At 59.5% G+C, this 53,613-nt stretch carries 46 protein-coding genes; 30 read left to right on the top strand and 16 right to left on the bottom strand.

The features are described 5' to 3' along the window. Positions 1-106: 106 nt before the first annotated feature. Positions 107-1,255: a citrate/2-methylcitrate synthase gene (locus ACNA0J_RS25050; protein ID WP_415821620.1), complete on the bottom strand. Its 1,149-nt coding sequence runs from the start codon at positions 1,253-1,255 to the stop codon at positions 107-109. 132 nt (positions 1,256-1,387) lie between these two features. On the opposite strand from ACNA0J_RS25050, the gene ACNA0J_RS25055 reads away from it, so the two are divergent. The 4 genes from ACNA0J_RS25055 (at position 1,388) to ACNA0J_RS25070 (ending at position 4,919) form a co-directional block, all read left to right on the top strand. Then, complete coding sequence (locus ACNA0J_RS25055) at positions 1,388-2,341, top strand: 2-hydroxyacid dehydrogenase (RefSeq protein WP_415821621.1); 954 nt, start codon at positions 1,388-1,390, stop codon at positions 2,339-2,341. Between the two features lie 19 nt (positions 2,342-2,360). Further along, on the top strand, positions 2,361-3,056 hold the full coding sequence (locus tag ACNA0J_RS25060) for a fumarylacetoacetate hydrolase family protein (RefSeq protein WP_415821622.1): 696 nt from the start codon (positions 2,361-2,363) through the stop codon (positions 3,054-3,056). Positions 3,057-3,102: 46 nt separating this feature from the next. Then, complete coding sequence (locus ACNA0J_RS25065) at positions 3,103-3,867, top strand: SDR family oxidoreductase (protein WP_415821623.1); 765 nt, start codon at positions 3,103-3,105, stop codon at positions 3,865-3,867. 74 nt (positions 3,868-3,941) lie between these two features. Continuing rightward, positions 3,942-4,919 (top strand): Bug family tripartite tricarboxylate transporter substrate binding protein, encoded by a 978-nt coding sequence (locus ACNA0J_RS25070; RefSeq protein ID WP_415821624.1) that lies wholly within the window; start codon positions 3,942-3,944, stop codon positions 4,917-4,919. A gap of 96 nt (positions 4,920-5,015) precedes the next feature. Here ACNA0J_RS25070 and ACNA0J_RS25075 read toward each other — a convergent pair whose 3' ends face one another. Then, complete coding sequence (locus tag ACNA0J_RS25075) at positions 5,016-6,023, bottom strand: zinc-binding alcohol dehydrogenase family protein (RefSeq protein ID WP_415821625.1); 1,008 nt, start codon at positions 6,021-6,023, stop codon at positions 5,016-5,018. 136 nt (positions 6,024-6,159) lie between these two features. Here ACNA0J_RS25075 and ACNA0J_RS25080 point away from each other — a divergent pair, with 136 nt between their 5' ends. From ACNA0J_RS25080 to ACNA0J_RS25095, 4 genes are all read left to right on the top strand, one after another. Continuing rightward, positions 6,160-7,080 carry a LysR family transcriptional regulator gene (locus tag ACNA0J_RS25080; RefSeq protein WP_415821626.1) on the top strand — a complete coding sequence of 307 codons (921 nt, stop codon included), beginning with the start codon at positions 6,160-6,162 and terminating at the stop codon, positions 7,078-7,080. Between the two features lie 110 nt (positions 7,081-7,190). Beyond that, complete coding sequence (locus ACNA0J_RS25085; RefSeq protein ID WP_415821627.1) at positions 7,191-8,210, top strand: ABC transporter substrate-binding protein; 1,020 nt, start codon at positions 7,191-7,193, stop codon at positions 8,208-8,210. Positions 8,211-8,347: 137 nt separating this feature from the next. Beyond that, positions 8,348-9,742 (top strand): HdeD family acid-resistance protein, encoded by a 1,395-nt coding sequence (locus ACNA0J_RS25090; protein ID WP_415821628.1) that lies wholly within the window; start codon positions 8,348-8,350, stop codon positions 9,740-9,742. 80 nt (positions 9,743-9,822) lie between these two features. Continuing rightward, the gene (locus ACNA0J_RS25095) at positions 9,823-10,809 is read left to right on the top strand and encodes an Lnb N-terminal periplasmic domain-containing protein (RefSeq protein ID WP_415821629.1); all 987 of its coding nucleotides are present in this window, start codon (positions 9,823-9,825) and stop codon (positions 10,807-10,809) included. A 17-nt stretch (positions 10,810-10,826) separates the two neighbouring features. Here ACNA0J_RS25095 and ACNA0J_RS25100 read toward each other — a convergent pair whose 3' ends face one another. Next, positions 10,827-11,954, bottom strand: a complete 1,128-nt coding sequence (locus ACNA0J_RS25100) for a metallophosphoesterase (RefSeq protein ID WP_415821630.1) — start codon at positions 11,952-11,954, stop codon at positions 10,827-10,829. A 106-nt stretch (positions 11,955-12,060) separates the two neighbouring features. On the opposite strand from ACNA0J_RS25100, the gene ACNA0J_RS25105 reads away from it, so the two are divergent. Both ACNA0J_RS25105 and ACNA0J_RS25110 read left to right on the top strand, forming a co-directional pair. Continuing rightward, positions 12,061-12,264: a hypothetical protein gene (locus tag ACNA0J_RS25105; RefSeq protein WP_415821631.1), complete on the top strand. Its 204-nt coding sequence runs from the start codon at positions 12,061-12,063 to the stop codon at positions 12,262-12,264. 74 nt (positions 12,265-12,338) lie between these two features. Beyond that, entirely contained in the window at positions 12,339-13,352 is a 1,014-nt protein-coding gene (locus ACNA0J_RS25110; protein WP_415821632.1) for a LysR family transcriptional regulator, read from the top strand. On the opposite strand, the gene ACNA0J_RS25115 is transcribed toward ACNA0J_RS25110, so the two are convergent. From ACNA0J_RS25115 to ACNA0J_RS25130, 4 genes are read right to left on the bottom strand one after another with little or no spacing between them, the layout of a single operon-like run. Next, positions 13,314-13,622 carry a DUF2149 domain-containing protein gene (locus ACNA0J_RS25115; protein ID WP_415821633.1) on the bottom strand — a complete coding sequence of 103 codons (309 nt, stop codon included), beginning with the start codon at positions 13,620-13,622 and terminating at the stop codon, positions 13,314-13,316. The two genes, ACNA0J_RS25110 and ACNA0J_RS25115, sit on opposite strands and share 39 nt — an antisense overlap. Then, positions 13,622-14,134, bottom strand: a complete 513-nt coding sequence (locus ACNA0J_RS25120; protein WP_415821634.1) for a MotA/TolQ/ExbB proton channel family protein — start codon at positions 14,132-14,134, stop codon at positions 13,622-13,624. Before ACNA0J_RS25120 ends, ACNA0J_RS25115 begins: the two co-directional genes overlap by 1 nt. 20 nt (positions 14,135-14,154) lie before the next feature. Continuing rightward, on the bottom strand, positions 14,155-18,090 hold the full coding sequence (gene cobN, locus ACNA0J_RS25125) for a cobaltochelatase subunit CobN (RefSeq protein WP_415821635.1): 3,936 nt from the start codon (positions 18,088-18,090) through the stop codon (positions 14,155-14,157). Next, positions 18,090-20,075, bottom strand: coding sequence for a TonB-dependent receptor domain-containing protein (locus ACNA0J_RS25130; RefSeq protein WP_415821636.1), 1,986 nt, complete (start codon positions 20,073-20,075; stop codon positions 18,090-18,092). The genes cobN and ACNA0J_RS25130 overlap by 1 nt, the downstream gene beginning before the upstream one ends. 206 nt (positions 20,076-20,281) lie before the next feature. On the opposite strand from ACNA0J_RS25130, the gene ACNA0J_RS25135 reads away from it, so the two are divergent. Both ACNA0J_RS25135 and ACNA0J_RS25140 read left to right on the top strand, forming a co-directional pair. After that, positions 20,282-21,079, top strand: a complete 798-nt coding sequence (locus tag ACNA0J_RS25135) for an alpha/beta fold hydrolase (protein WP_415821637.1) — start codon at positions 20,282-20,284, stop codon at positions 21,077-21,079. Positions 21,080-21,232: 153 nt separating this feature from the next. Further along, on the top strand, positions 21,233-22,231 hold the full coding sequence (locus tag ACNA0J_RS25140; RefSeq protein ID WP_415821638.1) for a Bug family tripartite tricarboxylate transporter substrate binding protein: 999 nt from the start codon (positions 21,233-21,235) through the stop codon (positions 22,229-22,231). Positions 22,232-22,276: 45 nt separating this feature from the next. On the opposite strand, the gene ACNA0J_RS25145 is transcribed toward ACNA0J_RS25140, so the two are convergent. Further along, a complete protein-coding gene (locus ACNA0J_RS25145; RefSeq protein ID WP_415821639.1) occupies positions 22,277-23,227 on the bottom strand; it encodes a LysR substrate-binding domain-containing protein in 951 nt (316 codons plus the stop codon). 240 nt (positions 23,228-23,467) lie between these two features. Between ACNA0J_RS25145 and ACNA0J_RS25150 the strand changes: the two genes are divergently transcribed. The 7 genes from ACNA0J_RS25150 to ACNA0J_RS25180 all read left to right on the top strand — a co-directional run bounded on the left by ACNA0J_RS25150 (position 23,468) and on the right by ACNA0J_RS25180 (position 32,519). Beyond that, positions 23,468-25,324 carry a CocE/NonD family hydrolase gene (locus ACNA0J_RS25150; RefSeq protein ID WP_415821640.1) on the top strand — a complete coding sequence of 619 codons (1,857 nt, stop codon included), beginning with the start codon at positions 23,468-23,470 and terminating at the stop codon, positions 25,322-25,324. Between the two features lie 142 nt (positions 25,325-25,466). Further along, positions 25,467-25,958, top strand: coding sequence for a cell division protein (locus ACNA0J_RS25155; protein ID WP_415821641.1), 492 nt, complete (start codon positions 25,467-25,469; stop codon positions 25,956-25,958). A 66-nt stretch (positions 25,959-26,024) separates the two neighbouring features. Then, positions 26,025-27,467 (top strand): TIGR01777 family oxidoreductase, encoded by a 1,443-nt coding sequence (locus tag ACNA0J_RS25160; RefSeq protein WP_415821642.1) that lies wholly within the window; start codon positions 26,025-26,027, stop codon positions 27,465-27,467. A 12-nt stretch (positions 27,468-27,479) separates the two neighbouring features. Next, positions 27,480-29,918, top strand: coding sequence for an alpha/beta hydrolase (locus ACNA0J_RS25165; RefSeq protein ID WP_415821643.1), 2,439 nt, complete (start codon positions 27,480-27,482; stop codon positions 29,916-29,918). A 133-nt stretch (positions 29,919-30,051) separates the two neighbouring features. Continuing rightward, on the top strand, positions 30,052-30,309 hold the full coding sequence (locus tag ACNA0J_RS25170) for a FeoA family protein (protein ID WP_415821644.1): 258 nt from the start codon (positions 30,052-30,054) through the stop codon (positions 30,307-30,309). After that, positions 30,302-32,125 (top strand): ferrous iron transporter B, encoded by a 1,824-nt coding sequence (gene feoB, locus ACNA0J_RS25175; RefSeq protein WP_415821645.1) that lies wholly within the window; start codon positions 30,302-30,304, stop codon positions 32,123-32,125. The genes ACNA0J_RS25170 and feoB overlap by 8 nt, the downstream gene beginning before the upstream one ends. Positions 32,126-32,198: 73 nt before the next feature. Then, complete coding sequence (locus tag ACNA0J_RS25180) at positions 32,199-32,519, top strand: DUF6587 family protein (RefSeq protein WP_415821646.1); 321 nt, start codon at positions 32,199-32,201, stop codon at positions 32,517-32,519. Between the two features lie 82 nt (positions 32,520-32,601). Here ACNA0J_RS25180 and ACNA0J_RS25185 read toward each other — a convergent pair whose 3' ends face one another. Both ACNA0J_RS25185 and ACNA0J_RS25190 read right to left on the bottom strand, forming a co-directional pair. After that, complete coding sequence (locus ACNA0J_RS25185) at positions 32,602-33,582, bottom strand: Bug family tripartite tricarboxylate transporter substrate binding protein (protein WP_415821647.1); 981 nt, start codon at positions 33,580-33,582, stop codon at positions 32,602-32,604. Positions 33,583-33,634: 52 nt separating this feature from the next. Continuing rightward, positions 33,635-35,110 carry a sulfatase-like hydrolase/transferase gene (locus ACNA0J_RS25190; RefSeq protein WP_415821648.1) on the bottom strand — a complete coding sequence of 492 codons (1,476 nt, stop codon included), beginning with the start codon at positions 35,108-35,110 and terminating at the stop codon, positions 33,635-33,637. A gap of 166 nt (positions 35,111-35,276) precedes the next feature. Between ACNA0J_RS25190 and ACNA0J_RS25195 the strand changes: the two genes are divergently transcribed. Beyond that, on the top strand, positions 35,277-36,182 hold the full coding sequence (locus ACNA0J_RS25195) for a LysR family transcriptional regulator (RefSeq protein ID WP_415821649.1): 906 nt from the start codon (positions 35,277-35,279) through the stop codon (positions 36,180-36,182). Here the strand turns inward: ACNA0J_RS25195 and ptrR are convergent. Continuing rightward, complete coding sequence (ptrR, locus tag ACNA0J_RS25200) at positions 36,179-37,057, bottom strand: putrescine utilization regulator PtrR (protein WP_415821650.1); 879 nt, start codon at positions 37,055-37,057, stop codon at positions 36,179-36,181. The two genes, ACNA0J_RS25195 and ptrR, sit on opposite strands and share 4 nt — an antisense overlap. 120 nt (positions 37,058-37,177) lie before the next feature. Between ptrR and ACNA0J_RS25205 the strand changes: the two genes are divergently transcribed. Next, positions 37,178-38,560: an aldehyde dehydrogenase family protein gene (locus ACNA0J_RS25205; protein WP_415821651.1), complete on the top strand. Its 1,383-nt coding sequence runs from the start codon at positions 37,178-37,180 to the stop codon at positions 38,558-38,560. A 48-nt stretch (positions 38,561-38,608) separates the two neighbouring features. Here the strand turns inward: ACNA0J_RS25205 and ACNA0J_RS25210 are convergent, their stop codons facing one another. Next, a complete protein-coding gene (locus ACNA0J_RS25210) occupies positions 38,609-39,565 on the bottom strand; it encodes a tripartite tricarboxylate transporter substrate binding protein (RefSeq protein WP_415821652.1) in 957 nt (318 codons plus the stop codon). Between the two features lie 88 nt (positions 39,566-39,653). Beyond that, positions 39,654-40,547, bottom strand: coding sequence for a LysR family transcriptional regulator (locus ACNA0J_RS25215; protein ID WP_415821653.1), 894 nt, complete (start codon positions 40,545-40,547; stop codon positions 39,654-39,656). Positions 40,548-40,657: 110 nt separating this feature from the next. Between ACNA0J_RS25215 and ACNA0J_RS25220 the strand changes: the two genes are divergently transcribed. Together ACNA0J_RS25220 and ACNA0J_RS25225 are read left to right on the top strand one after the other, a co-directional pair. Beyond that, positions 40,658-41,842 carry a TauD/TfdA family dioxygenase gene (locus ACNA0J_RS25220; RefSeq protein ID WP_415821654.1) on the top strand — a complete coding sequence of 395 codons (1,185 nt, stop codon included), beginning with the start codon at positions 40,658-40,660 and terminating at the stop codon, positions 41,840-41,842. Further along, positions 41,839-42,705 carry an isocitrate lyase/PEP mutase family protein gene (locus ACNA0J_RS25225; RefSeq protein WP_415821655.1) on the top strand — a complete coding sequence of 289 codons (867 nt, stop codon included), beginning with the start codon at positions 41,839-41,841 and terminating at the stop codon, positions 42,703-42,705. The genes ACNA0J_RS25220 and ACNA0J_RS25225 overlap by 4 nt, the downstream gene beginning before the upstream one ends. A 99-nt stretch (positions 42,706-42,804) precedes the next feature. Here ACNA0J_RS25225 and ACNA0J_RS25230 read toward each other — a convergent pair whose 3' ends face one another. After that, positions 42,805-43,653 carry a DUF4189 domain-containing protein gene (locus ACNA0J_RS25230; protein ID WP_415821656.1) on the bottom strand — a complete coding sequence of 283 codons (849 nt, stop codon included), beginning with the start codon at positions 43,651-43,653 and terminating at the stop codon, positions 42,805-42,807. 389 nt (positions 43,654-44,042) lie between these two features. Between ACNA0J_RS25230 and ACNA0J_RS25235 the strand changes: the two genes are divergently transcribed. Next, the gene (locus ACNA0J_RS25235) at positions 44,043-44,585 is read left to right on the top strand and encodes a hypothetical protein (protein WP_094822708.1); all 543 of its coding nucleotides are present in this window, start codon (positions 44,043-44,045) and stop codon (positions 44,583-44,585) included. Positions 44,586-44,694: 109 nt separating this feature from the next. Next, on the top strand, positions 44,695-45,207 hold the full coding sequence (locus tag ACNA0J_RS25240; protein ID WP_415821657.1) for a hypothetical protein: 513 nt from the start codon (positions 44,695-44,697) through the stop codon (positions 45,205-45,207). Here the strand turns inward: ACNA0J_RS25240 and pdxR are convergent. Beyond that, positions 45,201-46,691 carry a MocR-like pyridoxine biosynthesis transcription factor PdxR gene (pdxR, locus tag ACNA0J_RS25245; protein ID WP_415821658.1) on the bottom strand — a complete coding sequence of 497 codons (1,491 nt, stop codon included), beginning with the start codon at positions 46,689-46,691 and terminating at the stop codon, positions 45,201-45,203. The two genes, ACNA0J_RS25240 and pdxR, sit on opposite strands and share 7 nt — an antisense overlap. Positions 46,692-46,785: 94 nt before the next feature. Between pdxR and ACNA0J_RS25250 the strand changes: the two genes are divergently transcribed. Both ACNA0J_RS25250 and ACNA0J_RS25255 read left to right on the top strand, forming a co-directional pair. Further along, the gene (locus ACNA0J_RS25250; RefSeq protein ID WP_415821659.1) at positions 46,786-47,409 is read left to right on the top strand and encodes an FMN-binding negative transcriptional regulator; all 624 of its coding nucleotides are present in this window, start codon (positions 46,786-46,788) and stop codon (positions 47,407-47,409) included. A gap of 268 nt (positions 47,410-47,677) precedes the next feature. Further along, on the top strand, positions 47,678-50,110 hold the full coding sequence (locus ACNA0J_RS25255; protein ID WP_415821660.1) for a carbohydrate-binding family V/XII: 2,433 nt from the start codon (positions 47,678-47,680) through the stop codon (positions 50,108-50,110). Positions 50,111-50,199: 89 nt separating this feature from the next. Here ACNA0J_RS25255 and ACNA0J_RS25260 read toward each other — a convergent pair whose 3' ends face one another. Then, positions 50,200-51,789 carry an IclR family transcriptional regulator domain-containing protein gene (locus ACNA0J_RS25260; RefSeq protein ID WP_415821661.1) on the bottom strand — a complete coding sequence of 530 codons (1,590 nt, stop codon included), beginning with the start codon at positions 51,787-51,789 and terminating at the stop codon, positions 50,200-50,202. Between the two features lie 151 nt (positions 51,790-51,940). On the opposite strand from ACNA0J_RS25260, the gene ACNA0J_RS25265 reads away from it, so the two are divergent. Genes ACNA0J_RS25265 through ACNA0J_RS25275 form a run of 3 tightly spaced genes read left to right on the top strand, consistent with a single transcriptional unit; the run spans position 51,941 to position 53,520 of the window. Continuing rightward, the gene (locus ACNA0J_RS25265; RefSeq protein ID WP_415821662.1) at positions 51,941-52,744 is read left to right on the top strand and encodes an RraA family protein; all 804 of its coding nucleotides are present in this window, start codon (positions 51,941-51,943) and stop codon (positions 52,742-52,744) included. Between the two features lie 18 nt (positions 52,745-52,762). After that, positions 52,763-53,230, top strand: coding sequence for a nuclear transport factor 2 family protein (locus ACNA0J_RS25270; protein WP_415821663.1), 468 nt, complete (start codon positions 52,763-52,765; stop codon positions 53,228-53,230). Further along, positions 53,227-53,520, top strand: coding sequence for a Dabb family protein (locus tag ACNA0J_RS25275; RefSeq protein ID WP_415821664.1), 294 nt, complete (start codon positions 53,227-53,229; stop codon positions 53,518-53,520). The genes ACNA0J_RS25270 and ACNA0J_RS25275 overlap by 4 nt, the downstream gene beginning before the upstream one ends. Positions 53,521-53,613 lie beyond the last annotated feature (93 nt).

The raw sequence follows: 53,613 nt of genomic DNA on the forward strand, positions 1-53,613 counted from the left end.
GCGCCAATACGGTCACTGCCCCGNTTCNACGTCCAATAGCACTCATACCCCGTCACAAAACAACATCATTCCCCCCCGAACTACTTAGCCGCCCAAACGACGCAACCTACACCACATCAGGCACCGGCCCCACATATCGCCCACGCGGGCGTATCACTTGTGCCACGCTCAATTGTTCCATGCAGTGCGCCAACAGCCCCACACTGCGCGACGTGGCATACAAGCCAAAAGCCGCATCCGCAGGCAGACGATGGTGCGACACCAGCACCGCCAAGGCTGCATCGATATTGGGATGCAGGCCCGTGAGCGCAGTCACCTTTTCAATGAATCGCGAGATCTGCTCCGGCGGTTCAAATGCAGCCAGCAGCGCCGTTGCGCGTGGATCGCCATCAGGATAGAGATGATGACCGAATCCCGCCAAAGGCAACCCCGTGGATAGATAATGAGCGATGACACTGTCCTCGCCGACCCGTTCTACTTCGTTGAACAAGGCCTGCACACGCCCCGACGCATCGCCATGCAACGGGCCTGACAGCGTCATTAACCCGGCCAGCAGACACGCAGGTAGCGAGGCACCCGCCGAGGCGGCAATGCGCGTGGCAAATGCTGAACTCGTCAATTCGTGATCGGCGATCAACACCATCGCCTTCCGCAGCAGATCAGCGACATGAGCAGGCTGATCCCACGCCTGCGCAAAACGCAGATGGATCGGATCTCGGCCGGACTGCGCACCAAACGCATTGGCCAAGAGCCCAACCAACTGTTGCCCTTCGTTTTGCAGGATATGAATCAGGCGCCCGTGAGTCGAATGCCCTGTCGCGGCCAAGTTGGCCAGCAGACCAAAGGCCGCCGCCCGTCCGGGCTTGCCAGTGGGAGGGCGGAGCGCAGACGAAAAATCGACAGGCTGCGCCGCATCCCATAGCAACTTGGCGGTTTCTTCCAGAGTCGCCGAGCGCGCCAACTCGATCGCATCCTTGCCCCGGTAATACAAGCGCTGACGCAAAAACGTCGATATCGCCGTCGGAATACTGGGCTCTGCCCCAAACAAGGTATTCGTCGCCAATGTCTCGTGTTTGCGCCCCGCCTGCTTGCGTTTGACCAAGGCAGCAACGTCCTCAGCACGATACAGGCTGCGGCGCGTATCAACCGGGTCGGTCATGACCTCAATCTTGCCTCGGCTGACGTAGGCATAGATGGTCTGTGGGCGCACGCCGAGCAGATTGCACGCCTCGTCCATCGAAATCCAGGAACCCATGATCCACTTTGAAACGAATATATATGTTGATTTTATATATCAATATTGCCTTATTAATCAATCATTAAATACGATGCATACATCCTTCGCTTAATCCCGCGTGAACCAGGCCCCTTTTTGAAGAGACTCCACATGAAGCCGCAGGTCCTGCAACTGAATCCGATCCTGATCCCTGAAATCAACGAGCAACTCGATTCGCTATACGAGATGCACAGATATTTCGAAATCGCGGACCAGAAGGTATGGTTGCAACAACACGGATCGGCGATCCAGGCAGTGATCACTGGGGGACACACCGGGATTTCCCGCGAGATGCTCGAGCAGTTGCCTGACGTCAAGGTCGTGGCGATCAACGGCGTGGGCACAGATGCAGTTGATCTGGCTTACTGTCGCGGCCGAGGCCTGGCAGTTACCGCCACGCTGGGCGCACTGACCGAAGATGTCGCCGACCTCGCAATCGGCTTGCTGATTGCGGCATGCCGCAATCTGTGCGCGGTAGATCGATTCGTTCGCGATGGACAATGGGAACAACATCCCCAACCTAGTGCTATCCCGCTCGCCCGCCGATTCAGCGGCATGCACGTCGGCATCGTGGGCATGGGCCGAGTGGGACGCGCGGTCGCTACGCGCGTGGCGGCCTTTGGCTGCCCTATTTTTTATACCGACCTGCGCCCCATGGACGACGTCGCCCATCAATTTGTGCCAGACCTCGTCGACCTCGCACGCGAGGTAGATGCGCTCGTGCTCTGCGCGGCAGCCGATAAAGCAGAAGGCATTGTCAACGCGCCGGTTCTCGAAGCCCTCGGCCCGCAAGGCTTTCTCGTTAACGTGGCCCGTGGACGCCTCGTCAACGAAACCGACCTGACCGCAGCGCTGGCCGCCGGCCGCATAGCAGGCGTCGGCCTGGATGTGTTTGTGGATGAGCCGCGCGTTCCCCTGACATTGCGTCAATCTGATCGTGCGACATTGCAGGCGCATCGCGCCAGCGCGACCTGGGAAACACGGCGCGCCATGGCCGACATGGTGCTCGCCAGTGTGGCTCAGGCACTCGCTGGCGAACGCCCCGCGATGAGTTTGACGACTTGAGCGTGAACCGGAGCCGGTGATGATGGAACTCGTTTTTCCAGCGATGATGCCGACGACCGTATCGGTATCAGGCAATGATGCTCGCTTTCCCGTGTCCCGCGTGTTCTGTATCGGCCGCAACTATCGCTGGACGGCAGATGAACCGGCCCCCACCGAGATGCCAGCCTGGTTCATGAAACCTGCAACCGCCGTCATGCCCGCGCATGGGGTCCTGCCTTACCCGCCCGAGACGACAGCGTTCTGCCACGAAATCGAATTGGTCGCCGCCATCGGCAAAGGCGGCCGGAACATCGACCCGGCAGACGCGGAATCACAGCATGTCTGGGGCTATGCCGTCGGCCTGGACATGACACGGCGGGACCTGCAGCAGCAGGCCAAACGCGTCGGCGGCCCGTGGGAGCCCTCCAAGGCCTTTGATCATTCGGCCCCCTGCACGCCCATCGTTCCGGCATCCGTCTGTGGTCACCCTCGACAGGGCGCGCTGTGGCTGGCCGTCAACGGCGTAGAGCGTCAGCGCGCAGATATATCCGGCCTGTCATGGTCCGTCCCGGCACTTATCGCCATGTTGTCCCGATCTGTCGAACTCATGCCGGGCGACCTGATTTATACCGGCACCCCCGTGGGCGTGAGCACGCTGCAACCCGGCGACCGGATTACCGCGGGCATTACGGGCATCGGCGAGCTCGCCATGACCGTTGGCCCCGCCGAATCGTGATTTCTTTTATTTCGCTCAATAACCCTTGAACTCAGGAGCAGTCCCCTTGAACACCAGCACTACCCCAAAAATCGCTCTGGTCACTGGCGCAGGCAGCGGTATTGGCCGCGTCACGGCGTTGGGCTTGCTTGAGGACGGTTGGACAGTCGTCGTAACAGGCCGTCGGCCTGAACCGCTGCACAAACTCGTCGACGAAGCCGCCTCCAAGGGACAAACGGCGCTGGCCGTTCCCGCCGACGTCACGGACCCCGACAGTGTCCAGGCACTGTTCGACACCATCGAAAAAACCTACGGCCGTCTGGACATGGTGTTCAACAACGCCGGCGTCAATGCCCCCGCGGTGCCGATGGACGAGCTGCCTTTAGAAAAATGGTTCAGTTGCATCAACACCAACGTCACGGGCGTGTTTCTCTGCGCCCGCGCCGCTTTTGGGCTGATGCGCCGCCAATCCCCGCAAGGCGGACGCATCATCAACAACGGCTCGATCTCGGCACACACACCGCGTCCGTTCACCGCCCCCTACACCGCCAGCAAACACGCCGTGACCGGCCTGACCAAAGCCCTGGCGCTGGATGGCCGTGCCTACAACATCGTCGCGAGCCAGATCGATATCGGCAACGCGCTGACCGAATTATCCGAACGCATGACGCGCGGCGTGCTGCAAGCCAATGGCACCACCGCACCGGAACCAATGATGGACGCCACCCATGTAGCCAATGCGGTCCGTCACGTAGCCGCCCTGCCGTTGGACGCCAATATCCTGACCCTGACCGTCATGGCCAGCAATATGCCTTACGTCGGCCGCGGCTGAGGCACATCCCGCGCGTAGGCCGTTGCATGCCTCACGTGCTTTATGAGAGTTGAGTAACAACCCGAGGAGACACCATGCAGTTCACCAATATGTTCAAAGCGCTGGCAATCTCAGCCAGCTTGGCCATCGCACCCAGCCTCGTTTCCGCGCAGGCTGCATATCCCAACCATCCCATCAAGATCATCGTTCCCGCGCCTCCCGGCGGCGGCATCGATCTGATCGCTCGCGTCGTCGGTGAAAAGCTCACTGCATCGCTGGGACAAGCCGTCGTCGTCGACAACCGTCCCGGTGCCTCGAACAACCTGGGCACGGAATTGCTGGCAAACTCCAAGCCTGATGGCTACACCATCGGCATCGTGGGCGGCAGCCACAATATCAACAAGTTCCTGTTCAAAGACCTGGGCTGGGATCCGCAAAAGAGCTTCGAGCCCATTGTTTACTCTCACGTCATTCCACTGGTCTTCGCGATCTACCCCAAGCTGCCCGCCAAGACCTTGCCTGAGCTCGTGGCATGGATGAAAGCCAATCCCGACGAAGCCAAAGTCGCGACCTCCGGCCGTGGCAGCGCACAGGAAATGGCGGCGGAAATGTTCAAAATGGCCAGCGGTGCGCCCATGCTGCTCGTACCCTACAAGGGTTCGTCGGCCGCGCATCCCGATTTGCTGGCCGGCCGCACCGCGCTGTACATCGACACGCTCAGCGCCATTCAGGAACAAGTGAAATCCGGCAAAGTCCGCGCCGTAGGCATCTCGACGCTACAACGCAGCAAAGCCTTGCCGGACGTACCGACGGCGGATGAGCAAGGTTTCAAGGGCTATAACGCCAACACCAACGGAGGCTTTCTTGCTCCAGCCGGCACGCCCAAAGAGATCATCAACAAGCTCAACACCGCCATCAATGACGCGCTCAAAATGCCTGACGTACGCGCCAAACTCGCAGCCGCAGGTATCGAGGTCCAAGGCGGCACGCCGCAAGACTACGCCAACCTGATCCAGTCGGACCTGGATAAATGGGGCAAAGTCATCAAGGCAGCCGGGATTCAAGCCGATTGAACCGGGCACAATGAGCGCCAGCCGCGAGACATTGCTGCAGGCGCTCATCGCGCAGCCTCTGGACGAAGCCTCATCGACGCCCGTTGCGTCGGGCGTTCAGAAGCCCTCCAGCACGATCTTTCCGCGAGAGCGGCCGCTCTCGATCAACGTATGTGCCCGGCGCAGATTCTCTGCGTTGATCTGACCCAGATGCCCCCCGAGCGTAGTACGCAATGTGCCTTCATCGATCAGTCTCGCCACGTTGGTCAGGATCTCGTGTTGACGCACCATGTCCGGCGTTTCGAACAGGGCGCGCGTGAACATCAGCTCCCAGTGAAACGAGATGGCCTTGCGTTTGAGCGGCATGACATCCAGCGTCTCTGGGTCGTCGATCACGCCCAGCTTGCCCTGCGGCGCCAAGGCTTCGATCAATTGCGGATAATGGCTGCCCGTGTGCGTCAGACTCGCCACGTAACGCACTTGAGGCACACCGATGGCTCGCAACCCCTCTAACAGCGGCTGCGTATGATCAATCACATCATGCGCACCCAGATCACGGATCCATTGGGTTGTCTCTGGCCTCGAAGCGGTGCCGATGACCCGCAATCGGGTCAACTTCGCGGCGAGCTGCGTCAATATCGAGCCAACGCCGCCTGCTGCGCCCACGATCAATAACGCATCGCCGTCACCGCCGCCTTCCTCGACACCCAGCCGGTCGAACAATAGCTCCCAGGCCGTCAACGAGGTCAGTGGCAGTGCTGCCGCAGCGTCGTCCGCGAGAGTGCGAGGTTTTTCGGCAGCGATACGCTCGTCAACCAAGCCATATTCGGCGTACGAGCCAGGCCGTGCGATAGAGCCCGCGTAATAGACTTCGTCACCCGGCTGAAACAAAGACACCTCGCTCCCGATGGCTTCGACCACGCCCACGGCATCCCAGCCCAGAATACGCGGCTGATCGGTCGGCGCGCCGGCACGCACTTTGGTATCGACCGGGTTGACCGCAATCGCCCGGATCTTGACCAGCAAATCACGAGGGCCCGGTGTGGGCTGAGGCAGATCCGTTTCGAACAGGGATTTCGGATCGCTGGCCGGCAAACCGTGCTGGGTATACACAATAGCTTTCATGATGATTGTTCCGGATCAGAAGTCAAATCAAGCCGGCGGCGGGGAAACCACCGTCAGCGCATGAAGGGATATTCCACCATTTTCATTTCCCGAAAAAGTAGGAAAATCCAACAGGACTTTTAATATTTTCAAGAAAATGATCAAAATCGATGATCTCGAGCTATTTGTGAGATCGGCCGCACTGGGCAGCTTTTCCAGTGCCGCGCGCGAATCGTCTCTGACGCCTAACCAAGTCAGCACCGCGATCCAGCGCCTGGAAGACGAACTGGAAATACGCCTGTTCGCCCGCTCGACGCGCAGCCTGAAACTCACAGACGAAGGCGCCAAGTACCTGCCCTACGCGGAAGAGGCCCTGTCGATGTTACGCGAAGGGCATGAACGGCTGCACGGGGAACGCCAGACATTACAAGGCACGCTACGCCTGGCGCTGCCCTCGGACCTGGGACGAAATGTGCTGCTGCCCTGGATCACCGAGTTTCGGCAAGCCCATCCCAAACTGGTTCTCAAGCTATTCCTGTCCGATCATGTAGCAGACATTTTTCGCGACCCCATCGACATTGCCATCCGCTATGGACAACCCGACAACGCCAGTTATGTCGCCTTGCCCCTGGCCAGCAACAATCGACGCGTGCTGGTCGCCTCCCCCTCGTATATCGCTCGTCATGGCCGTCCAACGACACTGGACGATGTGATGCAACACAAATGCCTGACCTACTTTTTGAACAGCAAGGCCTATGACAGATGGATATTCCCCGCGGCTGGCGTGCGGCGGCAGATCACCGTCAAGGGAGACTTGCTTTGCGACGATGGGGATATCGCACGGCGCTGGGCCGTTGAAGGACATGGTATTGCCTACAAATCATGGCTTGATGTCTGCAACGACGTCACAGCTGGCCGGCTCAAGATCCTGGTTCCCGATCAACCTGGCGAGGCCGCGCCGCTCAGCCTGATTTGCCCGCATCGCAGGCAATTTTCCCCTGCAGTACGGGACCTGCATGCGATGCTCGCAGCGCGACTCGAAACGATGACGAAGCTGCTGCAAAAATATGTGAAATAGCACATGTATTTGCTGTCTCCTGTTGTCCGCATTGCGCGTGAAATGCGAGCGAAAAATCGGCATCTGCTACCATCGCCCCCTTTGCCACGGAAGACAGGGAACATCGATTAATGACTCAATATCTACGCATCAAACCCATTTTGGCCGCTGTCGGCGTCGCGATCGGGACAGTAATGAGCGTCAGTGCTCATGCACAGTCTCCCACCTGCGAACTCGACAGACCGATGAAATTCGGCGGAATGAATTGGGAATCGAATCAGATATTGGTCAACGTCGAACGCTACATTGTCGAACACGGCTATGGCTGCCAGACCCAAGTCGAACAGGGCGACACCTTGCCCATGTTTGCCGCGCTACAACGCGGTGATGTCGATATCAATAGCGAAATCTGGATCACCCAGATGCAAGAGCCCTGGGACGAAGCCATCGCCGCAGGCAAAATCAAAGCCGTCGGCACTGTCTTTACCGGGACCGATGGCTGGTACGTGCCTCGCTACACGGCCGAAAAATTCCCGCAGCTGCGCAACGCCACCGACCTCAAGGGCCTGCATGAGGCCTTCATCGACAATGAGGATCCCGGTAAAGGGCGCATCTACGGCTGCGCGGCGGGCTGGACCTGCGGCACCATCAATGCCAATCTGCTGAAGGCCTTCAACCTGCAAGACGAATACCTGGTGTACTCACCCGGCAACGCTGCCGCGCAGCGCGCCGCGATCACCTCGGCCTATAAACGCAAGAAAGACATTGTGTTCTATTACTGGACACCCACCTCGCTCGTCGGCTCGCTGGATCTCGTCAAGCTGAAAATGCCGCCTGTGGATGAGAAAGCCTTGGCATGCATCACCGACCCGAAATGCGAAAGCCCTCAACCCACGGGCCTGGCCGAGTATCCCGTCGTGACAGCGGTCAACAGCCAATTTGCGCAGCGCGCACCGCAATTGACCGCCTTTCTCGCCAAGGTCAACGTACCCGAAGAAAAGCTGACGGCCACATTGGGACACATGGAGAACGAGGGCCTGGAACTCGAAGAAGCCTCTCTCTATTTCTTGCAGACCTACCCGGATATCTGGACAAAATGGGTGCCGGCTGACGTCGCGCAACGCGTACAAGGCAAGCTATCGAGCTCATAAGGCGTAGAGAGCGCTGGCATACGGGCGAGGGATGAATGTTTCCGCACTGCGACACGCTCGCCCGTCTTCGCCTATGACACCTGCCCATTAGCATGTAAGATTTCCCCAAATATTTTCACACTGGGGCGCTGAAGACCATGGGTAAGCTGGTTCTATTGCTGTTGGGTTTGGACTATTTGCACAAACGCGCAAGAGCCCTTGTCATCACCGGTTATCTATTGGTATTGGTGGGGGTGGTCGTCCTGATCGATGCCACGGATGGTGTCGCCTACTTCCCGCTAGAGCTCTTTGCCCTATTGTTCATCATCGACGGCGTCTCCACTCTGCTCATTGCGCAATCCGGCGTGGGCGGCCAACGTGTGTTGCGCTACGCCAAGGGCATTTTCGTATTATTAGCCGGCATCTTGGTATTGGCTGGCCATCATCACGGCCATTTTGTCCTGTCGATGATTTTCGGCCTGCTGTTCCTGGCGGACGGGCTGATGCAGAGCATCTCTGCCTATGTCGTGCGATATCGCCGATGGCGTTATGTGCTCGCCTCGGGCATTGCCGAAATCCTGCTTGCGATTTTCTTTTTCCAGCCCTATCCCACGCATTATGTAGGCACTGTTCCGTACTGCATCGCGCTGTTCCTGATCTTTGCCGGTTTGAAACTCGTGGCCTTGGCTCGCCGTGTCCGCAGCCTGAAATCCAATCCGGCTCTGGCGACAAACGCCCACCCCGATTTCATGCCGACCAAGGTCGCCAATCCCAGGCCCACTACCTATGACGGCCCGCCGGCAGACTCGGACCATGCCCTGACGGTGCACATTTGGACTCCCTCCGGATCCGCGAAGTCGGAAACCCGGAACTATCTTTTGGTAAATCGCTATATCGCCGCCGTTGACGTCAACGGCGTGGTATCCACCGGCCATGCGGCGCTGGAATCTCCCGAAGGCGTATACGTCAGTCTCTATCCCGCTCAGGAAATCGATCACTCTCCCGAGCAATTCGGCAATCTGCTGCGCGCAACAGACGCCAACAACGTTCCTGGCACGTTCCAGCCGGACTATGCCACCGAATCCAAGGCCTGGTGCCCATCCACCGTTCAAGTCCGCATACGTAACTACGATCCCGCCAAGCTGCAGGCGTTCTGGGACGAGTACCGGCAAAACACCACCTATAACCTGACATACCGTAATTGCTCGACTTCCGTTGCGAGAGCGCTGGAGGCTGCAGTAGACGGGGCCGTGGGGTACTTGCATGGTCCCAACGCCGGATGGCCCGTCCTGCTGCGCCTGCTGATCACCCCGGAACTCTGGGTAGCAGCCCAGATCCGCAAGCGCGCGGTGACGATGGCCTGGACGCCAGGCCTGATACTGGACTACGCGCGAGCCGTGAGCATGCTGGCCGACCCGCGCCCGTTTGGATGGTGGAAAGTCTCGCAGTCAGCAATTCGAAAGATCGCTGCCATGCGAGCCGGCTGGCGCGCCCAGGATCGCGAAGCCACCTCGCACCATACAGAAACACCAGCCTCTCGCGAGACGCCGTGAGCATCCATGGCCACCTCGGCGCCCGCTGACCGCTCGGCGCCTCACACAAAAATCCTGCCGTGAAACGGAAAACAAAAACCATGCTCTTACACACAGTGATTGTGCTCGCGGTGTTGGCCGTAGCATTCTGGGGAGCGCTTGCGCTGTGGTTTCAGGCACCCGTGCGCATTATTTTCGTTGCTGTATGGACCGTGCTGGCGATCGCTGCGATCGTGGGCGTAATACGGGGAACCTATCTCCCCCTCGCCCTGTTCGCAGCCGCATGGATTGTGATGCAGGCATGGTGGTGGCTGGGCGTGCGCCCATCGAATACGCGGGAATGGATGCCAGAGGTCGCCGAGCAAACTCACGGATCCGTCAACGGCAATCTGGCCACGCTGCACAACGTACGCAATTTCGAATGGCGCTCCAGGACCGACTACGACCCGCGTTGGGAAACACGCACCTATGACCTGAGCAAGCTGCAATCCGTCGATATGGCGTTGTCATACTGGGGCCGCCCGGCCATTGCCCACACCATGGTGTCGTTTGGCTTCTCTGATGGGCAATATGTGATCTTCTCTGTCGAGATCCGCCGCAAGCAGGGCGATAAATTCTCAGAAATCGGAGGATTTTTCCGTCAATATGAATTGGCGGTACTCGCCTCTACCGAAGAAGACAGCCTGCGCGTGCGCACCAACGTACGCGGCGAGGAAGGCTACCTATATCGAATACAAATGCCCCCGGATGCCGCCCGGGCGCTGTTCCTGTCGTACCTGGACACGGCCAACCAACTGCAAGACCACCCTCGTTTCTACAATACCGTCACGGCCAACTGCACCACCATCATCTATCAGCTGGCCAAACAGATCGTACCTGGCCTGCCCCTGGATCGCCGGCTATTGCTATCCGGTTATCTCCCCGAATACATGTACGAACTGGACGCGCTGTCCGGGGCCGATAGTGTCGAGGCCTATCGACGCGCCGGTCACTACACTCAGCGCGCGCTGGCCAACCAGGACATCGCGAATTTCTCGCAGGAAATTCGAAAAGGCGTCCCGGGAATTGCCGAGCCAGCACCGCACTGACACCACGCCAGTATCCGCTACGACCGCCGCCGCAACGTAATTTCCGTGATTTCCGAGGGGCGCCCGATACGCTGCGGAAAGCCGGGCCACAGGCCAGCGCCATTGCTCACATACAACGACATGCCATCGACATCGTAAAGACCTGACACGAATCCGGCATTAAAACGCGCCACGAGCAAATCGAAACCACGAATATGGCCGCCGTGGGTGTGGCCTGACAGTTGCAGGTCCACACCTTGTGCGCGATTATTTCTGGCATTGCCGGGGCGATGATCCATCAGAATGACAGGCGCGCCTTGCGGTCTGCCCACCAAAGCCTTGACCACATCGGGGCCGATCTGGCCATGACGCGGACCGACCAGATCAGGCACGCCCGCGATGACCAGCTCGCCGGCCCCCGCACGGATCAATGTGTGCTCATTTTCCAGGACCGTAATTCCCAACTCACGAAAGGTCCCGATCCACTGCGAAAAGGCGGCGTAGTATTCGTGATTCCCCGCGACGGCGTACACACCGTCTCTGGCGGACAAGCGCCCCAAGGGCGGAACATCATTGCGACGCGTCTGCGGCGTGCCATCCACCAGATCCCCGGAAATCAAGATAAGATCGGGATTCAATGCATTCGCCTCATCCACCACAGCATCCACCCAGGGACGATGCAGAAGACGGCTGATGTGCAAATCGGTCAGATGGACAATACGATAGCCATCAAACTCCGACGCCAATCCTGCGACGGATAGTTCAAATTTGCGCACATCCGGCACGCGGACGGCCTGCGATGTCCCCCACGCACCTAGCGCCAGAGCCGATACCGCCATGAAATGGGGCAGTCTGCGTCCAGCCAGCAAACGCTTTCCGACAGGCCTGGAAACCAGATACAGCACCCCGCCAAGCACATCCTTGATCAGCAGGAAACATGCCAGCAGGATCAACGCACCATAACCGACACCCAACCCGATGATGAGCCAACGCGGACTTTCCGGCGACGCCATGGTTCCGGCGAACTGGCTGACCAACCATTGATGTTCAGCCACGATCAAGACCGCCATTGTCAACACGGCCTTTGCCATGAGGCCTAGCCTCAGTTGCCATACATAACGCCACGCCACGTAAAAACCGATCAGACCCGCTGCCAATAGGAACACTTGCGTCTATCCCGTAGAAAAGTGAGCAATCCAAGAGCCGAACTGCCCGAGGCAGGCGAGTCTACAAGACAATCTCAGTCGCTCGACTGACCGGCGACTGACAGTTTTGTCAGAAAAGCCCAAAGTCCCCATCGCGGGAGCACAGCGTGGTGCCGACCTGGTATGGCCCCCCGCCGGGAATCAACTCGATATCGATTTTCTTGACATCTCTGTCAGCTTTCTGACCATGAATCGTCAGTTTGATGTCACCGCTCTGACAGCGGCGCCGCTCTACAGTGACACCCATCGGCAACTGGGCTGTGGCCCTTGATCGTTGCTTACATCAATGCTGCCGCGCAATTTCATTGCGTATATCCGTCATCGACCTCAAAAAGGGCTAATGTCATGGAACGAACCGGATCAGGTCTCGACTTTAACTTCAACGACATTGCGGTCTTCGTACAAGTTGCGAAACAACGCAGCATCTCCCGCACCGCGGAGCAGACAGGCATGCCCGCATCGACCGTATCACGCCGTCTGAGCATGCTGGAGGAACGCCTGGGCGTACAGCTCCTGTCGCGCACCACAAGGCGTATCCTGCTGACGGAGGCGGGAAAACTCTATTACGAACACTGCCATCAGCTCATTGAGCAGGCGCAGGACGCACAAGACCTATTGCTGGACCATGGCGCGCAGCCACGCGGCACTCTCAAGGTATTGTTGCCGGACATGCTGGACGCCATTGAACTGCCCGCGTTCATTCCACAGTTTGCGCGCGCCTGGCCTGAATTGCAGTTTCGCTATGACTATCACCACGGCCTCCAATGGGAACAGCATCGCGATTTCGACGTCGCCTTGCGCTGGGGGACACAGATCAATAGCGATCTCGTCGCACGCAGCGTCGCTCAGATCGACTTTGGCCTTTATGCGTCTGAACACTATCTCAAAAAACGAGGGATGCCCAAACATCCCAGTGAATTGACGCTGCATGACTGCGTTTATGCGGACCTATGTAAAGAGCTCGTCAGTTGGGCCTTTCGCAGCGCTGGACAGCCGCTCGTCATCGAGCCCCAAAGCCGTCTCGGTCTCAGCGACATGAACCTGGCACATCGCCTCGCATGCGAAGGCGCAGGTATTGTGGCCTTGCCACTCTCGACAAAGATCGACGAATCATTGATACCAGTTCTGCCCACGTGGCGGCTTGCTCCGATCACGCTATATGCCATGTATTCGAGCCGCACGCCGCCCGCCCGTGTCCGGGTTTTCATCGATGCGCTGATCGAGCACGCCAATGCGCGGCATACAGGCGTCCCGAAATCGAGATTTTCCATGAAACATGTGCCAAGCCCGTCTCAACCGGATCACCATCTCGTCAGCAAGTCAGCGCTCCGGCACATAGATCATGCGCCCATCATCTAGACGGTACGTAACGCCCGCCCGCGCTCCCTGCCCTTGTCCGACTTCGCCGCTTGACTCATATCGAGTCAACTCCTGACCTTCTTTGATTGTGATACGCATATCCGACTGACCAGGATTTTCGACCACGACGACCTTGTCTTGTGAAAACGGGCTCAATGGGTTCTCGGCAATCACCACCATCAGCACGCCAATGATCACCAGGAACAAGTCAATCAGATTGACGACTGACAACATGGGATCATTGGCTTCGTCATCATCCAGGAAGCGCATCACAACCCTCCCTTGTCTTGGCGCTGGCGCTCGAGGTCGCGTAGATCCTGCAATAACCAACGCCGGCGTATCGTCAGGATAAAGAAGCAGATACTCGCTGCCAACAACGCCAGGATGACAGCGGAGAACGCAGCGACCATATTGCGGCCCACGGTTGCGCCGTCGTTATTGCCCAGCGCCAGCAATGCCGGCCCCATGGGAATCATGGTGGCAATCAGTCCCAGCATCGGCGCAGAGCGTGACACAATCCGCAGCCATTCCAGTTGCCTCATGATCCACAGCTCAATGTCGTCGCTGGTCATCCCACCGCCCTTCCCGTGTGTTGCCCTAGCGGCAAACACAAACAACGCACGAGGATAAGAGGACCGCCGCCGCTGCCAGGCCTCGACGGCAAACGCTCCCAACATGAACAAGGCATAACCCAAAGCCACAGCGATCAACAGCATCACCGGGGCCAAAAAAACACGCGACACGGCATATAGCAGCGTTTCGATTTCTGCAAAAAAAGACATAAACCCTCTGAGACGATGTGTTATCGCATAGCGCGGCTGAGATGCCGGCTACGCAATCCCTGACGCAATGCACCGCTACCGAGCAAAATCAGCATCAGCATCAATACCCACCGGGACGAAACGTCCTCGGAAACCGCAGCGGGCTCGACGGGCTCCAGGACTTGCCCCTGAACAGGCTGCGGCGACTCTGCAGCTGGCGAGTCGGGCTGGCTCGGTGTTGTCTCGGGAACAGCATTCGATGCAGCGCGTGCGTCCAGACCGAACCCCTGGGCCATATCCGCAATGTACTGTCGTGTCACCGCGGCGCCGGTATCGACCTCAAACTGCTGCGCCAACTCCTGCCAACGTTCTGCCAACGCCCGGCGCGTCTGCTCCGAAGCGTCCCAGTACCCTTTTCGAATCGCTTCTGCCATACGCTCCAGCACCTGGGCCTGTGCCGTCGGATTGTGTTGTTCGAACCATTCCCGGGTTCCCAGCGCTCGCGTATCGCTGACGTAGGTATCGAACAGCGCCTGCCACTGATCGTCACGCACCGTACTGGCATCCGCTGCCTGCCAGCCAAAGAGGTTGTTCGTCACGTTCAGTACCTGCAACGTGCCGGAATATCCCTCTTTCTGCATGGCCTCTATCCATAGCGGGTTCAAGTAACGCTCGCGCAACTCGGCAGACAAAAAGCGGGCGAGCCCCGTCGTCCGGATCTGACCATCGCGCAGGTCGGAGATCATCAATTGAGGCGCCTGCCCGTCGAGATGACGGATCGCAGCCGATAGTCCCCCCAGAAACTCGAACGGGTGATCCGTGGACAGCACGCCATGCACGGTCGACGAACGTGACATGATGACTGCCTGTGTGCCTCGCAACTGTGCGGCAAACACATTGGCTTGTGCCGGACTCTCGCCCCAACCCTTGGCGCCATAGGCATATTGGCTGCTGAGCAAGAACTGTTTCCCCAGCGCCGCGTCATCGTCCCATTGAGTCGAGTCCAGCGCCAGATGCGGCACACCCGTTCCGTACTCGCCGGGCGCATTGCTGAAAATGCGATAACGGGCTGCCACGGCTGCTGCATCAGCAGACAGGCCCGCCTCGTTCAGCGCGGCGGCAGTACGCTGATTGTTGAGTGCAATCGGATTACCGGGCTCGTTCAACGCGGCCAGCCTTGTCATTGCGTCATCCAGCAGGCGCATGAAACTGTCGAACTGATCGCGATACACCCCTGTGACCTGCACCACCACGTCAACCCTGGGACGGCCCAACTCGGCTGCGGGGATGATGTCCAATGAAACAACCCTTCCACCACTATCCCAAACCGGCCGCAAGCCCAGTGCATGCAAAACCTGCGCCTCGGTCACACCCAGATGCCGAGTCGCCTCGGACGCCCATAGACTGAACGCGAGCTTTTGCGGCCAGGCCCCCGCATGTTCATGTTGAAAAGCCTGGACCAGTTGTTCAAAGGCAGTGGCCGCTGCTTCATAGGCGGCCTGTGTTGGTATCTTGTCGGCCTCGAAAGCGTACAAATTTCGACCACTGCGTACGTCGGGATTACGTATGGGATCACCCCCCGCACCCGGAACAACAAAGCGGCCTGCCAGACCGGCCAATAACATGTCGTTCTCTTGCGTGTCTTGCAGATGCGCATCCAGCTCGCGAGCGCGCTGCTCGAATGCCACCAACGAGGATGGCACCCCATCTCCAGCGGGGCTCAGCATCTGTGCCACAGCGCGATAAGCGGGACTATTCTGCAAGCCTTGTGGTGCACCTGCAAATTGTTCGTTCTGGTCGATATCCAGGGCGTCGTACAACGGCCGGCCCAATTGCTGCATCACCGTGCTGACACGATGCTCGGCCTGTGGTGCCTGGCCGAACGTGTGCAACCCCAAGGGCACGGCACGGCGGGCCAGTTCATGCAGATGATCATGCAACTGCTGCAGAAAGCCACCGAAGTCCTGTTCGGCCTGTTGCGCAGTCCATCCCAGATCGTCGTTCAGATGGTCCGCAACCGCTGCACTGCGAATCTGGTGGCTGACTTGCTCACGCACCGCCCCGTCGTCGAGTTGCTGGTACTCGTGAATCCATTGATGCAAATCACGCAATTGATCGTACAAGCCCGCAGGTGCAAAAGGCGGCGTCTGATGACTGACAATGACAGCACGTCCGCGGCGTTTAGCCTGAATAGCCTCGCTCACGTTGTCCTGGATGTATGGATAAAACACAGGCAGACTGCCCACACTGAGCCACGGATAATCAGTCGCTGCCAATCCTCGATCCTTGCCGGGCAACCATTCCTGTGTGCCATGCGTGCCCAGATGAATCAGTGCATGTGCGGCATACTGCTGCTGCAAATACAGATAGGCTGCCATATAGAGATGGTCAGGGGCACTGCTCAGGTCATGATAGTGATCCCCTGCGCCAAAGGCCCGCGGCATTTGCGGCATCACCACCAAATGCCCGAGCTCCCACCGCGGAATCACAAAATAGCGCTTGCCCTTTATTTCCCTCACCGCCTGATGCTGTGCGGGAACGCCTGCTCGCCGCAACTCGTCTTGGCGCGCAACCGGCAACGCCGACAGCCACTGTTCATAATCCTCCAATGGGTAGAGCGCTGCCAGATTGTCATCCAGCAGCGACTCTAGCGGCACCGTGCCATATAACGCGCCCAGCATGCGCTGCGCCGTTTCAATGACTTCGGTTTCAACAACCGGTTTTCCCAGGGCATACCCTCGTGCAGCCAACGCCGCCTGGATAGACACAATGCTTCTGGGAATATTCAAATGCGAAGCGCCCAGATTCTTTTCACCAACGGGATAGTTCCAGAACATCAACGCCAGTTTTTTCTGTGGTTCTGGTGTGCGGCGCAACGCGACAAGGCTATGCAACTTGCCCATCAAGGCATCGACTTGTGCAGGCAGCAGATCACTGACCCCTGCGGTGCTCGCGGACAATACGAGCGGGTCGCTGATTCCCCAGCCCTCGGGACCAGCCAAAAACACCGCCGTCGTGCGCGAACCGATACCGCTAGCCGCATCTGGCCACGCGCTCGCCTCCCCTTCGCGAAATCGCAGCGTCTGTAGAACAGGCACATCGAGAGCCAGAAAATCCCGGCTGCGCGCCGCGCCATTTTGCAGATGAGTCAGATTGACCAGGGCATCGATGTTGCCCTTTTTCAATGCCCCGGCCAACCCGGCCGGGTTCTGACTATCGAACCAAAAGACCATCGGCAGCATGCCCTCGGCCTCGCTGCGCCGTATCAACTGGTCCACCTCGCGGGTAAGCAGATCGGCGACTACCCCTTGATGAATGAGGAAGGCAATGCGCCCCCTGGAAGACAAGTCGCCAACAGGCTTGGACATCGCGGCCTGCCTGACGGAGGTGTACCAGTGCAGGTATGCATCGATATTGTCGAACACGTGCGGCGCATCCGGGTGATAAAACCCAGTAGCAGGTAGGCGCACGGGGGGATCCAACAGCGGCAACGACGGCTCGGCGCTCTCGCTCAGCGCCTTGGCCAACGCAAAGAAATGACCGAAATTCTCTGCTCCGCCAGCCGCATAAAGCGCTGCCATCGCCTTGCCGTACTGCGGCGGAAGTTGCTCCCAGACAGGCTTGCCTGCGCCGATGATCAGACGAGGGCGAACGGCGCTTGGCGGCAGTGCTTGCAAGTGCCGCTGTACGGCATCTCGGTCATTGGGCCTGGGAACATCCCATATCAGCAATGTTGCCTGTTCAATGGCACGCTTAAGCACGTCGAGGGGAGTCTGCTCGACATTCAGATGCTGCAACGTCAAGGATTGCTGTGTAGCGAGCGGCTGCAAACGCTGAAACTTCTCTGCGGAAACAAACCCCGTATGCAGCACCTGTATTACGGTCTTGTCTTGCGCGACGGACAGCGTCGGCAACATTGCCGCACACACCACCAAAGTCAGCCAACGCCACCAGGCGCGATGATATAAGCAGGCCATCAGAATCTCGCCGTCAGACCGGCAAAGTAGCGCCGTCCCTCATCGGCACGGCCGTAGATGTCGGCATCGTCATTGGCGAGCCGCTCATCGGTCAGGTTTTCAATACCTGCATGCAGGCTCAGATGGCTATTGACGTCATAATCCACGTACCAATGCAACAAGGTATAGCCCGGGCGATCGCTTTCCGTCGCAGAGCGATATTGCGAACCGATATATTCCGTCCGCACCCGTGTATCCAGCCTGTCCGTCACCGCCCAGGTCAACGTCGCGTTGGCGCGATGCCTGGAACGATCTGCCAAACGTTCGCCGGTCGTGCGATCCTGGGCATCGAGGTACGTATAGTTGGCATCCAGGCGTACGTTGCGCAGCACGTCGACCCCGGCAGTCAACTCCAGCCCCTGCAGTCTCGCTTTAGAAACGTTCTCGTACTCGAGACACACTCGTCCTGGTACGTAGCAAGTCGGCTGCCGTACCGTCTCGATCAAGTTTCGCACGTCGTTATGAAACAGCGTCACGCCGGCAGACCAGCGCGGCTGCTCATATGACAGCCCAAGCTCATACGAACGGTTGGTTTCCGGTTGCAGCTGCGGGTTGCCGCGAACGACTCCTCGTCCGCCCATGGCCGCCCGGGACTCGTAGTCCGGTGACAATTGCTTGAGCGTAGGCGCCTTGAACCCTTGGCCAAAACCTGCTTTTACCGTCCATGCCGAGGTCGGGCGAAACATCAAGTAGGCCCGAGGGCTGGACTCCCAACCAAAGTCCTCGTGGTGGTCAAAACGGCTGCTCAGCACCAATTCCCATTGTTCACTGAAGAGGATTTCGTCTTGGGCAAAAAACGCGTAATGATCCAAGGACGCCACGCCGCGCTGATTGACAGATGGGTCCTCCAATCGTTCGCGCCGCGTTTCGGCGCCGATGGTCAGCTTGTGCATCTGGCCTAGCGCAAAACCCACGCGCCCATCCAACACCGTATCGGTGAAACGATTGGGACCTGTCGCATCGCCACCGTCGCTGCGCCATGCGTGGCGATCGAGCGTCGAACGATACAACCGGATCTGGCTATCGCCCCAGCTCCAGTCGCCCGTATGAGAGATCGCATATCGACGACGATTGACTTTATTCTCCGACTCGTAGATCGAGTTGTCGGTATTGCTGCGATAGGCCTCCAGGTCTTCGTGCCCCGCATCAACCGACACATCAATGCGTTGCCGGGAATCGGGCGTCCAGCTCAGGCCCACATGCCCGGACGTCGCGCGCCGTTCGTCCAATGCCGTCAACGCCGTATTGCCGGCATCGTGCAGCGGTGCTCGGCGATTGAATTCACCCCACAGATTCAACCCCAGCGTTCCCGGCACGATGGGACCGCCCAGATAGAAGCCGCTCTTGTACTGATTGCCATCCAGACCATGGTCATTCAAGACCGCGTAACTGCTGAACGAGCCCTGCCATTCGTCGGTAGCTTTGCGGGTAATGACATTGACCACGCCCCCCAACGCCTCGGAACCGTACAACGAGGACATGGGGCCTCGCACCACCTCCACCCGTTCGATCGCCTCGGTCGGCACCCAGCCGAGCTCGAAATCGGAATGAGAGATGGCTGAAGCCGAGGCGTTGATACGCTGTCCATCGACCAGCATCAGTGTGTGTTCTGCGCTCATGCCACGAATCGAGATGCCCCGGCGCCCCAGGCCGGCGTCTTCCAATCCCACTCCGACAGTATCTTGCACGGCGTCAGCCAGATCCAGGACGGGCTGTCTGCGCAACGCCTGGCCGTCGATCACGGTCACGCTCGCTGGCGCCTCTGCCTCACTGCGTTCCCACGCGGTTGCCGTCACCACGACTGGTGACAGCGTAGACGGATGCGCCGCCTGACCTGGTTGACGCCGCTCGGCATCCTCGTCTTCCGCCCATGCCGCCCCGCTCACGGTGGCCAGGACGATCAAACAACTGGCTGCGACGTCGCGGCCTGCATTCAATTTGCACATCGGTATTGGATTTCATTGCGCCGCGTCTGCCAGCCCAGCGTTTGGGCTTTGATGAATACCGATCACGGCCGATTCGAAAAAACGATATGTTATATCATAACAAAATTGGATGCGAAATCGGCCTCTGGAACCGAGCCCGCGCTGTATGAAAAGCGGCAGCACCCAGAACTGATATGCTGCACAGATCTGTTCTGTGAAAAGCGCCCATGCAGACCGTCAGCACCCACGATACGTTTATCCCTACCCCTGGCGGCCGTCTGTTCGCCCGCAACTGGATACCCGGCATATCTGGCGACGGTCACACGCCGATTGTCTTGCAGCATGACTCACTGGGATGTGTGGAGCTGTGGCGGGACTTCCCCGAACAACTGGCCATCGCCACCGGCCGTCCGGTCATTGCCTATGACCGCCTGGGCTTTGGTCGCTCGGATCCGCATCCGGGTACGGTAGGTGTTGACTTGGTCGACGAGGAAGCACACGGAGATTTTCGTACGGTGCTCGACGCCTTGGGCGTTGACCGATTCATTACCTTTGGCCACAGCATAGGCGGCGGGATGAGCATTGCCTGTGCTGCCTTGTATCCCGACGCTTGTGCTGCCTTGATTACGGAATCCGCGCAGGTCTATGCCGAAGCCCATACCTTGGAAGGCATCCGGCAAGCCAAGATCGCGTTTGCAGAGCCAGGGCAATTGGAACGGTTAAAGAAATACCATGGCGACAAAGCAGCCTGGGTGCTGGGCGCCTGGACAGAAACATGGCTATCGCCTGCCTTTGCCGACTGGAGTCTGGACAACCATCTGAGCAAAGTGCGCTGCCCCGTATTGAGCCTGCACGGCGACAATGACGAATACGGCTCACTGGAACATATGCACCGTATTCACGCGCTGACGGGATCCACGACCGCGATTATGCAAGGGTGCGGGCACCTGCCCCACCGGGACAAACCGCAAGCCGTGATAGCGATCATTCGCGACTGGCTGCAAACGGCGAACATTCCCGGATAGCTCGCCGGTCATTTCCCCGCGCTCGCCAAGCCAAAGGAAAAACCTATACGCGCATAGGAAAGCGGTATTTGAATTGACATCATCCCGTCTCTAGCATCTGCGTAAACCTGCTTTATACAAAAACGCATAAATGCATTGACTCAAGGGAAACCGATGTTCAAGTTCCGCTCAGCCCGCCGGGCCCGTCTCCTCTGCTCCTTCTTGGCCGCGGCTGCGCCCTTTCTCGGGTCGGCTGCACAGGCCGCCCAACAGGCGTATCCCGATCATCCCGTCAGATTGGTCGTGCCCCAATCAGCGGGCTCAGGTGGCGATGTCGTGGCACGTCTGCTTGGAGAAAAACTGGGAGCCCAGCTCGGCGCGTCCATCGTGGTCGAAAACAAGCCCGGCGCCAACGGCATCGTCGCCATGTCTTACGTCGCGAAATCCCCTGCTGACGGCTACACGCTGCTGCTGACGGGCGTATCGCAGATGAGCTTCAATCCCGCGCTGTATAAGTCGCTGCCCTACGACCCGTACAAGGACTTCACCTATATCTCGCCGGTCGTCGATACCCCATTTGTCCTGGTAGCAGGGAAAAACAGCCCGTACAAGACGCTTTCACAACTGCTGTCCGCAGCCAAGGCTGCCCCCGACACCGTGACATTTGCCAGTGCCGGTGCGGGCAACTCGACGCACTTGTCCACGGAGATGATTGCTGCAGGTGCGGGTATCAAACTCAAACATATTCCCTATAAGGGATCGGGTCCGGCATTGAACGCCGTAATTGGCGGTCAAGTGGACCTCATGACCAGCGTAGTCGGCTCGGCCTTGCCGCAAATTCAGGGCGGCAATGTCATTCCTCTAGCCGTGCTGGCCGGGCAACGCGCCAGCGACTTGCCTGACGTTCCCACCCTCAAAGAAGCCGGGATTGAAGTCCCCCCCATGCCCGGCTGGTTCGCGATCGTCGGCCCGGTAGGACTGGATCAAGCCGTGGTCGACAAATTGAATGCCGCCATTCAAGCCGCTATTGCCGATCCCGTGATCAACAAGAAGCTGAAGGATCTGTACTTTATTCCGCTGTCCGGCACGGCCGACGACATCCGAAAACAGGCTCAGGCCGATGCCAAGGTGTGGGGGGACTTCATCTCTCGTACCGGCATTCAAGTTGAGTGAACCACTTCTGCATTGCAGAGTTGGCGCTCGGTGGCACTCTGCGGATTACGTCCGGGCTGCGCGATGACCGGCATCCGCCAGCCAGGCCACACCCGCCCAACGTTTGGTCTGCACCAGATTGCGTGCGACCTCGATGAGCATCCGATGAATATGCGTGCAAACACCGCTTTTCTCAGCTGACAAGGACATGCATACCGAAACCCTGCGATTAAAGCCCTGATCAGCGATCGGAGTGAACGCCACCTGACCGGCGTCGGCCTCGGGTCCGACCGCGGCCGATGCCGGTAACACTGTCCATCCCCGGCCTGCACGAGCCAGCGCGAGCAGCACGGATACTGCACTGGTTTCAGCTACCAGATTCGCAGAGAGCGCCTGTTCGGCAAAGGCACGAGCTGCCAGCACACGTATCGAGTTGGGAAAACTCGGCAACACCAGCGGCAATTCCGCCATTTGCTGCAGCGTAATCGCCTCGACACCCAAATCCGGGCCGACGAGATAGAGGCTCTCCATCAACAACGGCGTTGTCGTCATCCGGGTGGGCTGCGGTTGCACGTCCATTGCCACGGCAATATCCATCCGGTGCAGAGACACTGCCACAGCCAAATCGGCGCTGCTGCCCTCGATGATTTCAAGCAACACTTCCGGATAATGCTCTGCTACCGCCTCGATCAGCGGCAACGCCAGTACACGCGATGTGCTGGTGGGCAACCCGATAGTGACATGCCCGGCGGGCGTATCCCTGCCGTGTTTGAGCGCGGACTTGGCCTCTTCGACCTGCCGCAGCACCATTTTGGCGTGCCGGTACAGCAGTTTGCCCGCATCCGTAGCGCGCACGCCTGCCGGCCCTCGCAACAACAACTGTGTTTCGAGCTCATTCTCCAAATTGGCCACATGCTGGCTCAACGACGGCTGCGCGATATGCAAGGTTTCAGCCGCTGCGGTGATGCTCTCCAGTTCAACAATGCGCGTGAAATATCTGAGTTGTCGCAGATCCATCGGAATTTCCTATTTCAGGATCCCATCATACTCAACGATGACGCCCCCAATCACCGTTTTCGAAGATTCGCCCTCTATATCATGCAGTTACCCGATCAGCAGCAAACATCATTTTTTCCTATGCCAGCATCGAGATTGCATATTGGCGTCACAAAAGAGCCCTGCCTAATATGAGGGCAAAGCCGCGATGGCCGGCTCGTCATTGCGGCCTCGTTTCACGAGCAGCCAACAGGATATTCGATGCAGCCCTACACCAAGAACGAAGACCTCGCCTGGGTCGTCCCTCCCCAAGCCTATGCCGATGCACGGCCCGCCGATTACCGGCTGTCCACGCCTCAGTCTCGTTATCTGACCATGCGCGATGGCTGCCGCTTGGCTGTCGATATCTATATTCCGGAAAACAACTCAGCAGCTCCTGACGATCGAGCGCCGGCGCGTTTTCCGACCATCGTGCTTTTCACGCCCTACTATCGACGCTTCAAGCTAAAAGCCGGCGGCAGCGGCGAATGCGCACCGAATACCGCTAAATTTCGGGATTACTTCGTGCCGCGCGGCTATGCCGTCGTCGTCATTGACGTACGAGGCACGGGTGCCAGTTTTGGGACACGCGATAGCTTTCGATCGCCGCGCGAACGCGATGACAGCTACGAAGTCGTCGACTGGATTGCTGTCCAGCCGTGGTCCAATGGCGTGGTCGGCGCCACGGGGATTTCGTACCTAGGCGCGGCGTCGGACTTTCTCGCCAGCACTCGCCATCCGTCGGTAAAAGCCATAGCGCCGTTGTTTTCTGTCTGGGATACCTACACCGACAATTATTTCCCCGGTGGGATTCAACTCAAAGCCCTGACGCAGAGCTATGACGACTTGATGGTGGCGCTCGACCACGATCGCCGCGATATGCTGCATCGGTTCGTCTACTATGCGAACCCCGATTTTGAAGGACCGCAACCAGTTGATGAAGACCCAGACGGCGTGTTGTTGCAGGAAGCGATCCATCAGCATTTGGGCAATTTCCGCCAGACTGAATTCATGCCCGAATTCCGTTTTCGCGAAGACCCCCTGCCCTACGACCCTACGTTCAGTTCTGCCACCTTCAGCCCCTACAGCCTGGCGGCACAGATTCCCGAGGACGTGGCGGTGCTCTCCGTCTCGGGTTGGATGGATGGAGGCGGCTATATGAATGGCGCGATTTCCCGCTACCTGACCCTGTCAAAGAATCCCCGGCATCTGTTGCTGGGTCCTTGGGACCACGGAGCCCGTATCGACATTTCTCCGTGGCGCACCACCCAGATGGCGGATTTCCCGTGGCTCGCGGAAATCTTGCGGTTCTTTGACCATTACCTGCTCGGTATGCAGACTGGCCAGGAAAGCGAGGATCCTATTCACTACTACGCACTGCATGCAGAACAGTGGCGTGGCGCAGCAGAATGGCCTCCGTACCAGGAGTCGGAAACGCGCACGAGCTACCTGCGCCCGAACAACACCCTGGACGCTACTGCGCTGGCCACACCCTCGCACCGTGACTACCAAGTCGATTTTTCGATCGGCACAGGCGCGGGCACACGCTACGAGCGCATCGCAGCGATCAATAGCACCGAGTACTACCCCGACTGGCAAGGCCGCACAGACGCGATGTGCAGCTTTACGTCTGAACCGTTGGCGGTGCAGACTGAGTTGGCAGGCCATGTCGTAGCGGACCTCTGGATCAGTAGCAGCGAACCTGACGCAGCACTTTTTGTTTACCTGACCGAGATCGAAGCCGATGGAACAGAACGCTATGTCACGGAAGGCATTTTGCGCCTGCTGCATCGCAAAGTATCGCCCTGCCCGGCCGGCTACCGGACGACATGGCCGTTCCGATCTTTCCGCAAGGACGATGCCTCGCCCGTAATCCCAGGTCAGTTCGAACAAATCGCCCTGCCTCTGTTGCCAACGGCATGGCGTTTTTCCGCAGGCAGCCGTATCCGCCTGTCGATCGCAGGCGCAGACAAAGATCATTGCGGACAAGTCCCTCATGGCAGGCCGCCTTTGCTGAAAATCGGAACTGGCGGGAACCATGGATCGCGGGTGAGCTTGCCTTTGCGCGAAGTGAAGTAAGTCCACTCCGCGCAGCCAGCATGAATGGGGTGCCGCTCGGTGTTGCACGCCCTGGGTCGGTCCGCTCCGTCTGATCAAGCACTGAGCAGCATGTAATCGGTACACTTGCGTTATTAAAAGAACGCTCGCGGATCCGAATACGATGTTTCCTCCCCATGACCTTCGGCGTATGCTGGTTGCCTGGCTTTATGCAGCGGCCCTGGTGCACTTGCTCGCCGGTCTCACCCTGACATGGGCAGGCCACACTGGGCTGCTTGATGAATATGTCCACCATATCGGACATGCGTTCTGGGATGCCGCACCACCCGCACCCGCGTATACGCAGCAAATCTGGTGGCTGGCCTTGTTCGGCGCGACACTGCAAAGCTATTCGCTTTATATGCTGGGACTGGTTCATATCGGCAACCGCTACAAGATCCCAGCGATCTGGGGCTGGATGATGATAGGCATCGCGGTCTGGGCTCCTCAGGATATCTGGATATCGCTGCAGGCGGGCATCTGGTCGCACCTGTGGGTCGACAGTTTTGCGCTATTGGTGTTGCTGCCCCCATTGTTTTGGCTGTACAGGCTGGATAAACGTGCAGAACTGACTACCGGCGCCCTTGATGTGACACCGGCTGGCGGTCCCTCCTGATGTCCGGCACCAACCTGACGTCCCGCCTCAAACAGCAATCGCACATCAACTGCATTTCATCTGATCATGCTTGAATTCTCGCCACTAGACTGGGCCCTCACGCTGCTGATCGCACAAGCGATTCTCGGCGCCCTGGACACCGTTTACCATCACGAATTGACGGTGGCGCTGCCCTATCGGTACGGCGCGCGGCTGGAGCTATCGATTCATGCCATGCGCTCTTGTTTTTACGGCGTCCTGTTTCTAGGCATGGCGCATTTCGCGTTTCAGGGCACGTGGGCCGTCGCGATTGCATTGCTGTTCTTCCTCGAAATCTGCCTGACGCTGTGGGATTTCGTGGTCGAGGATCGCACTCGAAAACTGCCCGCGATCGAACGCATCATGCATACCGTGCTGGCGATTAACGCGGGGGCATTTTTTGCCCTGTACGGGGCACAGCTGATGCAGTGGTATCAACTGCCCACTGCACTGGCGGCGGCCGATTACGGCTGGCGAGGCTGGATACTGACGCTTTTCGCGATAGGCGTCACGGCCTCCGGCATCCGCGACGGCATCGCGGCATTTCGCCTGCAACGCAAAGGCGCACCGCCCAATCCATTCATCGGTATCTCACATCGAAACGTCTTGATCACCGGCGGCACGGGGTTCATCGGAGAATACCTGGTCAATCAATTACTCGACGCCGGCCATGCCGTCACCGTGTTCACGCGTGATCCATTAAAGGCTGCATACTTATTCGATGGCCGCGCACGCTGCGTGCGCACCATTAACGCCTTGAGCCACAAGGAAGTCTTTGACGTCATCATCAACCTGGCGGGCGCCCCCATTGCCGGCGGCCCCTGGAGCGCCAGGCGCAAAGCGAAATTGCTGGCTAGCCGGGTCAACACTACCGAGGCCTTGATCGCCTGGTTGAACAAGGCACTGCACAAACCCGGACTCTGGATACAAGCATCGGCCATCGGGTTTTACGGCGTCCGCGATGCCAATGAAAGCCTTGATGAAAACGCCACGGCGGGCCAAGGTTTCATGGCCGAACTATGCGTGCGCTGGGAAGAGTCCGCGCAGCCTGTTCAGGCGCTCGGCATTCGGCAGGTCGTCATGCGCCTGGGCGTCGTATTCGGCCCGGGCGGGGCCTTGCTGCCGCTGCTGTTGCCGTTCCGGCTGGGATTCGGCGGCCGCATGGGCGACGGAAAACAGATCATGAGCTGGGTCCACCGCGAGGATGTTATCCAGATCATGGCCCGCGCCTTTAACGATACAACTCTGAGTGGCACCTACAACGTCGTAGCCCCCGATGCCCTGCCCCAGGCAGAGTTCGCGGCCAAGGCCGGCAAGATCCTCAAGCGCCCCGTTTGGCTGCATGTGCCTGCCGCCCCCGTACGGGCAGCAGCAGGCGAAATGGCTCAGCTGTTCTTTGATGGCCAGCGCGTCGTTCCCGTCCGGCTCACGCAGGCGGGATATACCTTCCGTTATCCGACAGTGGATAGCGCACTGCGCGACGTCGCCTAGCATCGCCCGCTCATGAGCAGCAAACCGATCCTGTATTTGTTAGCGGGCAATGGCGGCGCGGCGGACTGGTGGGATGATGCGCTGCCTCACTTCACGCAGTACCAAGCCGTGCCGTTGGAGCTGCCGGGTTTTGGCGACAACCCAGCGCCTCCCTGCGATGACCTGGCGGCATACGCCCGAGCCTTGCTCGACGCAACAGAGCGAGGCAGCGCCATCATGGCCGTCGGCGTCAACGCGCTGCTGGTGCTGCATGCCTTGCAACGGCAACCGGGCCATTTCAGCCGCAGCGTATTGCTCGCACCCGTCGGCGCGTTTTTGTGGCAACGGCGGCTGCCTGCGCTCATGTCCCCACGGCCACTACGCAAAGCCATCCATTGGTTGTTGTCGAACAAACCCACGCTGTTCGCAAAGAAATTTTCCAATCAGAGGTGGACTCCCCAGCAATACGCACGCATGGGCCGCGGATACGCACGCTGCCGCGCCTTTATCCCGTATTGGGATTTGGTGCGCGCCGACACGGCGCTGCCTTTGCTGGAATGGATTACCGATCCGATCGAACTGATCTGGGGCGATCAAGACAATGTATTGGGCATTGCACAGGCTGCCGCATGGTCTGCGATCCTGGCTCGTGCAGATCTGACCATCAGCCTGAAGCCTGGCTGGGGTCATTATCCCTGGATCGATGCGCCTGCAGAATTCGTATCGTGGTTGGAATCCGGCGAACGCGGTTTTGTCGCGCATACCAAGGGCGGACGCCTGCGTTTGGCAGCGCTGGCAGGACAAGCTGTGCCGCCAGCGCTATCACTCAATGATCCATACGACGAACGACTGCAGCCATTCCTGTTGAGTCAGCCCGACGCGGCCTGGGCAGTGCGTTCCTCCAGTTATGGAGAGGATCAAGCCGATGCGGCCAATGCGGGGATGCATCACACCTTTCTACGCGAACGCGCCGGCGATGTGCCTGCGCGTATCGCAGAGCTCACCGCCTCAGGCATTGAAGAGGTCGTCGTCCAACGCTTCATCACGCCTGTCATATCCGGCATCGCGTTTGTACGCCACCTATCCGTGGAACTGGAATGGGTAGAAGGACATCTGGAATCTCTGGCCGATGGCCGCGTCACGCCGCATCGCGCGATTCTTTCTCGCATGACGGCATCGTGGCGCGAAGGTGAATTTGCGCCATCGCATGGTCTGACGGCCGACATGCTGTGGGCATTCCTGCAAAAGGTACTGCGAACTTTTCATTACGTCGCGGGCGACGTCGAGTGGGCATGGGATGGCACTGAACTCTGGTTATTGCAATACCGCCCGATCAGCGACTATGGCTGGCGACGGCACTTGACTTCGGCCAACATTGCCGAAATTCTGCCACCGCAGCCCAGTCGATTCGTCGAGTACGCCCAACGCCGTGCGGCAGCGAGTATCCCCGCCATCATGGCGCGCTGGGACCCACGCGTCCTGCAAGACAACGAACCGTTCACCTCGGTGTATGGCGGTGCGTCTTACATCAACAACGACCTTTTTTTGGCCCGCTTGGCAGATTGGGGCGTTTCCTCCCAGAACTATGCTGACGAAGTCGGCGGCGCCACACCCATCCTGCCCTGGCGGCCACTGCGGTTACTGCGTTCCTTGCCCCTGTTCCTGCGCATGCAACGCATCGCCCGCCGGCATTTATTGACGCTGGAAAATGGATTGCGGCGCTTTGACCAAGAGCTCTCGATGCTGATGGCTCAAGACGCGAATGGCCAACAATTGGCTGACTGGTTCACGCGGTTTTACGTGTTTGTCGTCCAAGGCAATCTGTGTATCGCAACAGCTTTGGCCAGCAGCGGCGGCAGCATGCTGGGACGTCCACCGACCGCCTACGACAACCTCGACAACAGCCCGCACCGGCTGCCGTGGGAAACCGACCCCGCAACGCCGCGCCCCCCTGCTATTGATTTACCGTTGCAGGCCTTTCCCCATTGGTCCGCCAGCATTTCACTCGCTCATTCGATGGGTCTACCCGGCCTGCGAGGTTATTACCTGCAGGTCCGCGAGTGGTACCGCGACAACCTGATGCGCCTGTTTTTCAAGCTGCATCATACGATGCCCGCAGCCGACGGCGCATACTGGTTCGCGGCACATCCCGACATCCGTACCCGCAACGGGAGTTTCTGGCAGAACGGCAGCGACGGCACGGAACAAGCCGTGGGTTTCATGATCTACCCAGGACGCGCCCAGGGCATACTCGGTCAAGACATCCTGCTCGAAGAAACGCTGGACCCCGGCCGACACGCCGACTACCAGGCAGCCCAAGCCGTCATTGCCCGCATGGGCGGGCGCCTGTCTCACGGCTCGACGCTCTTGCGCGAACTGCGCAAACCCTCGGCAGTCCTGCCGCAGGTAGACATGACGTGGTTGGGCCGAAAAGTCCTGTATCAAGACGGCGAACTCTCATTGATTGAATAAATAAAGGCATCGGCCCGACGAGTTTGCGTTCAGCCACCTGTCAGACCCGACAGGTGCGTCAACTTGGCATGGAGAGAATTCCTAATCGAGAGTATATTTTGCGACTTATTCTCATTCCAAATTTTCTCTTCGCATGAATTCCCTGCGTTTGTCCGATCTTGCCTTGCACGACCGTGCCGTCGTCGAGCAAGTTCTCGACACCTGTCCCTCTGACCCCATTTCGGCACGATTACGCGATCTGGGGTTTGTAAGCGGCGAGCCTTTACGATTGACCGCAAAGGGCCCGTTTGGCGGCAACCCGCTGCTCATTGCCATCGGCACGACGCGATTTGCCTTGCGCCGTAACGAAGCCGAGCGTGTCATTGTTCGTCGCGAGGCGGCACATGACTGACTCCGCAATGCGCATCGCGCTGGTCGGCAACCCGAATGCCGGCAAAACCGCACTATTCAACCGCCTGACCGGCGCACGTCAGAAAGTTGCCAACTATGCAGGCGTCACGGTGGATCGCAAAGAAGGCCGTCTGTCCACGCCTGGCGGCCGCGCCGTACGCGTACTCGATCTGCCCGGCACGTATAGCTTTGAATCTGCCAGCGCCGACGAGGCCATCACGCTGGCCGTGCTCAGCGGACGCTATCGCGGTGAGGCTGTGCCCGAAGCAATCGTATTCGTGATGGACGCCACCAACCTGCGGCTGCACTTGCGCCTGTTGCTCGAAGTCCGCCGCTTGGGATTACCCACCATTGTCGCGCTCAACATGGTCGACCAGGCCAAACGCCTGGGCATCAGTATCGATGTCCCGCAGTTGTCGCAGCGCCTGGGAATGCCAGTTGTTGAAACCGTAGCGGTACGCCGAGACGGCACCCAGGCCTTGATCGCGCAATTGGAGCTCGGCATTCCACCCGTCTCGCCTCATCGCGACTCCGGTGATCTGCACGCGGATGTACGCGCCATCATGGCCGACGTCGTGCGCCTGCCGACGGACACCAAGACACTGGACGACCATATCGACCGCTGGACGCTGCACCCGGTATGCGGCTTGCTGATTCTCGCGTTAGTCATGTTCCTGACTTTCCAGGCCGTGTATGCGATAGGCAAGCCGATGACCGACGCCATTGCCGACAGTATGGAATGGCTGGGCCAGACGTTGACAGCCTCAATGGGCGACGGCCCGCTCAAAGGGCTGCTCCAGGAAGGCATCTTTGGCGGGTTGGGCAGCCTGCTCGGGTTCCTGCCGCAGATCTTGACGCTGTTCTTTTTCATTTTGGTCCTGGAGGAATCCGGCTACCTGCCGCGTGCCGCCTTTCTGCTGGATCGCGCCATGCTGGCCGTCGGCCTGAGCGGCCGCTCTTTTATTCCGTTGTTATCCAGCTTTGCCTGCGCCATTCCCAGCATCATCGGTACACGCAGCATCCCTGATCGCAGGGACCGCCTCGTCACCATCCTGGTCGCGCCTCTCATGACGTGCTCCGCACGGCTGCCGGTCTATGCCCTGCTGATCAGCGCATTCATCCCGCATCGCCTGTTGTTCGGTGTCTTTAACCTGCAGGGCGCCGTCCTATTCGCACTCTATGCGGGCGGGATTCTCGCCGCGCTAGCTGTCGCCTACGTTGGCAAACTGCTGCGGCGGCGTAATCAAGAAACGGCCCTGCTCATGGAACTGCCACCCTATCGCCTGCCCAAATGGCGCGATATCGGCATCGGTCTCTGGGAACGCATCTGGATATTCCTCAAACGGCTCACGGGCGTCATGCTGGCACTGACCATTGTGATGTGGTTCATTGCCAGTTTTCCCAGCGCCCCTGCCGATGCCACGAATCCGGCCATTGAATACAGCCTCGCCGGGATATTGGGCCAATGGATACAGCCGCTATTCGCGCCGCTGGGATTTAATTGGCAAATCACACTGGCCCTCATTCCTGCATTTGCCGCGCGTGAATCCGCCGTCGCGACCTTGGCGACGGTGTACAGCGTCGCCGAGGGCCAGGACGCGATGTTGGGCAGCATGCTCGCCGGTAATTTCTCTGTCGCATCGGCGCTCTCTCTCATGGTGTGGTTCGCTTTCGCGCCGCAATGCATGTCTACGTTAGCCATCATCAAACGCGAAACCGGGAACTGGCGCATCGTCGTACTGTCTTTTGCGTATATGTTCGTGCTGGCCTATATCGCGGCCTTTGTGACTTATCGTTTGGCGATGGCCTGGTTGTGATAATGACTGCAAAACACGCATTGGATCGCCGTATTCGCATGAACCGCGCGCTTTATCTTTATCCGAGTTGGCCATGAATCCCAATAGTCCGCTCTGGCAAACCCTCGTAATGCTGATCGTGCTCGCCGCCAGCATCATCGGGCTCATCCTGCACTTCGTGCCCAGCCTGAAAGGGCGTATACGCAATGGGCTGGGAAATTTGCTGAGCCAGACGTACATGCCCAAAGCCGCACAGCAGTACGCCGCACGACATCTGGTTGTAAAACAAAGCTCGGCATGCGGTTGCTGCTCTGGTTGCAGCAGCTCTCCTCCGCCTGCTGCGACTATTTCTTTGCATCCACGTCGCAGGGGCGAGGTGCCTTCAGCCCGCCCGGACGCCAAACCGGCGCCCTGACGGGGTTGAACTCTTCACTTGCCCCATAAGCCAGGCGCGTCTGCTCGCCCAAGGCCCGGCGAGGCCCTGGCCGGCTTGCGCGCTACTGTGCCAGCTTGAGCCCGCGCTCCTTCACCATAGCCTCGATGGATTGCCGCTGGTCCGCGATGAACGATGCGAACGCGGGGCCGTTTTGCGTGTTCAGCCCGATACCCAGCCCCTGTAGTTGTTTCTGCACTTCCGGATCTTGCGCAGCGCGCTGCAGTTCCTGCGCCAGCCTGTCCACGATAGGCTGCGGCGTGCCCTTTGGTGCGAACACGCCATGCCATGACACGAAGCGATAGCCCGGCACGCCGGCTTCGGACAGCGTGGGCGTATCGGGGAAAGCCGGCGAGCGGTCCGCCGTCACCGCGAGCAGGTCCAGCTTCCCGGACTTCACCAGCGGCGTGGCTGCTCCGTCGATCATTGCGTCCACCTGCCCCGACACCACATCCGTCAGCGCGGGCGCGCTGCCTTTGTACGGAATCGGCAGCATGTCCAGCCCCGTGGCACCGCGCAGCATTTCCATGGCCAGTTGGCTGGGCGTACCGTTGCCGCCCGTGGCGTATGCCATCTGGCCGGGATGCGCCTTGGCATGCGCGATGAAATCCTGGACCGACTTGAACTTGTATTTCGGGTTGATGACCAGCAGCAACGAAATGCTGGTCAGGCGCGATACGGGCGCGAAATCTGCCTGCGCGTCGTAGGAAAGGTTGGGCATCGACAGATGGTTGATGGCATGCGTGGCGATGTCGCCCAGCAGCAGCGTGTAGCCGTCGGGGTCGGCCTTGGCCGCCAGTGCCGCGCCGATGGATCCGCCCGCGCCCGGCCGGTTGTCCACGATGACGGACTGGTGCAGGGCATCGCCCAGCTTGCGTGCAAAGATCCGCCCGATCACGTCCGAGTTGCCGCCGGCGGGGTACGGCACGACCAGTCGTATCGGCTTGTCCGTCGGCCACTGCGCGGCGCGCGCGAAACTCGATGCCATCGCCAAGGCCGAGCAGATCGCCAGCATGCCGGCAGCCACCGCTTTTAATCGATTCATGATGTCTGTCTCCATTGTCATTATTTTGGCCGTACCGCCGCAGCGGGCACCGCTATCCCGGCGAACCTACCGTTCGCGTCGGGTCGCTTAGCGGCGGCTGCGGATAATGCAGGCCGCGCTGGCCGCCAAACGCGCGGTCGGCGCTGCCGCGTGCCGGGTCCGCCGCAACGCCCACCAGGCGTCCGTCCCTGATCCATGTGTCGTCCACGCCCCATGCCTCGCGCACCAGCACCTGCTCCAGGCGCCGCCGCACCTCGGCGTAGCCGGATACGCCCGCCAGGTCGCGGCATTCGTACGGGTCTTCCTGGAGGTCGAACAACTGCAGCACGTTGCCCGCGGGATACCAGATCAGCTTGTGACGCCCGTCATGCGCCATGCGGGTCGCGAGTACGTTTTCCTTGCACTCGCCGTACAGAAAGTCGCGCCGCTGCGCGCCCACCATCGGGATGCCTTCGACCGTTTCGGGTACGGGCAAGCCGGCCAGCGACAACAGCGTGGGCATCACATCCTGCAGGCCCACCAAGCGGTGATCGACGTGTCCCGCCGCCACGCGCGCGTCGCGGGCGGTATCGACCAGGATCATCGGCACTTGCGCCGAACCTTCGTAGAACAGGCGTTTGGCCCATAGCCCGAACGCACCCAGCATGTCGCCATGGTCGCCGGTGACCATGATGATGGTGTCGTCCAGCAGGTTCTCTTCGCGCAGCGTGCCGATCAGCACCCGCAACTGGTGATCGATGTGCGTACAGAGCGCATAGAACGCGCGCCTTATGGCCTGCAGGTCCGGGTCGGAGCTGCGGATGGGCCAGTGGTCGCGGATGCTTTGCAGCGCGGGGGGCAACGCGCCCTGGTCCCAGTCGGCTTGCGGAGGCAGATCGATACGTTCGCGCTCGTACAGGTCCAGATAGCCGGCCAGCGGAACCAGCGGCGGATGGGGATGCGTGTAAGACACGTGCCAGAAGCCCGGGCGGCGCGGGTCACGCCGCTTGATCATTTTGGCGGCTTCGCGCGTGGTCCAGTTGGTGACATGCAGTTTCTCGGCAAGATGCCAGGGCCGGTATATGTAATCGTTGTTGTTCATGCCGTGCAGGTATTGCTCGCCAGCGGCGCCCTGCTCGGCCAGGAACATGTCATAGTCATCCACCGCACCCAGTTGCGGCCGCCCTTCCTCGGCTAGCAGGATGTCGTCAAAGCCGATCCGGTCGCGCTGCGGGTACAGGTGCATCTTGCCCACGGCATAAGCCTGATAGCCTCCATCGCGAAACGACTGTGCAAGCGTGGGCAGTGCGGGCATTTCCTGCGCGGGAGCGAAGTTGCGGTCGCCGTGCTTGCGGGGCGACGTGCCGGTCATGATCGTGCGGCGCGCGGGGATGCAGATGGGACACTCCGAATACGCACGCGGGTATCGCGTGCCCAGGCGCGCCAGTTGGTCGAGCGTAGGAGTCTGAATGACAGGATGGCCGGCGCTGCCCAGCAAAGCGCCGGGCCACTGGTCCACCATGACGAGTAATACGTTTGGACGAGGCATATGTTTCCTGGATGCGGCATGCCACCGCGAGGCCGGGCCTCTGGATGGCCGGCGAATCCCGCGGGAGCATGTGAATGGCCTAGTCTAGGTGGCCGTTCTTCCGTCCACAAGGGGTATGCCAGGAAGATCAGATATACTTTTTTAGTTATATCAGCCAGGAGTGGCGATGGCGCTTTCGATCGATCAATGGCGTCTGTTCGTCCAGATCGCGGACCATGGCAGCCTGACCAAAGTGGCCACCATGCGCGGCGTCGCGCAATCTGCGATCAGCCGGCAGCTATCGGCCATGGAAAGGCAATGCGGTGGCCGCTTGTTCCACCGCACCGGACGCGGCGTCGCGCTGACGGAGTCCGGCCAGCAACTGTATCCGCGCGTGCTGGCCTGGCTCGAAGAGGCCGACGCTCTGGGCAGCGACGCCGCTCGCGCAGTGGACCAGCCTGCCGGCCTGGTGCGGGTAGGCGTGCTGTCATCCATCAGCCACGAATGCCTCTCGCACGCCTACGACCAGGTCCGTCGCCTGCATCCGCACATACGGCTGCGCATCCGCGACGGGGTGGGCAGCGCAGTAGGCGAATGGCTGGACAATGGCGACATCGACATCGGCATCCTGATGCGCAGCGGCCGCGACAACCGCCGTCGTGAAAGCATCCTGTTCACCGCGCGGCATCTGCTGGTGGGCGCGCCGGGCGATCCGGCGACTCGCAGCACAACGGTGCCTTTCGCCAGCCTGCAGGGGCTGCCGCTGATACTGGCCGGGGCGCCCAGCGCCTTCCGGCGGCAGATGGATCAAATGGCCCGCCGCATGGGCGTGACGCTGAACATAGCGCTGGAATGCGATTCACTGCAGATCCAGAAACACATGGTGCTGCGCAACGGACTGTACGCCGTGCTGGCCGAACATGCGGTCACGCGCGAATGCGCGAACGGCGAACTGCAGGGCTCGCTGATCGTAAAGCCCTCGTTGACGCGCAGCATTACGCTGGCCATGTCGGAGGTGCGCCCGATGACGCTGGCTTGCCGCGAGGTAGCGCATATCCTGCGAAACAGCCTGGAAAAGCTCGGCCAGCCCTAGGCGGCAGCGGCTACCGGCGCATGTTCCTGCAATAACGCCGCAAACGCATCCAGCGCCCGCGAAACCGTATCGCTGCGCCAAACCAACCACGTCGGCAACACCGAAAACGCGCCATGCATAGGCCAGGCAGTCACCGACGTATACCCCGGCATGCTTTCCAGCATCGCTCGGGGCATGATCGCAAGGCCGCCACCCGCACTGACACACGCCAACATACTGTGATACGACTCCAGCTCCCGCACTTTACCGGGAATGGCTTTGTCAGCTGCGAACCATTTTTCGAAATGATGGCGATATGAGCAGTTTTGACGAAACACATAGATCGCCTCGCCAGCCGCATCGCGGCCACGGCGAATCGGTGCGTGCTGAATGGGCGCAATGACGACCATTTCCTCCTCAAAGACGGGGACACCTCTGAGCGCAGGATGATTGATCGGACCATCGACAAGCGCCGCCACCAGACGGCCGTCCAACACCCCATCGATCATCGGCCCAGACGGCCCGGTAGCCAGATCCAGCTCCACCTTGGGATAACGGCCATTGAACTCAGCCAGCACAGCAGGGATACGAACCGCCGCCGTGCTTTCCAATGCACCGATAGGAAACCAGCCCGCAGGCTCCGTGCCGGAAACCGCCGTACGCGCCTCCTCGACCAAGCCGAGAATTCGCTGTGCATAGTCCAGAAAATTATGCCCCGTGGCCGACAAACGCAGCCGATTGTTCTCGCGGATGAACAGGTCCACCCCCAAGTCCGACTCCAGTTGTTTGAGCCGGGTGGTCAGGTTAGAGGGCACACGGTGCACCGCCTCAGACGCCGCGGCAATGCTCTTGTGCGCCGCAACGGCACAGAAAATCTCCAGCTGAACCAAATCCATCGGTTTCCCCTCTCCGCAGACATTCTCGATTCGAGAAAGAAACGATTATAAATATTCAGTTTTATAAACTCCATCCGCCGCGTATTCTGCCGGAAGTCGAATTCCTTGGAGACCGCTCTCATGGCCAGCAACACGCACGCAATATCCCTGAACCCGGCTACCGGCGAACAAATCGGCGCCTACGCCTTTGGATCCGCTGCCGACCTGGAAACGGTGCTTTCCCAAAGCGCCAAGGCCTATACCAGCTGGCGCCGCACGCCTCTGGATGTGCGCAGCGCCGCGCTGGCCCGGCTAGGACAGGCCTTGCGTGCGGACACTGATCGTTTGGCAGGCATGATCACTGCCGAAATGGGCAAGCCTATTACCCAGGCACGCGGCGAAATCACCAAATGCGCCGGGTTATGCGACTGGTATGCAGAGCACGGCCCCGCCATGCTGGCCAGCGAGCCCACCCAGATTGAAAACGACAAGGCCAGGATTGAATATCGCCCGCTGGGCCCGATTCTGGCCGTAATGCCGTGGAACTTCCCGATTTGGCAGGTGATTCGCAGCGTCGTACCTGCACTGCTGGCGGGTAACACCTACATCCTGAAGCATGCCCCCAACGTCATGGGCAGCGCGTATTTGCTGCGCGAAGCGTTCGGCCGTGCGGATTTCCCGCAAGGCGTGTTCGAAGTCGTCAACGTGCAGAACGACCTCGTCTCACAGGCGATTGCCGACGACCGCATCGCCGCCATCACGTTGACCGGCAGCGTCCGGGCTGGCTCGGCGATCGGCTCGCAAGCCGGCTCTGCCCTGAAAAAATGCGTGCTTGAACTAGGTGGTTCGGATGCATTCATCGTCTTGGCCGATGCCGATCTGGACGAAGCCATCCGCGCCGCCGTCGTCGGCCGCTTTCAAAACACGGGACAAGTTTGTGCAGCCGCCAAACGTTTCATCGTCGAAGACAGTGTTGCGGACGCCTTTACAGAAGGCGTTGTCGCCGGCACCAAAGCACTGGTCATCGGCGACCCCACTGACCCGTCGACCTATATCGGCCCCATGGCCCGTTACGATCTGCGGAACGAACTCGATGCGCAAGTACAACGCACACTGTCAGAGGGCGCGAAACTGCTTGTGGGCGGACAGAAGATCGATGGCCCGGGCAACTACTATCAACCAACTGTGTTGGCAGATATCGTCCCTGGCATGACCTCGTTCCGTGAAGAAATCTTCGGTCCCGTGGCATCCATCATTCGCGCCGCCGATGCCCGCAATGCCCTGGAACTGGCCAACAACAGCCAATTCGGCCTGACCGCCAGCGTCTTTACCAAGGATCTCGCAGCGGCACAGCAGATCGCGGCCGATCTGGAAGTCGGCGGCGTATTCATCAATGGCTACAGCGCCAGCGATGTCCGCGTCGGATTCGGCGGCGTCAAGAAAAGCGGCTTTGGCCGGGAACTGTCCCACTTTGGCGTGAGAGAGTTCTGCAACGCACAGACTGTGTGGTTCGATCGCAAGTAATCCATGGCGAGCTGCAGCCGCTGCGCAATGCGCAGCGGCGTGCTGCCATCAACCTGCGCTGGCGCCCGACGCTTTCACGACCTTGCCCCAGCGATCGATTTCAGTCTGCAAAAAGCCCTGAAACTCGGCTGGCGTGCCGCCCTGGGCCACCAGGCCCTCATCCAGCAAACGACGTTTGATCGCTGCGTCATTCATGATCTGCGCGACGGCTTTCGACAACTGTTCAGTACGAGCCGCATCCACCCCCGCCGGCCCCAGCAAACCATACCAGGCACTGAAGTCATAACCCGGCAAAGTATCGGCAATAGGCGGAATATCGGGGTATTCGCTCATACGCTGAGCACTGCTGATACCCAAAGGCTTTAGTGCCTTTGATGTCAACTGGCCTTTAGCCAAGGCCGCTCCGGCAAACATCATGCTGACTTGACCGCCCAACACATCGGTCATCGCCGGCGCCGTGCCTTTATAGGGCACCAGCAGCAGATCTATCTCCGCTTGCATCTTGATTACCTCGGCCCCAAGATGACCTGCAGAGCCGATTCCCGGCAATGCCATACTCAATTTTCCCGGCTCGGCTTTTGCCAGCGCGATCAGTTCAGCAACATTATTCGCCGCAATAGAAGGATGCGCCAGCAAGATCGATGGCGCATCGGCAACATGAGATACCGGCGTGAAATCTTTGATCGGATCGAACGGCAAATTGGGATACAACGTCGCGTTGATCGCATGGCTGGTGTAGCACATCAGCAGCGAACGGCCATCAGGGGCGGATCGTGCGATCTCTTGCGCCGCGATATTACCGCCTGCGCCCGGGCGGTTTTCCACCACAAACGTTTCGCCTAATACGCGTCCCAGCTCTGCCGCCAATACACGTGCGACCGTATCGGTGCCACCGCCTGGGGTGGCGCCGACAATGACGCGAGTAGTGGGTGTTTGCGCCTTGGCCATTCCTGATGCTGCCAACGCACAGGCGCCGAACATTCCCATGAATGTTCTTCTTTGCATAGATGTCTCCGTCCATCCTATTTGGTGTCTGCCCGTAGTCTAGCTATAGACGGTAGATTCAGAATAGCGAAGTTATTTGACTTGTTTGCTAAGAGTTTTTGATCAACTTCTGATATTCCGTACAGGCCATGGCCATCGCCTCGCGTACCACCGCCAACGGCCGGCTATCGTCATCCGCCTTGCGGCTCACCATGGAAAGCTGCAATACCGGGGCGGCCTTACCCAAACGGAATACGCGCGCGGGATAACTATGCAAGACGGCGGAATCGGGCCTCTGCACCACCGATATGCCCAAGCCAGAACTCACCATCGCCACAATCGCCGCCGCGTTATCGAATTCCAGCGTACTGCGCACGTCACCGATCTGAGTATTGACGTACTGTGCCGCCATGGTGCCAGACACGGTCTTGCGGTCGTAACGTATCCACTCCAATTGGCGAAACAGTGTGGGAATCGGCGTGTCAGGGGTATCGGGCGGCGTAATCAGCACCAATTCCCGGCGCAACATCGGCGTCCACGACATACGGCCCGCTTTGGCGCCGGAGGGCTCGGCCACCAAGGCGGCATCAATCTCGCCCGCCTTGACTGCCGCTGTCAAACCGCTGCTGCGGCCCCGGATAGGCACAACGTCCAGCTTGGGATGCCGGGCACGTATAAAGCGCAACATGCCTGGCAACACGATGGGCTGCATGGACTCGATAACGCCCACTCGCACAACGCCCTCGATGGCGAGCACCGTACCAGAGCGCAATGCATCCAGCCCCTTTAGTGCGTCACGCACGGTATCGGCGACCTCATGCGCCAACTGGGTAGGCCGTACCTGCAACCCCGAACGATCAAAAAGCGGCTTGCCCAGGTAACCCTCGAGCTGCTTCATCTGCATGCTCACCGCACTGGGCGTGATATTCATCAGTCTCGCGCCCCCCACAAAGGTGCCTGTCTGCAGCACGGCTTCCAGCGTGGCAAAGGTCTCGATCTTCATCAAATTCTCTTATGAAATTCTTCAAATAACATCGCTATTCTAAACGAAGCGGCGTCCTTACACTGGCGGTTAGTGGTCCTCTGACATTCTTATCCATTACGGAGACGTACATGCACGCCATCGATTCCGCCATGCGCCCACAGCCTTGGACAGCTGAACAAGTACGCCAGGACGACTCCTGGATTTTGCGCCTGACCGACGAGCAAGTCGACGGCGTCCAGGCAGCATTGGCACATGCCAAACGCCTGGACAAACCCCTGCTCGCGATGGAACAGGCCGATTTCCCGCTATCGGCCGCCGCTCAGGCTGCCCTGCACCAAGCCATCGATATGACGCAGCGCCGTTGGGGCATGTGCTTGCTGAAAGGTTTTCCCGTCAATGACTGGAGCGAGGACGACACGCGCCTGGCCTATTGGGGCCTGGCGTTATACATGGGCGTGGGCCGCACGCAGAACCGCGCCAGCCAGTTCATCAACGATGTACGTGACGCCGGCGGCGAATACAAGGTCAAAGGCGGCCGTGGCTACAACACCAATGCGGGCCTGGATTTTCACCAAGATTCCTGCGACGTCGTAGCACTGCTTTGCCGCCGCACCGCCAAATCGGGTGGCACCAGCAAAGTCGTCAACTCAATTGCGCTGCGCGATGAGGTCCTCAAACGCCGCCCCGACCTGATTGCCGCGCTGCAAACCCCGTATTTCCACAGCTATCAGGGCACTCAAGACCCCACCCAACCGCCCTACTATCAGTTGCCCATTCTCGGCTCGCAACCGGAATATTTCTCCGCGCGCACCAATCGCAAAAACATCGTTGCCGCGCAACGCGATTTCCCGGAGATCCCGCGCCTGACCACCGCACAGACCGAGGCCCTGGACCTGCTGGATGAACTCATGCCCAGCGAGCGCTTCTGCTACTCGATGGAACTTGAGCGTGGCGACATGCAGTTGCTGAACAACTACGTGACGCTGCATTCACGCACGCCGTTCGAGGATTACGAAGAACCCGACCTCAAGCGTCATCTGCTGCGTTTGTGGCTGGCCGTCCCCGGCTCGCAACCCCTGCCTGAGGACTGGGCGACGTACTACGGCGACGTTCGTGCGGGTGCAGTACGCGGTGGCGTCCGCGGCAGCTCCATTACTGAAGAGTTCCTCGCCTACGAAAAGCGCCAGGCCGCAGCGTTGAACATGCCCTTCGAAACATGGCGTCCCAAGATCACCAAAGAACAAATGGAAACCATCGTCGCCGATTTGGCTGCTCAATCCAACGACACCGTTACTGCAGGGAACGCCGCATGAACCAGATCAACTTGCGCGAACGCCTCGTACAAGGCCCCGCGATCTTGGCCCCCGGCGTCTACGATCCATTGACCGCGCTGATCGCCGAACAAGCCGGTTTCGACGCCCTGTATTTGTCAGGCGGAGCCGTCGCCTATACTCAGCTGGGCCGATCCGATGTCGGCTTGACCACCGCCACGGAAACCGCCGATGTCCTGGCGCGCATCACCGACCGCGTGCAACTGCCCGTCATCGTCGACGGTGATACCGGTTACGGCAATGCGCTCAATACGCAGCGCACCGTCCGCGTTTTCGAGCGTGCCGGTGCCGCCATGATTCAACTGGAAGACCAGACATTTCCAAAGCGTTGCGGCCACCTGGAAAACAAAACTTTGGTTTCCACGCAGGAAATGTGCGGCAAACTGCGCGCGGCCCTGGATGCGCGCCATTCATCCGACACACTCATTCTGGCCCGTACCGACGCCGTGGCCGTCGAGGGCCTGGATGCCGCAATGGAGCGTGCCGATGCCTATCTGGCATGCGGTGTCGATGCGCTATTTATCGAGGCCGTTGTCTCCGCTGACGATATGGACCGGGTCTGCGGCAAGTACGCCACTCGTATCCCCCTGCTGGCCAACATGGTCGAAGGCGGAAAAACGCCGGTGGGCAGCGTGGACGAATTGTCTGCACGCGGCTATCGCATCGTGATCTATCCCGGTGGCACGGCGCGTTTTGTGTCGCGCCAATTGCAGCGCTACATGGCCAGCCTGAAAACCCACGGGACAACCCGCCCCTTGTGGGACGAGATGAATAATTTCGACGCGCTCAATGGCCTGATAGGTACACCCGAGCTATTGGAGCTGGGGCGTAAATACGAAGCCTGATAACGCACGCAACGCGCGTTGAGAAGCGATGCGTACAACACGACGCACCCCAATGCGATCATTGCGTTGCAGTTCCACGGCCAGAGCCTGGCCGTGGAATCAATTCGGTTTTTCGTCAAATCCCGGATAGCCGTCGATATAAGCACGCCCCGAACAACGAACCATGGCGACACAACTGGAAGTGCCCCGCTTGGTATTGCACGTCGCACGGGCTTCGTTTCGTGCAACGACGGGATCGGGGTTAAGCAGCGTGAAACTCGTCCCACGGCCCTTGACGCCCTTCTCCCAGGCCAATCCAACGCAGCTATCGGTGTAGGTCAGCAGTTTCGTGCAGCCTTTGCACTCCTCCCATTCGAGCAGCGTTTTAACGGCTTCCTCTTCGCTGGGATAGTCGTCTGCATATTGCAAACCACCGGTTTCTGTTTCCGTAATGGCGCCCCAATAGCCGCGCTGATCCAGCTTGGCTGACAAGGCCTCCAGCTGAGCCGACGTCGCCTTTGCCGCTGCCTGATTATGCTCAGGGCTATAGCCCGGCCCTACGCAAACAGGCAGCATAGCCAGCTTGCACTTGCCCGGCGGACTCTCGGCGGTACAACGGCGGATGGCCTGTTTGGCGGCGATTTCAGGAGACGCGCTATAACCCGGAAACAGCCGTCCTCCCGTATCGCGTGCCCATGTCGAACAACTGTCGGCAAACCAATTCAGCGCCTGGCATTTTTTGCCGCCGGCACGCTTGCATTCGGCCACCGCGGCAGCCTGCGCCTCCTCAGAGCTTGTCTCGGGCAATGCCCAATACAGCTTTTCGAATTTCTCGTCCGTGGACGTCGCACCGTAGAACCTTTCAGTTTCCCCATGAACCGGCGAGAGCGCCAATACCGAGAACAGCGCAAGCACGGTGCCGGCAGCGCGTATGAGGGGCAAGCAACGGGAGAGCAAATGGATAGGCATCTTCAGGGGTTCAGGTATCAAGGCGTACTACGCCATGGCGGCATGCAGGCAAGCAGTCACTGGCACACCATGGCTCTGTCACAAATCGGCACGATCTTAGCAAAGCCCCTCAGACTTTCTGACACGAGATGTCACGCAGGTCTGCATATTACGTAACAATTTTTATTTAATACGAGGGAAAACGATTTCCATCTTCGGTAAAAATATCGGCGTTTCTGCACCCTGCAGAAAAAAGACGACGTAAACGAAACAAGCTGAACGTCACGAAACGAAACAAAATGCGCCACCCCAAAATTCGTATTCCGCCCCATAACGGCAAACGCTGTGGCATTGTGCGCGGAACCCCGATACGTCACATCCAGACATCACAACATCATTTAGGTCTGCACATGTCCCGCTGTTCCCGACTGGGCATTTTTGCCGCACTGCTGGCCACGCTGGGCCTGAGCGCTTGCGCCCCTATGCCGTCTGGCGGCAGCTCTTCGCTGCCCTCGCTGAGCGGATTGCTACAAGGCGATTTTTCCCTATCCCCCAGCGTGAACATTGCCCGAAATATGAAAGGCCGCTCTATCGATGACGCGATTGCCGCCTTGGGCGAGCCATCCAAACAGCGCCCCGTCGGCAACACCATGGAATTGGAGTGGTCGGATTACCAGGCTCAGCCCTATCAAGCATGGGTCTCTGACGGCAGCAGCCAGCAAGTGGTCGGCATGATCCCCGGCTCCAGGGGCGGAGCCGCGACACCTGTTTTCCAACAGACCAACTACGGCCACTACGAAAACCGCACATCGGTCTACGAATGCACGGTCCTGCTACGCATGCAAGACAGCGTCATTGTCGATACCAGCGTACAAGGCAACGTATGCCCCGAATTCATCTCGGCATTGCGCAAATGGGCCGGTGAGAAAGAGGCTCGCAATTACATGGACTGATCGCCGCTGACATGATCGGCGTTTAGAATCCGGCAAATCCATCCAGGTTGAATCGACAAGACCCGCCATGCACACGATCTCTTTTCACTTTTGCATTGGAAAAAAAAGAATGCAGCGTCTGGTTTTTCTTACGCTCGGCCTCGCCCTGAGTGCCTCTGCCGTCATGGCGGCGCCCGACACCACACAACAAAAAGAACCTGCACCGGCCGCAACGGCTGCCGCAGCCAGCGCTACTGCACTCGCTCCCGTGCAAAAAACCGAAATCCGCGACCAGACTGCCTATGAACGCCTGATGCACAACAGCGGCGTCACCCTGCAATGGCTCTGGTCCGACGAACGGGGTCATCTGGTCGCAACGGATAAAAACGATGTCGTCAGCATCGCAGGCACACAAGAAAACGCCGAAGGCGCGCTCGACATTACAGGCGATATCGTCTCGATCGACAAAGACCGCTTTCTCTTTCGCGGCACCATCCTGATCGTGGACGCACCGGATCAAGGACGCCGTTGCGAGCGCACCGGCGATTTTGAATTCAAAGCCACAGGCAAACGCCGCTACTGGCGCTTGCAGCAAATGCAGACCTGCGATCACCTGACTGATTACGTCGATATCTATTATTGAGGCGCCAATACTGCCAGCGACGCAATCACCGCCGCCAGGACGCGCACGCCCTCGCCAATAGCATTCAAGTCCAAGCTCGCATAGCCCATGATCAACCCCGCAGGCCGAGAGGCCTTCGGTGACGCGCGCGCGGCATATAACGGGGAAACCGGATAAACACCCAACCCCTTGTCGCGCGCTGCAGCCACCAAAGCGGCTTCATCCTGACAGCGCAAAGACGGCAGCCATAACACCACATGCAGCCCTGCCGCTGTTCCCACTACCTGCACATCAGGCGGCAAACACGTCCCCACCGCATCCAGCAATGCCGACCTTCGGCGTTCGTTTGCACGGCGCATGCGGCGCACGTGACGCTCGTATGCGCCGCTCTCTATCAACGACGCCAGCACACGTTGTTCCAGCACAGGAGCATGACGATCAACCAATTGCTTGGCTTGACGAAAAACATGCACCAACTCAGCAGGCAACACCAAGTAGCCCAGCCGCAACTGCGGCGACAAAGCCTTGGAAAACGTACCGACGTAAATCACTCGGCCATCAGGATCCATGGCGTGCAACGCATCGATCGGACGCTGGCCATAACGAAACTCACCATCGTAGTCGTCTTCGATCAGCCAGGCCTGATGCTGTTGTGCCCATTGCAACAGCTCCATACGCCGGCCCACAGGCAACACGCCTCCTAGCGGAAACTGATGCGACGGCGTCACATATGCCAGCCGCACGCGATCATCCATAGGCAACCGAGCCGTATCCAGCCCGTGCTCATCCACCGGTATCGCCAAAGGCTTGGCCCCTGTCGCCTCAAAACAGCGCCGTGCCATCAAATAGCCTGGGTCCTCAAATACGAATTTATCTCCGGGATTCAACAGCAACCGCGCACAGAGATCAATAGCCTGCTGGGAACCATGCACCATCATGATCTGCTCGACGTCACAGGCCAGCCCGCGCGCACGCCTCAAATATCCTTGAATGGCATGCCTCAATGCCGCATCCCCCTCGGGGGCGATGTAGCACAGGCTGTCCTGCTGCCGCAGCAATTCCGCCAAATAAGCCCGACGCCAGGCCAATGCCGGAAAATCCCTCGACGCCAACGCGCCATATCGAAAATCAATCGCCGGTGCGGACACCGGACGCTGCAAGTCGGCCATGGCCACCCGGCGCCCAAAATCCGACAACACCGCCTCGGGCGATGCGGGCTGTGCGCGCCCTCGAGGCAAGGAAGCGGCCTGGGCCAATGGTACGGCGACCCGGGCAGCGCGGCCGGCCGCCGTCACCAGAAACCCCTCCGCCGCGAGCTGCTCGTAGGCCGCCGTCACCGTCGTACGTGACACCCCCTGCTCTATCGCCAACGCACGCGTAGACGGCAGCCGGGCTCCCGGCACAAACGCACCGTCCACGATTTGAGCCCGCAACCACGCATAGAGACGCCGTCCCGCTCCTGTAGGCCCCGCTCCCGTACTAGAAACAGCATCAAACTGGCTCATTTAAATTACCAAAAACTGGATCTTCTTATTGTGCCAGTTTCACGCAGAATAGCGTCATCTCCTGCCAACCATGCTATGCACCTGTCAAATCGCCATGTATATCCCCTCCCATTTTGCTGAAACCCGCCCGGAAACCCTGCATCGCATCATTCGCGAACATCCGCTGGGCATCCTGATCACGCATGGGAACAATGGACTGGATGCCAATCACATTCCCTTCGAACTGGACCCTGCTTCCGGCACAAACGGGCGACTGTCCGCCCACGTCGCACGCGCAAATCCGGTCTGGCAAACCTGTCCGGCCGGGTCCGAAGTCCTAGTCGTCTTTCGGGGCGCCGAGGGCTACATCTCGCCGAACTGGTACCCCAGCAAGCACGAGGCGCACCGCCAAGTCCCCACCTGGAATTACGAGGTCGTACACGCTCATGGCATTCTCACCATCCACGACGACGAACGCTTCGTGCGCCGCATCGTTGCGCGTCTGACCAAAACACACGAGGCGTCCGAACCCAAGCCATGGAAAATGGGCGACTCCGAGCCTGCATTCATCAATGAAATGCTGCAACACATCGTAGGCATAGAAATCGAGATCACATCGCTAGTCGGCAAGCGTAAACTCAGCCAAAACAAAGACATCCGCGATCGACTGGGCGCCGTCGATGCCCTGCAGGAACGTGGCGCGGCTGAGTTGTCAGCCTCGATGCGGCACCCCGATTAAACCGCCGCGAAAAAACACGACCAATCAACGCTGGACACTCCCTGATAAGTACCATTAAATACGACAGCCTTCTGATCTTTTGCACGCACTGATATCCGTAGCGCACAATTTGCGACTATAGAGAATGCGGTCAAAGTGGAACTTTTGCCGGCTCCGCTGACTCAGAGGTGAACGTTAGATGTGGATGTCCTGCCTTGCCCTTTGGCTTCCCTGACGTAGCGAAGCCACGCTCCCCTATAAAACGAAAGCCCCTCCCGAGGAAAGCTTCATGTTTCAAACAACAAAAAGCGTGCGTACCGCGGCCATCGTCGCGGCTTTATTCACTACTCCGTTAGCCGCCAGCAGCGTCAGCGTCTTTGCGCAACCTGCACCACAACAAGCCGCTGCACCGCAACCCCAGAGCGCAGCCCCCCAGTGGCCCCGCACGCTGGAATTTCATGGCACGCGCTACGAGGTCTACCAACCCCAAATCGATACCTGGACCGGCAATCGCATCACAGGCCGCATGGCCATCGCGATGGGCCCGAGTAATGGCCAACCAACATACGGGGTAGCGGATTTCAGTGCCGACGCCAATACCGACAAAGCCAACGACGAAGTCCACCTGACGCAATTGCAGATCACGCGTGTCCAGGTCCCTACCGCGCCGGACAAAGCACAAGCCATACGGGACCAGTTCAGCTCGCGCCTGCCGGTTGAGTTGACGCTGCGCCTGAGCGAACTGCAACTGAGCTATGCCGCCTCCAAGCAGCTATCGAGCCTGAAGGCCATGCCGGTCAAAAATACGCCACCGCGCATCTTCGTCGAAAACGCGCCCACCGTATTGATACTGGTCGATGGCGACCCCGTCCTGAAACCCGTCGCGCACGCCGATGGCTGGCAACGCGTCGTCAATAGCCGGGCCTTGATTTTGCGTGCCACAAATGGCGACTATCACGTCAACGCAGCGGGCTATTGGTACACCTCGCGTTCATTATCCGATGGCTGGCGCAGCGAACCCCCATCGCAAGGCCTGCTCACCGTCGCCGCAACCGCTGCACAACAGGCACCCGTCGATCCCATGCTCGCAAAAGGCGCGGCACGCCCTCCCGCCGCGCCTGGTTTGATCGTGTCTTCCAAACCTGCAGAACTGGTCCTGATCCGGGGCCAGGCACAGATGCGCCCCGTGCAGGGCACCAACCTGCTGTCCGTCAACAACGCCGATCATGCTTTGTTCATGCAGCCGGCAGACAACCGCTATTACCTGCTCGTGTCGGGACGCTGGTTCAGCGCCTCGACATTGAACGGCACGTGGAGCTATGTTCCCGGCAACAAACTGAGCGCCGACTTTGCGCGTATCGACGTACATGATCCACAGGCTGGCGTGCTCGCCTCGGTGCCCGGCACACCGCAAGCCAAAGAAGCCCTCATTGCCTCGACCATCCCTCAGACCGCGACCGTATCGCGCACCAAGGCCACGCTGCATGTGGACTACGTCGGTGGCACACCGAATTTCGACCGCGTCGCCGGCACGCAATTGCGTTATGCCGTCAACACGTCTGTGCCGGTGATTCAAGTCACCAGCAACGAGTACTACGCCTTGTCCCAAGCGGTATGGTTCACCTCCAGTTCACCGCAAGGTCCCTGGCGCGTCGCGGCTTCCGTACCGGCGGCGGTCTACACCATCCCTCCTGAATCGCCTCTGCATTACGTCACATACGTGCACATCTATGGTTCCACGCCGGACACTGTCGTCGTCGGCTATACCCCCGGTTACTTGGGCATGATCGCCGGCCCCGATGGCACGGTGGTCTATGGCACGGGCTACACCTATCCTCCCGTCATTGTGAACAACAGCTGGGTCGGCTATCCGCCCACCTATGGCTATGACGCCGCACTGGGCACTGCCGCGGGGTTTGCCTTCGGCTTCGCCATGGCCGACATGTGGGGGCCCGAACCCTATTGGGGACCGTACGGCGGTTTCCCGTACTCTCGCGGCGTGGACATCAATACGGTCAACGTGTACGGCGGCTGGGGACACGGCACCGTCACCCGCAGCGTGGGCTATAACAACTGGACCGGCAACGAATGGCGCACTGCGCATGCCGACGGCTATAACGCCGCCACCGGCAGCCACTTTGAGGGATCACGCGGTGCCGATTACAACGCCTACACCGGCAATGCCGCCGCGGGACAGCGCGACGCCTACAGGAACAACTCGACCGGCGTCTCAGGCGCCAGCCGCTCGGGTGTCGTCGAAAACGACGATGGCCAGTGGCGCGCCGGCCGGCAAAGCGTGCGCAACAATGCCAATACCGGACGCACCGTTGTCTCCAGCACCACGGCCAACGGCCAGGCCGGCGATGGCGCAGACAACGTGGATCGCCGCGGCGTCGCGCATGACAGCCACACCGGCAACTCCGTCGCATGGAACAACGGTCACGTCTACGGCGATGCCAACGGCCATGTCTACCAGCATTCCGCTGACGGTGGCTGGCAGACACACACCTCGTCAGGCTGGCAACCGGTCCAGCGCAGCGATTTTTCGTCCGGCAATGTGTCGAACTATCTGAATGACCAGCGCCAGGCTCGCGACTGGAGCGATGACCGATTCAACGCCATGCGCGGCGACTCAGACTTCGCAGGACGCTTTGGCGGAGGTGACCGTTTTGGTGAAGGACGTTTCGGGGGATTCGGAGGTGGCCGAGGCTGGCGTCGGTGAGCCCCTGGATATCTTCGATGTTCGATTCAGCACGGGATGGTGACGACACCGCCCCGTGCGATTGCCAGTCGTTCACAAGCCTTTGATCTTCACAAATCCAGCAACAGCAATCGCCCCGACAAGGGCGCAGTGCCCAAAGCATCAATAGACACGCGATGCCGTTCGGTCGTGATCGCCAATTGTGCCGCGCCGTCCGGACGTTGAATCATGGCCAAGTCGGTCGGACATGGCACAGGCAGACCCACCACGCGATCCAGCTGGCCATCCCGCGTCAAGCGAATCACTGACCAGCCATCAGCCAGTGCAGTCCAGATGCCGCCTTGCGCATCGAATGCCAGCCCACTGACTCGGCCTGACCCTCGCGGCAAACTCGTCAACCGGCGAACGGCGTTCTCGCCGGGCCGCAGCATCACAATCGATCCAGAGCCCTGCAAGGCCGCATACAACGTTTTCTCGCCGGCATGCCAAGCCAAGCTTTGTACAGGCTCACCAATCCGCCAGCGCACGTCCAACGTACCATCGGCACGCAATAATCCTATCGCCGCCCCTGATTCCGGCAGACCGCATGCAACCCAAATAGCCTGCTCTTCGCCATTGCACAGTGCCAGCACCGAACCATTGACCCATGACACTAATGCCGCCGCCGTTCCATCAGCACCGACCCGCTGCACCCCAGACCCATGCACGACGGTGACACCATCCCCATCATGGACCAAACCAATGATGGGGGCCTCCACGCGGCAGATTTCCCGATCCTCGCCGTTCTCATACAAGCGTAGCGATGGGGCGAGCACATCTGCCCACCACAGCTTCCGTCCGTCATCCGATGAAATCGGATGTGCTCCATGAAACGCCCATCTACCCGGCACCGCGGTGACAGACGCTTCGGCATCCGCGTTCGTGTCAGCCGCCTGCGTCTGTAATTGCGCGCCCACTCGCCGTGCTGCCTCCGCCACCTCAGGGCCCAGCAGTTCCAGACGTTCCCGGGTCAAACGATACGCCGGCCCCGCGACACTGATCGCACCCCGCACCTGACCTGCACTGTCGATGACCGGCGCACCCACGCAGCGCACACCGAGCACGATTTCCTCATCATCGATGGCATATCCACGCGCACGGGTAATACCTAACTCCGCATGCAGTCGACGGCGATCGGTAATCGTCAACGGCGTCAACGCTTTGAGTACGGCATCCCGAACGAAACTCTCACGTTCCGCATCCGGCATCGCCGACAGAATCGCTTTGCCCTGGCTCGTGCAGTGCACAGGCTTGCGCTCACCCAGCGCTGCCGCAGAGCGCTGGCTATGCGCGCCATCGCAGCGCTCCAGCGAAATCACTTCCCGCCCGTCCAGCGCGGCCAGATAGGTAGTTTCTCCCGTCAAATCGCGCAACAGCCGCAATTCATACGCGGCAGCTGCCACCAGGTCCGGCATGGCATAGGCCTGACGCGCCATTTCAAAACAACGGAACCCCAGGCAATACACCTTGCGCAATGGGTCCCGCCGCAATAGACCGCGCGCGACCAGCGTCGCCAGCAAGCGATACACCGTCGTACGCGGCAATGCCAGGCGGTCGGCCAACTCGCTTTGCCCCAATCCCTCTGGTGCCGTGCCTACTGCATCCAACACATCCAGCGCTTTCTCGAGGGCGCCGGTGCCCTCGCCTGTAGAGGTGGCCATGGTTTGTCTCAAATGGTGGTACTGGACCCGCCATCGCCGCCAGCGGGTATCGGTCAAGCCATTCTATTTCACCTCAAAGCTCACTAGGATGAACCCATGTGCACCCTCAACACCATGCACCCCTTCAATCCCACCATGTGAGACAGACATCATGAAAGACGTGCCAGCGCCCTTGACTAACATTCCTCAACGCGCTCCGGCCCCGTATGTGCCCGATTCGGTGCTCGATCGTCTGGCCAAGGCAACCAGCGGTTCATTGACCACTCAGCTCTATATCAAAGGCATCCGGCAACCGGTATTGCATGGCTTGCGCCCCTTGAATAAAAAGATCAAACCCTTTGCGGGCCGCGCCTACACGATGCGTTTCATTCCCGCTCGCGAAGACGTGGATTTCTACGGCAATCTGACGACCTCTCCCAATGCCGACAACCTGCAATGGGTAGGCGTAGAACAAGTCGAGCCCGGCCATGTACTAGTCATCGACAGCAATCAGGACGGCCGTGCGGCATCCATGGGAAATATGCTGATCACCCGCATGATGATGCGCGGCGCGCGCGGTGTCGTCACTGATGGCACCTTTCGCGATGGCACCGAGCTGAGCAACATGGATTTCCCGATCTGGAGCACAGGCGTCACCGCCACGACACGATTGAGCTATCACCATGTCGCGGACCTGCAAGTCCCGATCGGGTGCGCAGGCGTGGCCATCTACCCTGGCGACGTTATCCACGGCGATGGTGACAACATCACAGTCATCCCCGCTCACATGGCCGAGGAAATGGCGGACCTCTGCGAAAAGCGTGACGACATCGAAGCGTATCTCGCGCTCAGAGTACAGGCCGGTGAACCACTATGGGGACTGTATCCGCCTGGTGACGCCACACGCGAACAGTACAAGCAATGGATTGCCGCAGGCCGCCCAGCAATCGCCCCCGCCCAGCCTGCACGTCGCTGATTGCACCGAGGAACCATCATGTCCGAATCCTTCACTCCCGAATACTACGCCGCACTCATTCGACGCTACTTTGACGCCTGCAACGCAGCAGACTACGATGCGCTCGTGGATTGCTTCACGCCGGATGCCGTGCACTACTTCCCCGCCGGATTACCGGAAGTCCCTTGGCGCAGCGCTGACACGATTGCCCGCAAATGGGTATGGTGCGTCGAGACATTGGGCTCGCAATGGACCATCGAACGCATCATCGTCAGCCATGATACGCCCGAGGCTATGATCGAGTGGACGCACTGGAAAAACAAGCAGGGCACGGCCTTGAGAGGCGCGGAGTGGTATGACTTCGATCCGCAGACAGGCAAGATCTCTGAAATTCGCGCCTACTATGCCTCGCCTGCCGATCCCAAAACCCCCATTAACGAACTCGTGGATTTCGATTATTCGGGCCGAGGCTATCACCTGAAAAGTGCAACGAGGGCAGGCGAATGATCCGTCACATCGTACTCTTTCGCCGCCGCACCGACGTCGCTCCAGACGCGCAACGCGAAGCCGAACTGGCGGCACGCATGACGGCTCTCGGTGCAGACATTCCTGCCATTCAGTTCTGGCGCGTCGCGGCCAACGAATTCGAACGCCCCATCAGCTGGGACTACGTGCTCGAATCGGAAGTCGCAGATGCTGAGGCTCTCGACGCCTATCTATTCCATCCGTTGCATCAGGCTTTAGTCGCAGACTTAAAGCCCTATTTCGAATGGGCGGCGGTGGACTATACGGTTTAGACATCCTCTGGCCGGGAATCATGAGTGCTATTGGACGTCGAAGCGGGGCAGTGACCGTGTTGGCGCTTCACGGAGTCGGTCGGCCGCCTGCGC

The sequence above is a fragment of the Bordetella tumbae genome (assembly GCF_965139195.1).
In the GTDB taxonomy this organism is placed as follows: domain Bacteria; phylum Pseudomonadota; class Gammaproteobacteria; order Burkholderiales; family Burkholderiaceae_B; genus Bordetella_A; species Bordetella_A tumbae.

Bases quoted from the DNA above. Each gene is read 5' to 3' on its own strand.
- ACNA0J_RS25215 (WP_415821653.1), bottom strand. From the start codon at position 40,547: ATGAAGATCGAGACCTTTGCCACGCTGGAAGCCGTGCTGCAGACAGGC.
- ACNA0J_RS25060 (WP_415821622.1), top strand. From the start codon at position 2,361: ATGATGGAACTCGTTTTTCCAGCGATGATGCCGACGACCGTATCGGTA.
- ACNA0J_RS25160 (WP_415821642.1), top strand. From the start codon at position 26,025: ATGCTTGAATTCTCGCCACTAGACTGGGCCCTCACGCTGCTGATCGCA.
- ACNA0J_RS25210 (WP_415821652.1), bottom strand. From the start codon at position 39,565: ATGCAAAGAAGAACATTCATGGGAATGTTCGGCGCCTGTGCGTTGGCA.
- ACNA0J_RS25155 (WP_415821641.1), top strand. From the start codon at position 25,467: ATGTTTCCTCCCCATGACCTTCGGCGTATGCTGGTTGCCTGGCTTTAT.
- ACNA0J_RS25250 (WP_415821659.1), top strand. From the start codon at position 46,786: ATGTATATCCCCTCCCATTTTGCTGAAACCCGCCCGGAAACCCTGCAT.
- ACNA0J_RS25085 (WP_415821627.1), top strand. From the start codon at position 7,191: ATGACTCAATATCTACGCATCAAACCCATTTTGGCCGCTGTCGGCGTC.
- ACNA0J_RS25220 (WP_415821654.1), top strand. From the start codon at position 40,658: ATGCACGCCATCGATTCCGCCATGCGCCCACAGCCTTGGACAGCTGAA.
- ACNA0J_RS25095 (WP_415821629.1), top strand. From the start codon at position 9,823: ATGCTCTTACACACAGTGATTGTGCTCGCGGTGTTGGCCGTAGCATTC.
- ACNA0J_RS25225 (WP_415821655.1), top strand. From the start codon at position 41,839: ATGAACCAGATCAACTTGCGCGAACGCCTCGTACAAGGCCCCGCGATC.
- feoB (WP_415821645.1), top strand. From the start codon at position 30,302: ATGACTGACTCCGCAATGCGCATCGCGCTGGTCGGCAACCCGAATGCC.
- cobN (WP_415821635.1), bottom strand. From the start codon at position 18,090: ATGGCCTGCTTATATCATCGCGCCTGGTGGCGTTGGCTGACTTTGGTG.
- ACNA0J_RS25270 (WP_415821663.1), top strand. From the start codon at position 52,763: ATGTCCGAATCCTTCACTCCCGAATACTACGCCGCACTCATTCGACGC.
- ptrR (WP_415821650.1), bottom strand. From the start codon at position 37,057: ATGGATTTGGTTCAGCTGGAGATTTTCTGTGCCGTTGCGGCGCACAAG.
- ACNA0J_RS25145 (WP_415821639.1), bottom strand. From the start codon at position 23,227: ATGGATCTGCGACAACTCAGATATTTCACGCGCATTGTTGAACTGGAG.
- ACNA0J_RS25050 (WP_415821620.1), bottom strand. From the start codon at position 1,255: ATGGGTTCCTGGATTTCGATGGACGAGGCGTGCAATCTGCTCGGCGTG.
- ACNA0J_RS25150 (WP_415821640.1), top strand. From the start codon at position 23,468: ATGCAGCCCTACACCAAGAACGAAGACCTCGCCTGGGTCGTCCCTCCC.
- ACNA0J_RS25130 (WP_415821636.1), bottom strand. From the start codon at position 20,075: ATGTGCAAATTGAATGCAGGCCGCGACGTCGCAGCCAGTTGTTTGATC.
- ACNA0J_RS25055 (WP_415821621.1), top strand. From the start codon at position 1,388: ATGAAGCCGCAGGTCCTGCAACTGAATCCGATCCTGATCCCTGAAATC.
- ACNA0J_RS25165 (WP_415821643.1), top strand. From the start codon at position 27,480: ATGAGCAGCAAACCGATCCTGTATTTGTTAGCGGGCAATGGCGGCGCG.
- ACNA0J_RS25190 (WP_415821648.1), bottom strand. From the start codon at position 35,110: ATGCCTCGTCCAAACGTATTACTCGTCATGGTGGACCAGTGGCCCGGC.
- ACNA0J_RS25170 (WP_415821644.1), top strand. From the start codon at position 30,052: ATGAATTCCCTGCGTTTGTCCGATCTTGCCTTGCACGACCGTGCCGTC.
- ACNA0J_RS25115 (WP_415821633.1), bottom strand. From the start codon at position 13,622: ATGCGCTTCCTGGATGATGACGAAGCCAATGATCCCATGTTGTCAGTC.
- ACNA0J_RS25185 (WP_415821647.1), bottom strand. From the start codon at position 33,582: ATGAATCGATTAAAAGCGGTGGCTGCCGGCATGCTGGCGATCTGCTCG.
- ACNA0J_RS25075 (WP_415821625.1), bottom strand. From the start codon at position 6,023: ATGAAAGCTATTGTGTATACCCAGCACGGTTTGCCGGCCAGCGATCCG.
- ACNA0J_RS25265 (WP_415821662.1), top strand. From the start codon at position 51,941: ATGAAAGACGTGCCAGCGCCCTTGACTAACATTCCTCAACGCGCTCCG.
- ACNA0J_RS25255 (WP_415821660.1), top strand. From the start codon at position 47,678: ATGTTTCAAACAACAAAAAGCGTGCGTACCGCGGCCATCGTCGCGGCT.
- ACNA0J_RS25135 (WP_415821637.1), top strand. From the start codon at position 20,282: ATGCAGACCGTCAGCACCCACGATACGTTTATCCCTACCCCTGGCGGC.
- ACNA0J_RS25110 (WP_415821632.1), top strand. From the start codon at position 12,339: ATGGAACGAACCGGATCAGGTCTCGACTTTAACTTCAACGACATTGCG.
- ACNA0J_RS25275 (WP_415821664.1), top strand. From the start codon at position 53,227: ATGATCCGTCACATCGTACTCTTTCGCCGCCGCACCGACGTCGCTCCA.
- ACNA0J_RS25090 (WP_415821628.1), top strand. From the start codon at position 8,348: ATGGGTAAGCTGGTTCTATTGCTGTTGGGTTTGGACTATTTGCACAAA.
- ACNA0J_RS25205 (WP_415821651.1), top strand. From the start codon at position 37,178: ATGGCCAGCAACACGCACGCAATATCCCTGAACCCGGCTACCGGCGAA.
- ACNA0J_RS25120 (WP_415821634.1), bottom strand. From the start codon at position 14,134: ATGTCTTTTTTTGCAGAAATCGAAACGCTGCTATATGCCGTGTCGCGT.
- ACNA0J_RS25260 (WP_415821661.1), bottom strand. From the start codon at position 51,789: ATGGCCACCTCTACAGGCGAGGGCACCGGCGCCCTCGAGAAAGCGCTG.
- ACNA0J_RS25235 (WP_094822708.1), top strand. From the start codon at position 44,043: ATGTCCCGCTGTTCCCGACTGGGCATTTTTGCCGCACTGCTGGCCACG.
- ACNA0J_RS25080 (WP_415821626.1), top strand. From the start codon at position 6,160: ATGATCAAAATCGATGATCTCGAGCTATTTGTGAGATCGGCCGCACTG.
- ACNA0J_RS25140 (WP_415821638.1), top strand. From the start codon at position 21,233: ATGTTCAAGTTCCGCTCAGCCCGCCGGGCCCGTCTCCTCTGCTCCTTC.
- ACNA0J_RS25070 (WP_415821624.1), top strand. From the start codon at position 3,942: ATGCAGTTCACCAATATGTTCAAAGCGCTGGCAATCTCAGCCAGCTTG.
- ACNA0J_RS25195 (WP_415821649.1), top strand. From the start codon at position 35,277: ATGGCGCTTTCGATCGATCAATGGCGTCTGTTCGTCCAGATCGCGGAC.
- ACNA0J_RS25180 (WP_415821646.1), top strand. From the start codon at position 32,199: ATGAATCCCAATAGTCCGCTCTGGCAAACCCTCGTAATGCTGATCGTG.
- ACNA0J_RS25240 (WP_415821657.1), top strand. From the start codon at position 44,695: ATGCAGCGTCTGGTTTTTCTTACGCTCGGCCTCGCCCTGAGTGCCTCT.
- pdxR (WP_415821658.1), bottom strand. From the start codon at position 46,691: ATGAGCCAGTTTGATGCTGTTTCTAGTACGGGAGCGGGGCCTACAGGA.
- ACNA0J_RS25230 (WP_415821656.1), bottom strand. From the start codon at position 43,653: ATGCCTATCCATTTGCTCTCCCGTTGCTTGCCCCTCATACGCGCTGCC.